The sequence below is a fragment of the Amycolatopsis sp. NPDC004079 genome, from assembly GCF_040610415.1.
GTDB lineage: Bacteria > Actinomycetota > Actinomycetes > Mycobacteriales > Pseudonocardiaceae > Amycolatopsis > Amycolatopsis halotolerans.
Genome location: NZ_JBEXMH010000058.1, coordinates 1 through 57028, shown reverse-complemented (window position 1 = coordinate 57028; position 57028 = coordinate 1). Strand labels below are relative to the sequence as shown.

Below are 57028 nucleotides of genomic sequence, written 5' to 3'. Positions count from 1 at the left end.
GAACCGCTCGTTCGACCTGCTGTCGCCGGACGGGCAGAGTTCGGTGGGCACCGTGACCGCGACCAAGGTCGTCTACGCGACGATGACCGACACCGACATCTCGCTGTACCAGCTGTCCGAGACCTACGCCGACATCCAGCAGAAGTACAACGTGCCGCCGCTCGAACTGGTCAACAGCCATCCGCAGGCGGGCACGCCGATCGACGTGGTGTCCGGGTACTGGAAGCAGATCTACTCCTGCTCGATCGACGGGTTCGTGCACGAACTGCACGAGAACAACTGGGTCTGGAAGGACTCGATCCGCTACGTGCCGGGCTGCGCGACCATCGGCGGCACGTCGGGTTCGCCGGTCGTCGACCGCAACACCGGCAAGGTCATCGGCGTGAACAACACGTCCAACGACAACGGCGAGAGCTGCACGCTGAACAACCCGTGCGAGGTCGACGAAGCCGGCAACACGACCGTGCGGCCGAACTACAAGTACGGCCAGGAAACCTACGGCATCCCGGCCTGCCTGACCCCGGCCAACGAGATCGACCTCAACCAGCAGGGCTGCACCCTGCCGAAACCGTAAGACTTCCCCACCGGAGGGTCCCTCGTCGCCTCGCTGGCGATGGGGGACCTTTTTCTTGCACGGCTACCCGACAGCCTCCAGTAAATACTGTGCGGGACTCTCCGCCGGAGCCCCGCGACGCGGCTCCCCCGGCGTCCGTTCGCGGCGTTCCCCGGCAGGCGGCAGCTCCGGCCAGACCGACTCCGCCCCGGCGGGCGGTTCGCCGATCAGCTCGAGCAGACCGGCCAGCTTGCGCCGCCCGCTGACCCGCACCGCGGGCTGCTCCGCCTTCGGCCCGAGCAGCCGCGCCTGGACGCCCAGCGCCGCGAGCGCGGTCAGCAGTTCCTCGTGCGTCCCCGGGGCCAGCGGATCGACTCCCAGCAGGTAGCCGCCGGGTTCGGGACGGCCGGCCGCCAGCGCCCACATCCGCAGCATCGCGCCGCTCAGCCGGAATCCGCCGGGCACCGCCTTGCCCGAATCGTCCTCCGCCGGACCGGTGTGCCCCGGCCGCAGCCAGTCTTCGGCGAACCCGAGCAGATCGACCCGGAACGACGTGCGCACCTGCGGACTGCCGCATTCGGCCACCGCGGCCTGCGCGTCCGCGCCCCGGCCGCGGCATTCCCGCGCCAGCACCCGAGCCCGCCACGACTCCTCGACCAGCACCGACAGCCGCGCCGCCGTGCGGCCGAACCCGGTGATCTGTCCTTGGCAGCACAACAGCCCGGCCAGGTCTGGCAGGCCCGGGCCGGTCGCCTCCGCCGAAAACAGCGAGATCGTCCGATCCACGCCGCCGATGATAGAACACAAGTTCGATTGAACGCGAGGGTCGCGCCGCGGTTTTCCCCGATCGGTCAGCAGGTGCTGGGAGCGGGGCTGCCGGCGAAGCGCCCGGCGAGCCAGTCGAGCGCGGTGGGCGTGGCGGCGGCGTAGTTGGCGATGTGGCCGAGCGCGGTGCCGGGAAGGACCGCAGGGAGCCGGATGTCGTCGATTTGAACGGTCGCGCCGCGACGGCACCAATCCGCGGCGGTGGCGCGAACGGCTTGGGCGGGAACGATGTCGTCGTTGTCGCCAGTGGACATGAGCACGGGCGCCGACGGCGAGATGGCACCGAGCCGATGGGACGCGAGGATGGCGCGAGTTTCGGGATTGGCGTTGAGCATCGCGATGATCGACTCGCCGTGCACGGTGAACTCGCCGGAGCGGCGGAAACCGTAGGTAAGCGCGGTTTCCACGACACACTGCCCGGCAACCTTCCGCAGCATGACTTTCCCGGCGTCGTTGAGACCGGACTGGACGATCGGCGCGGCCTGCGGATAGGCGGCGATGATCCCGTTGAGGTAATAGCCGAAAGCACCGGACAGCACGGTGCTTTTCAGCTCGTCGGAGAGCGCGGCGAGATCGGTGGGAGCAGCGCCCACATAGGACCCGCGGAGGTCGAGTTCGGGAGCGTAGGCGCGCGCAGCTTCGGCCGCTCCGCCCGTCGCGCTGCCGCCTTGGGAGTAACCCCAGAACGCGACCGGGCCGCTCGGGGTCGGCGTGCCCGGCAGCCGTTGGGCGGCGCGGGCGGCGTCGATGACGGCGTGTCCTTCGGCGACGGGGTTGAGGTAGGTGTGGGTGCCAGGGGTGCCGAGGCCTTGGTAGTCAGTCACGACGACCGCGTAGCCGCGGCTGAGCAGGCTAGTCATGGCGACGACTTCGTAGCCCGCCATGAGGTCGAACGGCGGGCGGTAGTGCACGGGAGTGTTGAGCAGTTTCGACGGCGCGCACTGGTCGCCCTGTCCGTGCGTGCCGATCGCGAGGGAGACCAGCGGACGCGGTCCCGGACCGCGCCAGGGCGTGGTCGGCGCGAGCATGGTGCCGGTGACCGCGATCGCCGCGCCGTGCACGTCGGTGCTGCGGTACATGAGCCTGGTCGCCTGCGCAGGCAGCGGCACGCCCAGCGGCGAGGGCTCGGTACGGATCAGGTCGCCGGGTTTCCCCGCGGGCAGCGACCCCGGCGGGGTGTAGAAGTCCGTCGACGCCGCGGCCGGGCCGGGTGCGCTGATCAGCGCAGAGACCGCGATCAGCACGGCTGCGGCCGCGCCGAAACGGCGGCGCGATCGGTGCTGTCGAGGGGATGCCTGCGTCATTGCAAGTTCCTTCCTGCGCCGTGCGGAACAGCATGTCAGTTTCGGAACAATGTGTCAGACCGCAGGCAGAAACACCAGGACTGGTATATTAATACCGGTATAGCAATACCCCTGGGAGGGAGCTTGTTCACCGTCTCCGCACGCGTCCAGATCCGCGACGAGCTGATCGCCGCCGCCCGCCAAGACGTCGACATCGCGGGCGCCGCCCTGGTCGGTTCGACCGCACGCGGAACCGAGGACCGATGGTCGGACATCGATCTCGTCCTCCAACTCGCGGAGGACGCGAATGAAGCCGCAGTAGTCGCGCGCTGGACTCGATCGCTCGACGAGAAGTTCGGAGTCGCCGACACCCTCGACGTGACCTCGCGCGAGGGAGTCCGCTACCGCGTCTTCCTTCTCGGCTCTTCGCTCCAGGTCGATGTGTCGTTCTGGCCGCACGATCTCTTCCGCGCCACCGAGGACGGCTTCCAGCTCGTTTTCGGCCAGGCCAACGAACCGACCAGCGCCCCGAAACCGGGCAGCGGGCAAGTGATCGGCATGGCGTGGCTGTACGCGCTGCATGCCCGCTCGGCCATCGCCCGCGGGCGGACGTGGCAGGCCGTCCTGATGCTCGACGAGCTTCGCACCCAGATCATCGCGCTGGAATGCCTGCGGCACGGCTTGAATCCTTGGCACGGACGCGAAGTCGACAGGCTGCCCGAATCAGTGCTGGCGACGCTGCGAGACGGCCGGGCGACGTCGGTCGGCTTGAGTGAGCTCGAACGGTCTCGGCAGGTCCTGCTTCAGCATTACCTGGCCGCCGTCGAACACCACGATGCGGAGCGGGCCGTCGCCCTTCGGCGGGCGCTCGGTCCTGATCAGCGCGGCGCGGGCGGCACCACCAACTGCTGACAGCCCGCCGCGCGCTTGCCCGCCGCGGACAGGGCTGGCGTCGCGTCCAAGCCCTTGAGGACGTCGAGCCGGGAAATCTGGTCGATAGCCGATTTCGCGTCGTCCAGCGCCGCTTTCACCGCGTTGGGATCGGCGGCGGCGTCGAGTTTGCCGCGCACCTCGTCGGCCTGTTGCCGCACCGAGGTGAACTGGCCGAGCAAAGCCGTGCGCGCCGGTTCGCCGCCGGGCAGCGGCGCGGGACCGACCCGGTGCAGTCCGGAGACGGTCTGGTCGATGCCGGTGGCGACCGACGCCAGGAGGTCGCTGGACGTGCGGGTCGCCTGCGCCGACGAACTCGGGTCGATCGAGGGCAGATTCGCCAAGGCACGAACCAGATGCGTGACCGCGCCGCAGTATCCGTCGGCCCATTTCGCGGCCGGATCGCCTTGGCTCGCCGACTCCGCGTGCCCGCCGGAGGAGACCTGCTCGGCAGGCGGCGGCGGTTGCCCGCAGCCCGTCAACCCGATGCCGATTCCCGTTGCCAGCGCGGCCAAACCGGTCCACCGCGGCCGCACTCGCACCACTCCTGTCCCTCGAAATCCGTGTCCTCCGCACGGTACCGACCCGCCAGTAGTCCGCAACTCGCCCCGTCTCGTGGACGCGAACGGGCCCGGCACGCACAAGGCGTACCGGGCCCGAATGGAGCAACGCGTCAGGCTTTCGCCTCCGCGGGAGCCTCCGCCATGACACTGCCGCGCCGCTTGGACACGACGATCGCCGCGACGATCACCGCGACCGCGACCACCGCGATCACGATCCGCCACGTGGTGTCCGCGCCGCCGCCGAGCGTCAGCGTGACCACCGCGGGCGCGATCAGCACCGAGACCAGGTTCATGACCTTGATCAGCGGGTTGATCGCGGGACCGGCGGTGTCCTTGAACGGGTCGCCGACGGTGTCGCCGATGATCGTCGCCTCGTGCGCGTCGGAACCCTTGCCGCCGTGGTTGCCGTCCTCGACGAGCTTCTTGGCGTTGTCCCACGCGCCGCCGGAGTTGGCGAGGAAGATCGCCATCAGCGTGCCGGTCGCGATCGCGCCCGCCAGATACCCGGCGAGCGCACCGGTGCCGAGACCGAAACCGACCGCGATCGGCGCGAAAACGGCCAGCAGACCCGGCGTCGCCAGCTCCCGCAGCGAATCGCGGGTGACGATGTCGACGACCCGGCCGTACTCGGGCCGCGTGGTGCCCTCCATGATCCCGGGGATGTCGCGGAACTGGCGGCGCACCTCGTACACCACCGCGCCGGCGGCGCGCGAGACCGCGTTGACCGCGAGACCGGAGAAGAGGAACACCACAGCCGCGCCGACGATCACGCCGACCAGGGTCTCCGGGCTGACGATGTTCGCGACGAACGAACCCGTGCTGCCGACGGCCTTCGAGATCGCGTCCGAATAGGACCCGAACAGCGCGGTCGCCGCGAGCACCGCGGTGGCGATCGCGATGCCCTTGGTGATGGCCTTGGTGGTGTTGCCGACCGCGTCCAGCTCGGTGAGGATCTGCGCGGCCTTCTCGTCCACGTCGCCGGACATCTCGGCGATGCCCTGCGCGTTGTCCGAGACCGGACCGAAGGTGTCCATCGCGACGATGACGCCGACGGTGGTCAGCAGGCCGGTGCCGGCCAGCGCCACCGCGAACAGCGCGACGCCGCCGCCGAGCAGGAACGCGCCGAACACCGCGGCGGCGATCACCAGCGCGGTGTACACGGCGGACTCGAACCCGACCGAGATGCCGGACAGGATCACCGTCGCCGCACCGGTTTCCGACGTCTTGCCGACGTCCTTCACCGGCTTGTGCTCGGTGCCGGTGTAGTAACCGGTGATGCGCAGGATCAGCGCGGCGAGCACGATGCCGATGATCACCGCGACCGTCGCGATCACCGCCGGGTTGCCGGTGTTGTGCGCGAAGCCCTCGCCGAAGTCGGCGAAGCTGCTCGGCAGGTAGATGAACGCGGCGACCGCCGACAGCACCGCGGAAATGACCGCGGAGATGTAGAACGAGCGGTTGATCGTGACCAGGCCGCCCTCGCCCGCGCGCGCCTTCGTGATGTAGACGCCGATCACCGCGGTGATCACGCCGATGGCGGGCACGATCAGCGGGAAGATCAGGCCGTGCGCGCCGAACGCGGAGCTGCCGAGAATCAGCGCGGCGACGAGCATCACCGCGTAGGACTCGAAGAGGTCCGCGGCCATGCCCGCACAGTCGCCCACGTTGTCGCCGACGTTGTCGGCGATCGTCGCGGCGTTGCGCGGGTCGTCCTCGGGGATACCCTGCTCGACCTTGCCGACCAGGTCGGCGCCGACGTCGGCGGCCTTCGTGAAGATGCCGCCGCCGACACGCATGAACATCGCGATCAGTGCCGCGCCGAAACCGAAGCCCTCCAACACCTTCGGTGCCTGGCCGGTGTAGACGAGCACCACGATCGCCGCGCCGAAGAGGCCGAGCCCGACGGTGATCATGCCGACCACGCCGCCGGTGCGGAACGCCACGCGCATCGCCTTCTCGCGACCGCCCTCCTCGCGCGACGCGGCGGCCACGCGCAGGTTCGCCTGCGTGGCCAGCCACATGCCGAGGTAGCCGATGGTGAACGAGAACACCGCCCCGACGAGGAAGAAGATCGACCGGCCGATCCGTTCGCTCCAGTCGTCCGCGGGGAGCGCGAACAGGAGCAGGAACACGATCACGCCGAAAATGGCGAGGGTGTTGCGCTGCCGCTTCAGGTATGCGGCCGCACCTTCCTGCACTGCCTTCGCGATGTCCTGCATCTTGGCGGTGCCCTGGCCCGCGGCCAGCACCTCCTTGAGCAGGACGTAACCGATAGCCAGTGCGACAAGGGCGACCACGGCGACCACACCGACGATGGTGTAGCCACCCCCGGTGAGCGTGATGCCGCCCTCCGCGAGGAACTGCCGGGACATTCGTCCTCCTGGGAACGCCGTCTGGCCAGCGCGGGCCCGTCGTACCCGGCGCGCCTGCACTGGCGGGGATCTGTGCCGAAGGACACGCTAGCCGTGCAAGCAATGCACGTCTCACATGACGCTCGCCACAGTGGGTGTGGATCGAGGGAGTGTATTGGTAGTGATCTGCGCGTCCGCAATGCGTCCCGGCGACAGCACGTTCGGTAACCTTGTGTGATTGGTCACTGGATCGATCTCGGCCAGGTTTTGTCGGTGCCCTGTGCGAAGCTTCGGCACGTGGTGGGAGAGCGAGGACGGAGGCTGCTGGACCGGGTCACAGCGGGGATCCCGGCGCACGAGAATCCGGTGACGCACGTGTCCCGGCTGCCGGAACGCGCGGCCCGGCACGAGCCGTGGCCGGAGTGGGCGGAGCCGTCGGTGGTGGCCGCGTTCGGCGCGGCCGGAGTCGAAAAACCGTGGCGGCACCAGGCAGAGGCGGCTTCGCTGGCGCATTCGGGTGCGCACGTCGTGGTGTCCACCGGCACCGCGTCCGGGAAGTCGCTGGCGTATCAGCTGCCGGTGCTCAGCGCGCTGACCGCGGACCCGCGGGCGACCGCGCTGTACCTCTCGCCGACGAAGGCGCTCGGCGCTGATCAGCTGCGTGCGGTGTCCTCTTTGGACGTCCGCGGAGTGCGCGCGGCGGCGTACGACGGCGACACCCCGATGACAGAGCGCGACTGGGTCCGCGCGCACGCGAACTGGGTCTTCAGCAACCCCGACATGCTGCACCGAGGCATCCTCTCGGCGCACTCCCGATGGACGCAGTTCTTCCGCCGGTTGCGGTACGTCGTGGTCGACGAATGCCACAGCTATCGCGGCGTCTTCGGCTCGCACGTCGCGCTGCTGCTGCGCCGCCTGCGCCGGGTGGCGGAGCACTACGGCGCTTCACCGGTGTTCGTGCTGGCTTCGGCGACCACCGCCTCGCCTGCCTCCTTCGCCACACGCCTCACCGGGGTGGAGTGCTCTGCGGTTACCGACGACGCGTCTCCGCGCGGGGCACGCACGGTCGCGCTGTGGGAGCCGCCGCTGCTCGACGAGCTGACCGGCGAGAACGGCGCGCCCGTCCGGCGTCCGGCCGGGGTCGAGACCGCACGGATTCTCACCGAACTGGTCGTCGAAGGCGCGCGATCGCTGGCCTTCGTCCGCTCCCGCCGCGGTGCCGAACTGACCGCGCTCGGCGCCCGCCGCCTTCTGTCCGAAGTGGACCCTCGGCTGGCGGATACCGTTGCCGCTTATCGATCCGGCTATCTCCCTGAAGAGCGTCGGGCCCTGGAGCAAGCCCTGCTCTCGGGCCGCCTGCTAGGTGTCGCGACCACGAATGCTCTGGAGCTGGGCGTCGACATCGCGGGCCTGGACGCCGTGGTTTTGGCAGGCTATCCCGGCACCCTCGCGTCTTTCTGGCAGCAATCCGGCCGCGCTGGCCGTTCGGGCGATGAGGCGCTGGTGGTGTTCGTCGCGCGAGACGATCCGCTCGACACCTACCTCGTGCACCATCCGGCCGCGTTGCTGGAACGCCCAGTGGAAACGGCGGTGCTGGACCCGACGAATCCTTACGTGCTGGGCCCGCAGCTCGCGTGCGCCGTCGCGGAACTGCCGCTCACCGAACCAGAACTGGAAACCTTCGGCGGCGACGCGGCCCGGGCGGTGCTGGCGGATCTGGCGGCGGAGAAGCTGCTGCGCCGTCGTTCCAGCGGTTGGTACTGGACTTCACGCGACCGCCCGCACGCGGACGTCGGCATCCGCGGCTCAGGCGGCGACCAGATCGCGGTAGTGGAAGCGGACTCGGGCCGAATGCTGGGCACCGTCGACCCCGGCTCGGCCTGTTACTCGGTGCACCCCGGCGCGGTGTATTTGCATCAGGGTTCGTCGTATGTCGTCGATGAGCTGGATTTGGAGACGGGCCTCGCGCTCGTGCACGCGGAGGATCCGGACTGGACGACTTCGCCGCGCGAGATCGTGGACATTTCGGTGCTGTCGACGGAAGAACAATGCCGCCACGGCGGGGTGACGGTGTGCCTTGGCGAGGTAGCGGTGACGTCGCAGGTGGTGGGGTATCTGCGGAGGCGGCCGTCGGGTGAGGTGCTGGACCATACGCCGCTCGACCTGCCGGAACAGAGCCTCCATACGAGGGCCGTTTGGTACACGGTTTCGGGTGAACTGCTGGAGTCTCCGGCTGGGGTTGGCCGGGGTTCGGTGGCGGGCTCGCGGACCGCTGGGGATCTCGGCGGAGTCGCTGCCGGGTCGGCGACCGATGGGGTGGGCGGCGAGTCGGCGGGAACCGAGTACACGTCACCGGCCACCGGGAATCCCGGCCGAATCGGCGCGGGGCCAACGAGCGGCGAGGGAGCGGGAGAGCCAGCGGGGACCGGGAGTTCGCCTGACTCCGCGAAAACCGGCGGGACCGTTGCGGGGGCAGCGACCAGCGGTGCGGTTGGCGAACCAACCGGACGCGTGTCGCCGACCACCGCGGGAATCGCCGGGGCCGCTGCGGGGGCAGCGGCCAGTCGGGCGACTGATGAGCCGGTGGGGACCGGAAGCAACTCGCCAACCGCCGCGGAGATCATCGGGACCACTGGGGCGTCGGCGGCCAGCCGTGCGGTTGGCGCACCGGTGGGGACCGAGAGCGTGGAGCCAACCACCGCAGGAATCGACGGGACCGCCGCAGCAGCATCGATCAGCGGTGCGGTTGGCGAACCAGTGGGGACCGGAAGCGCGGAGCCAACCACCGCAGGAATCGACGGGACCGCCGCAGCGTCACCGATCAGCAGTGCGGTTGGCAAACCAGTGGGGACCGGAAGCGCGGAGCCAACCACCGCGGAATTCGGCGAGCCCGCTGCGGGGGCAGCGGCCAGCCGGGCGGCTGGAGAACCGGCGGGGACCGGGAGCGCCTCGTCGGTTGTCGGGGTAACCGGCGAAGTTTCGGGCGATCCGGCGGCTGGGCGGGGGCCCGGCGCCGGGGTCGAGATCGGTGTTGCGGTGGGACCGGTGGGGACCGGGGGTGCTGGCAGAGCACCGGGGGGCGCCGGTTTGCTTCCGGCGCGCGTCCCCGGTGCCCTGCATGCCGCCGAGCACGCGGCGATCGGCCTGCTACCGCTGTTCGCTACGTGCGACCGCTGGGACATCGGCGGGGTGTCTACCGCGTGGCACGAGGACACCGGGGAGGCGACGGTGTTCGTGCACGATGGGCATCCCGGGGGTGCGGGGTTTGCCGACCGCGGTTATGCCGCGATTGTCCCGTGGCTGGCCGCTACGCGGGAGGCGATCGTCTCCTGCGAGTGCCCGACGGGCTGCCCGTCCTGCGTCCAGTCGCCGAAGTGCGGGAACGGCAACGATCCGCTGGACAAGGCGGGGGCGGTGGCCGTACTGGGAGCCGTGCTCGGGGCGTTGCGTCAGCACGGGGAACAGTGCGGCCACGGTGGAACGTGAAGACTGTCTTCGGTTGTCGCGTGCTGCCTGCCGGGGTGGAACCGGATCAGGCGGCGGTGCTCTCGACCAGCATCGGGGCGTGCTCGTCGGCGAGGGCGCGGACCAGCACGTCCTGCACCTCGGCGGCGGGCGGCAGCTGCCAGCCGCACACCTCCGGCTTCACGCGCCAGTGCACGACACCGTGCTGGAACGGCGACGGCGGCAGCGGGATGTAGCTGTCCTTGCCGTGCCACTGCACGGAAATCTCGTCGGCGAGTTCGGTCGGCAGGTGCTCGGCGGGCGAGGTGAGGAACAGCCACCGGCCGTTCGGCATCGCGACGATCGGGGCCGGGTGCCCGATCGACCGCAGCAGCCGCGCGGCGCGCTTGCCCAGTTCCTGGTCGACCTCGACCGCGTCGAGCACGGTGCCGGTCGCCACGAGCAGGCTGTGCGTGCGGTCGCTGAACCAGCTGGCGACCTCGTGGGCGTGCGAGCCGACCAGCTCACGCCACTCGTCGCGCACCGGCACCGGCCGGCGCCAGGTCAGGTCGTCCCCCTCCGCGGTGATCTCTTCCGGGGTCGCCCCCGGAAGCACCGGCCAGCCGCGCCAGGCGAGGCCGATCGCCTCCGCACGCAGTTCGATGCGGAAGGCGTTCCGCCAGCTGTCCGGCCAATTCGCGTCCAACATTGCTTTCCTGCCTTCGAGGTCCGGTTTTCGCGCCGTCCGGGTCGGGGCCGTGGTGGCGCATGTCTCACTAAACGGCAAGTTGCACATTGCGGGGAAGACTCCACGCGACAACCGGCCGTTACCGAGCGATGAACGCCCAGTAGCCCACTGTCCGGCCGATAACAACGCGCCGATCACCGGCCGCTGACCCCGCCGCCGGTCCCGCGAGAACGGGCCCACCACGGGATTCGACACTTTCTCGCCTTTCCGCACACGTGCTGACGCATCGGGTCGAGCAGTACGCTGACCTGGGAATTTAACCGTTCGGCGTCCGCCAGCGACCGCTGCTCGTGGCGTTCGCCACTCGTCGCCAGTGCCGGAAAAGTCCGGACGGACGGGGTGATCCGAGGACTGGTCACCAGTCCGGACGCGCCGCCGATGAGCGGTTCCGGCGGGTGACCGGAACACCGCTGGGGGCGGTGAGCCGCGGCGGATTGGGAGGAGTGCGCGGGGGCGGGTGGCAGGTTGCAACTCCTTTCGGTTGGGGTGGGCGAGGCCGGTGCGGGGGGTGGTTCGCGCGGCTGGTTGGCGGGCTGGTGGTTGGTCGCTGCGGCAAGCCGCGTACCGGGATGGTGTCGGCAAATCGGGCGAGCTCGGGTTGGAATCGCTGCCCAGCTGAGCACGAGGCTGGGTTCAAGGTCCGCGGTGCGGCCAGCCACGGCATTAGCAGGCCAGGTGCCGGATTGGCCGCGTATTCCGCCGCCAATCCGGCGCGCTCGCGTGAGCCTGCCGACCCGCCACCGAGCACCTCGGGGCAGCCAGCCGAGGACGGCGACCCACCTAGGCCAAGCGACCACCGGCTACTCCGAGCAGGCCCGAAGAGCTTGCTTGGCTACGGAGGCAGGCCTGCCGGACCAGCAGGTGTCCAGCCGTGCGGACTCGAGACGGTTGCCCCGTCAACGGAGGCAGGTCCGCCGGACCAGCGGATGTCCAGCTGTGCGGACTCGAGACGGTTGCCCCGTCAAAGAGGCAGGCCCGCCGGACCAGCAGAGGCCTGCCCGAGCGTTTGCCCGCGGTTACGCAAGCAGGTCCGCTAGGCCAGCGGGTGCCTTGTCAGGCGGGCCTAGAGCGGTCGCTCGGTCAGGGAGGTTCGCCTGCTGGGCCAGCGCGGGCTTTTGCGGTTGGGGCAGGCAGGCCGGGGATCGGGGCGGCGGCGCGGACTTCGATGTAAGCGTCGCGGTTGTGCCAGCGGCAGCTTGTCATCACGGCGCGTTCGTGGTCGGCGACTTCCTGGGCTCGGGCACAGGCGGTGGTTGGTCCGGCTGCGGCGTGGGCGGCTGCGGCCAGCGCGCCTAGGTCGGCGGCGGCTTCGGTGCGGTGGCGGGCGGTGATAGCCGCGGCTAGCCACCACACCAGGACTGTCAGGGTGATCAGGGTGGCTGCGGCTAGGGCGGTCCAGATTGTGGCGACACCGGCGTCGGGTGGTTGTTCTTGGGTCATGGGGTTTGGCCTGGTTCGACGATGGCGTAGGCGGTTGCGCTCAGGTGGAGGGCCGCCAATGCGTCAGTGGTTACTTCGGCGGTGAGGCCGTCGCCGGTGCGGTGGATGGTGAGGTGTGCGCCGTGCGGGGCAATGGTTTGGACCACTGCGTCGGCGGCTCCTGGTTGTCCGGACGCGGTGAGGCGGGCGGCTTCGCGGGCGGCGTCCAGGCATCGGAGGTGCCCGGCGATCGCGCTGGTGCCTGCGAGGAGCAGCGCCAGCACGGCGGTCAGCGCGCCCAAGGACAGAGCGGCTTCTACCGTGACGAATCCGCCGTCCCGGCGACGGCTGGCCATCAGGTGGCCACCGTCAGAGCTTTTTGCACCAGTCCGGCCAACGCCGCGGAGACCGAGTCTCCGCTGAGGAGCACGTAGAGCGCCACGGCGAACGCTGCCGCGGCTACCGTGCCGATGGCGTATTCGGCGGTGGTGGTGCCCTCGTCTCCGGGCAGGAACCACATGGTCGGATTTCCTTTCTGTCGTGGATGGGTTCACAGCAGGCCGCCGATTCGTCCGGCGAGGCCGAGTACGACCGGCAGCACGCCGAGGGCGAAGAACGCTGGCAGGAAGCACAAACCGACTGGCAGGGCCAGGGCGACTCCGGCTCGTTCGGCGCGTTCTTCGGCTTCGACGCCCAGTCCGTCGCGGATGCGGTGGGCCAGGTCGGCCGCGGTCGAGGCGAGTGCTGCCCCGGACCGCGCGGTACGGGTGGCTGCGACAGCCAGTTCGGCGAAGTCTGGTCTGGCTCGGGTCGGTGCCCACGAGGGGATTGGGTCCGCGCCCAGGGCTAGCAGGTTTGCTGTTGCGTGCAGGGCGTTTTCGGTGTCCGGCGGTGCGCCGGGTGCTACGGCTTCCAGGGCGGTGGGGACTGGCATTCCGGCGCGCAGGCAGGCGGCGAGCATGTCTAGGACGGATGCTGAGCGGAGTCGTTCCGAGGTGTCGTCTGGTTTCTTGGGGTGGCGGGATCGGCGTAGGAGCCACCAGGTGCCTGCTCCGGCGGCTAGTCCTACTGGGATTCCGGTGACGACGGTTGTGGACAGGCCGATGACGATTGCGGCGACGGGGTGCCAGAGCTCTGGTCGTGGGGTGCGGTGGGGGCGGTCGCGGTTAGCCAGGTGTCGGGGCGGGGCGGTGTTTGGCCAGAGCAGTAGCGCGGCGGCGACTAGGGCGAGGGGCAGGGCGGTCATGGGGTCGCCTTGCGGTTGGTCAGGGCTCTGGACCAGGCGGTGCCTGCCCATAGCAGTGCTGCTCCAGTGACCAGGAATGCTTGTCCGATAAGGGTTTCGGTGAGGACGGCTAGCGGGTTGGCGCCGATTAGCTGGCCCATGGCAAGGCAGCCGACAGGCAACACGGTCAGGACTATCGCACTCATCCGCGGTCCGGCCATTCTTGCGTGGAGGCGACGGGCGAAGGCGACTTCGGCGTCGACGTCTCGGCGGGTGGCGTCTAGAGCGTCGGCGATGGGCAGGCCGTGGCGGCGGGCGAGGTTCCAGGATTGGGCGAGCGCGGGGAGCGCGGGCGAGTCGAGGGTTCCGTCCAGGCGGGCGGCGGTGGAGAGGTTGTGCAGTTCTGCGGCTAGTTCGGGGACGGCGTCGGCGGCTGCTTCGGCGGCGGTTACTGGGTGGGCACCTGCGCGGAGTTCCGAGACCATCGTGCGGAGGACGGTTGAGGTGCGTTCGGCGCGGGTCAGGGTTTCTGCGGTTTCCTTTCTGCTGCGCCATTCCTGGCGGACTGCGAGGGTGAGCAGGGCGGTGGCTATCGCGGCGCCGATTCCGACCAGCGGCAGGGCGATGGCGGCTGGGGCCAGCCAGAGGGACTGGCGGGGCGGGATGGGGAGGCGAAGGGGCATGCGGGGTGCCGGGAGGAGGCGGCTGGGGGTGGTTGGCCAGCACAGGATTCCGGTGCCTGCGCAGAGGAACGGCCATGCGGAGATCAACGGGGCACCTCGATGCTGGGCGGTGGCGAGTGGGACGCGGCTACTGCAGGAGGCTTCGCCACGCGACAAAGTTGGACGGGACGGAAGGTGCGCATGTTCCTGGGCTGGCGCGAAGTCAGTTGGGCGGCAAAGGCCGACTGGCGAGTGGCCCGGCGAGGTAGGCGAAGTCGAAATCTCGCCGGAGCAACGCCCGCGCCCGGCCGAGGAATTGCGGAAGTTCGTGCCGGGGCAGGCACAGAACTGAGCGCAGACGCGTAGGCGGCGGGCGGGCGCGCGGGAAGTTAGTCACGAGTTGGCTCCGGGGTCGTCAGGGCGGTGAAGAGGGAGCGGCGGCTCGTCCAGTGGCCGTCGCGCCAGACGGCGTGGGTTTTTACTTCTCCGTGGTAGCGCTGGAGTACTGCGACTTCCGTCAGGCGACGACCCGCGGGTGTTCGGCGCATGTGGAGGATTACTCGGACTGCTGCGGCTAGTTGGCTGTGCAGGGCGTCGCGCGGGAGACCGCCTAGGGCGGCCAGCGCTTCCAGGCGGGCGGGGGCTTCTGCGGGGGAGTTCGCGTGCAGGGTGCAGGCGCCGCCGTCGTGGCCAGTGTTCATGGCGTTCAGTAGGGAGCACACTTCTGCGCCTCGGACTTCTCCGACGATCAGGCGGTCTGGGCGCATTCGCAGGGCCTGGCGGACCAGCTCTGGGAGTTCCACCGCGCCTGCGCCTTCTACGTTGGCGGGACGGGCGACGAGGCTGACGAACTGGGGATGGGTCGGGCGTAGTTCGCCGGCGTCTTCCACGCAGACGATGCGTTCGGTCGGGGCTACCGCGCCCAGCAGGGCGCTCAGGAGGGTCGTTTTTCCGGCACCGGTGCCACCGGTGATGAGGAAGGCTAGGCGGTGCTTCAGGATTGCTTGGAGGATGCTCAGGGCGGTTGCGTCGATGCAGCCGTGTGCTTGGAGTGCGGCGAGATCGTGAGTCACCGGGCGTAGGACGCGCAGCGACAGGCAGGTGCCGTTGGCGGCGATGGGCGGCAGTACGGCGTGGACGCGGATTCGGCCTTGGCGGGCGGGAAGCCAGCCGTCTACGTAGGGCTGGGCGTCGTCTAGGCGGCGGCCTGCGGCTAGGGCTAGGCGTTGTGCCAGGCGGCGGACGGCGTCTTCGTCAGGGAAGCGGATTGTCGTTTGGGAGAGGCCAAGGGGGCCGTCGGTCCATACCTCGTCGGGGGCGGTCACTAGGACGTCGGTGATGGTGTCGTCTTCCAACAAAGGGGCCAGCGGGCCTGCGCCTACGAACTCGTCGCGGGCTTGGCGGACGGCGGCCAGTACGGCGTCGTGGCTGAGGGCGCCGCCGGCTTCCGCGCGGACGGCTTCAGCTAGGGCGATGGGGTCGGTGCCTCGGCTTTCGCCTGCCAGGCGGTGGCGGACGCGTTCTACTAGGTCGGTCGTCATTTATGCGGCCTGCGCGAGAGGAAGGGGACGCAGGTCGGCCAGTACCGCGCGGGCGGCGGTGGCCAGTGCGCCTTTGGGAGGCAGGTCGAATTCGCCGGATTCCAAGGTGGTGGCTACGCGGCGTTCTGGGGGCACGGAGGCAAGCACGGGCGGTCCTAGCATGCCTGCGGTTTGCGCGGCCGAGACACCGTCGATGGGGTGTCCACTTGCGACTATCGCGAAACGTTCGGTGTGCGGGCGGAGGTGGTTCAGGACCTGTTTCGCTGCCATGCAGGCGCGGAATTCGACGGGGACGACCAGCACGATCAGGTCGGCGACGGAAGCGACAGCGACTGTGCCGTCGTCGAAATGGCGGGGTAGATCGCAGACGACGGTGCGGCCGGCGCGGCTTCCCGCGGTGACCACTGCCGACAGGGCTCTTGGGGTCGGGCCATCGCCGGAGCGGCCACAGGACAGGACGGGGAGCTTGCCGCGGCTGGGGAGTGAAGCGATCAGGGACGGGACGGAGACGCGGCCGGACAAGCGAACTTCCGGCCATCGCAGGCCTTTCGTGTGTTCTAGGCCTAGCGGGAGGTCCAATCCGCCGCCTAGTGGATCGCAGTCGACTAGTAGCGCGGGGCCGGTGCGGGCGGCTTCGACGGCGACTGCGGCGGCCAGTACGGAGGTGCCGGAACCGCCTCGGCCGCCTACGAAAGCTACTACTGGGCCGGGGGATTCGGCTGGGGCGTCGGTGACATCTGCGAACGCGCCCGTCAAGCCCGCTTCGTCGTCGGGCAGGCTGAAGACTCGGCGGGCACCGAGCGCGGCCGCGCGGCGCCAGGTTTCCAATCCGGGCGTGCCTTTGCAGACGAGGACGACGCTGTCGCGCGGTGGCATTGGCGAGCTGTCAGCGGCGATGTCCTCGTCCAGCACTACGAGCGGGGCGCGCGCCCATCGTCCGCGTGCGGTGGCCAGGTCTGGTGCGTGGTCGAACTCGCAGCCGACTACGGCGGCGACGCGGCGGATCTCTTCGAAGACGGTTCCCTCGCCGGAGACGACGAGCGGTTGTGCGGTGGCCATGTGCCCCTCCCCTGGGTTTCGCGGGCCGGACCTCCACCGTCGCTCGTCGCCGGAGCGGGCGGCAATGCCTGTTTTTCCGTCCTGTGGATAACCGGGGGGTTGTGGACAACCGGAGGGGCGAAATCGATCCAGAACCGCCGGGGTGTCCGTCCGCTCTGGACAATGCGCGAGCCCGCACATTCGGACGAGAAAACGATTGCTGCGGAGAACCTCCGGAAAATCAAGTGAAAAGAAGAAATTTGCCGTACTGAGACGAGTAACAGACACGACAGCAGGAGGAAACGCAGAAAAGGTAAGCGCGCGGTTAATTGATCTTGCTCGCAAGGTGCGCGGTGAACCACCGTGACAGCCCAGGTCAGGGCCGGAAACACAGTCCGCGCAACAATTTCGGGGCAGACCTGAAAATTGTTCGCCGATGCGAAAACGGGGATAATAGAAGGCGGCCCTCGCCAGGGGGGAGGGACGAGGGCCGCCAGGGGTTCAGCCCCGGGGGGTCGGACTGAACCAGCCCGGTTCACGACCGGGTCCGTTCACTGTAACTCCGTTAGCTATGAGTTGGCTGTGTGAGTGACACATACGATTCGATAACGGCACCCGAGGCCGCAAGCGAGCCGATGTCATCGATTTTCCGGCCGCCGCCACGACCGGTGTGCTGCCAACAACGCGGCGCGGTACGCCTATCCTGATCACGTGGCCGAACCCCGCAGCGAAGAAGCACCCCGGCGCGTAGCCGCCTTCTTCGATCTCGACAAGACGATCATCGCGTCGTCCAGCGCGCTCGCGTTCAGCAAGCCGTTGCTGCGCGAAGGACTGATCAACCGTCGCGCAGCGCTGCGAAGTGCTTACGCGCAACTGGTTTTCTCGCTCGCCGGCGCGGACGCGGACAAGACCGAGCGGATGCGCGCCGAGGTTTCCGCGCTGTGCGCGGGCTGGGATGTCGCGCAGGTTTCCGCCATCGTGCGCGAAACATTGCACGACGTAGTCGATCCGCTCGTCTACGTAGAGGCGACCGACCTCATCGCGCGGCACCTCGCCGACGGGCACGACGTGATCGTGCTTTCCGCGACCGGCGAGGAGGTCGCCGCCCCCGTCGCGGAGATGCTCGGCGCGACCCGATGCGTCGCCACCCGCATGGAGATCGTCGGCGGCCGCTACTCCGGCGAGGTCGATTTCTATTGCTACGGCGAGAACAAAGCCGTCGCCGCGAAGCAGCAAGCCGCCACCTACGGCTACGACCTCGCCGACTGCTTCGCCTACACCGATTCCAGCACCGACATCCCCCTGCTGGAGGTGGTGGGCCACCCGCACGCGGTGAACCCGGACAAGCTGCTGCGCCGCACCGCGGACGAGCACGAGTGGCCGGTCCTCGCGTTCGAGCGGCCGATGTCGCTGCGCACGCGCATCCCGGCCAAGTCCGCGGGGATGGTCGCGCTCGGCGTGGGCGCGGTCGCGGCGGGCGCGACCTGGTACAGCCTGAGCCGTCGCCGCCGGTCTCGCGGCGCGGACGGCTGAGTACCCGCGTGGCGGTACCAAAACTCCGGTTTCCGCAGCTAGGTCCGTTGCTGAGGGTGGTGCTGTCACCGGATCGAGCCTCTGTACCGGTGCACCCGTACGCGCACTTGAAGTGACCGCGCTCACGGCGTAGAAAGTAGGTGCGGACGTTGATTCGGCCAGGACAGAGGTAGAAGAGAAGCCTCGGTCACCCCGGTTAACCTCCGTGCGCGGACTCCGGGTACCCACGCGCAGCACGCCGCGGGAGGCTCGTCGTCTAGGGACTGCGTACCGGGACGCCGGACGCCGAGTCCATGAAGGTACGACCAGAGTTGCACGCTTGGTCGCCCGAGATGTTCGCGCTGACTGGCGGCGCCCGTTGGCCTCGGCTGACGGGCGCCGCCAGTGTTTATGTCCAGGCAGGCGCAGTGATGTCCGGAGCGAGCGCAGCGGACCGAGCCAGGCTCGAAGAAATCCGCGCGCGGCCATGCCCGCACCAGGTGCCGTCCTCCCAGGTGAACCCTGCCGTTCCTGCGCTCGGCCGATGGACAACCCCGTATCGCGGTGAGTAGCTTCCCGATACCGGTGCTGCCCGGTGGACGCTTCACGACTCGCGTCCGCACCCGCGGCGGCACGCGACACTGGGAGGCAATTCGTGACGAACCGACTCGCGCGCACGCGGAGGATGCAGGTGTTCGCCGTTCCCCTTGCGGGGGTGCTCGCCGTCGGGGGGTTGAGTTCCTCGGCGTTCGCGGCGCCGAAACAGCAGCAGCAGACACCCCAGCAGCAGGCGGCGCAGCTCGACGCCGCCGCGGCACAGGCGCTGCGCGGCATGAGCCTGGAAGAAAAAGTGGGGCAGCTGTTCGTCACGTGGGTGAACGGCAAGTCAGCGGACGAGGTCAACCCCAAGAACCAGAGCGACTTCGGCGTCGACACCGCCGCGCAGGCCGTGCAGAAGTACCACCTCGGCGGCGTCATCTACTTCCACAACACCAGCCGCGACAACTTCGAGAGCCCCACGCAGGTCGCGAAGCTGTCCAACGGCCTGCAGCGCGCCGCGATCTCCAGCGGCGCGCATATCCCGCTGCAGATCGGCACCGACCAGGAGGGCGGCACGGTCACGCGGATGGGCGCGCCGGCCACCGAGTTCCCCAACTCGATGGCCATCGCCGCCGGACGCGACACCGGTGCCGCGACCAAGGCCGCCACGATCCTCGGCCACGAGCTGCGCGCGGTCGGCATCAACCAGGACTACGCGCCGGACGCGGACGTCAACTCCAACCCGGCCAACCCGGTGATCGGCGTCCGGTCGTTCTCCGGACGACCGGACCTGGCCAGCAGTTTCGTGACCGCAGAGGTCAAGGGCTACCAGGAATCCGGACCGGCGAGCCAGACCGTCTCGTCCACCGCGAAGCACTTCCCCGGCCACGGCGACGCGGCGACCGACAGTCACACCGGGTTGCCGAAGATCACTCGCACCGAGGCGGAATGGCGGGCGATCGACGTGCCGCCGTTCAAGGCCGCGATCGCCGCGGGCATCGACTCGATCATGAGCGCGCACATCCAGTTCCCGAGCCTCGACCCGTCCGGCGAGCCGGCGACGCTGTCGAAGCCGATCATCACCGGCAAGCTGCGCGGCGAACTCGGCTACAACGGCGTCGTGATCACCGACTCGCTCGAGATGCAGGGCGTGCGGGAGATGCACAGCGACGCCGAAATCCCCGTCCTCGCCCTGAAAGCGGGCGTGGACCAACTGCTCATGCCGGTGCACCTGGATGTCGCGATCAACGCCGTGCTCGCCGCGGTGAAGTCCGGCGACCTGCCGATGCAGCGGATCGACCAGAGCGTGCTGCGGGTGCTGAAGCTCAAGCTGAAGCGCGGAATCCTGTACGCGCCGTTCAACAACCCTTCGCAGGTCATGAAGAAGGTCGGCACGCCGGAGCACCTGGCCACCGCGCAGGGCATCGCCGACCGGTCGGTCACCGCGATCGCCAACGACGCCGGAGTGCTGCCGCTCAAGCAGAAGCCGTCGACCGCACTGGTCACCGGTTGGGGCGCGACCACGACGCAAACGCTTGCCGCCCGCTTCACCGCGCACGGCACGAAGGCGACCACGCTGGCCACCGGGCAGACGCCGACCGACGCGCAGATCGCCGAGGCCGCCGCGGCCGCGAAGCAGAACGACGTCGTCGTGGTGCTGACCAACAACCTCGGCGGATTCCCCTTGCAGGGCAAGCTTCTCCAGGCGTTGATGGACACCGGCAAGCCGGTGGTCGCGGTCGCCGCGCAGATCCCGTACGACGCCGGGTACGCGAACCCGGTGCCGACCTGGCTCGCCACCTACGGCTACATCACGCCGTCGCTCGAAGCGCTGGCGAAGGTTGTACTCGGCGAGACGAAGCCCAGTGGGAAGCTGCCGGTCGACGTCCCGGCCGGGGCGGACGTGCACACCGTCAAGTACCCCTTCGGACACGGACTGACCTGGTGACTCTCAACCGCAGGAATTTCCTGGCCGTTCCGGCGCTCGCCGTCCCAGTACTGGCGAGCGGCTCCGCGGCGGCACAAGCAACACCCGAAGCAGCGCAAACCGAACTGGAACACCGGGTCCTCACCGGTGCCGAACAGCTCGCCGCGCAGGGCTGGCGTCCGCTCGCCGGACGCAAGCTCGGCGTGCTGTCCAACCCGACGGGCGTGCTCGCCAGCGGGGACCACATTGTCGACTCGATGGTCGCGGCGGGCGTACGTCCCGTCGCGGCCTTCGGGCCAGAACACGGCTTTCGCGGCAGCGCGCAAGCCGGTGGCTCCGAAGGCGACTACACCGATCCGCGCACCGGCATCCCCGTGTACGACGCGTACGGCGCTGACGCGACGAAGCTCGCTTCGCTGTTCCAGAAGGCCGGACTCGACACTGTCGTCTTCGACATCGCTGACGTCGGCGCGCGCTTCTACACCTACATCTGGTCGCTGTACACGGCGATGGTCGCCGCGGCGAAGGTCAACGCGGCCTTCGTAGTCCTAGACCGGCCAAACCCCATCGGCGGACGACTGTCCGGCCCAGTCCTCGACCCGAAGTTCTCGTCCGGCGTCGGGCTGAAGCCGATCGCGCAGCAACACGGCATGACGGTTGGAGAACTGGCGAGGTTCTTCGCCGCCGAGTTCCTGCCTGGCGAAGGCGTGAAGCTGGCGAAGCTCGAAGTCGTCCAGGTACGCGGCTGGCGACGCGACACCTTCTTCGCCGACAGCGGTCTCCGTTGGATCATGCCAAGCCCGAACATGCCGACGCCCGACACAGCACTCGTGTACCCGGGCACAGGCATGTTCGAGGGCACCGTGTTTTCCGAAGGACGCGGTACGACAAGGCCGTTCGAAATCATCGGCGCACCTGGCCTCGACTGGCATTGGCGCGAGGAACTCGAGAAGCTCCGCCTGCCGGGCGCAGCGTTCCGCGAGATCTACTTCGTACCCACCTTCGGCAAGTTCGTGAACCAGCCTTGCGGCGGCGTACAGGTCACCGTCACCGATCCGCGGGCCTTCGACGCGATCAGCACCACCGTCTCGATGTTCGTGACCGCCAAGCGCGTCGCGCCCGACAAATTCGGCTGGCGGCCGGACCACATGATCGACAAGCTGTCCGGATCCGCGCGGCTGCGCACCATGGTCGACGCCGGCGCCGGGGTCGACGAGATCACCGGCGCGTGGCGCGCCGAACTCGCCGACTTCGCCCGCAGACGCCGCCCCCACCTGATCTATCGCTGAGGAGAGCGGCCATGCGTGCTAGGAAAGTGCTCGTCGCGACGTTGGCCGTACTGGTCGCGGCCACGACGACCGCGGGAGCAGCGACGATCGACAACCGACACGGCGGCTTCGCCGGGCGCTTCGACCGGCCGCAGCACGGGTTCGCCCCGGCGAGCACGAAGCTGCGCGACGGCAGTCCGGGCGAGGTCAACCTCGACCCGCAGCCGATCCGCGACGCCGAGCAGTTCCTGAAGAGCTGGACGCAGCCGGACGCCAGCGGGCATCCGCACTTCTCCGGCGCGGTCGGCCTGCTCGCGCACGACGGCGTGGTCGTGGACCGCTACGCCGTCGGCGGCGCGCTCCGGTACGCCGACGCCAAGGGCACCGAACTGCCGCCGGAGCAGCAGGTTCCGATGCGCAACGACACCATTTTCGACATGGCGTCGATCTCGAAGCTGTTCACCTCGATCGCCGCGCTGCAGCTGACCGAGCAGCGCAAGCTCGACGTCAACGCGCCGGTCGTGCGTTATCTGCCGGAGTTCGGCGTCAACGGCAAGCAGGACGTCACCGTGCTGCAGCTGCTCACGCACACCTCCGGCTTCGACGCCGACCCGTCGCCCTCGCTCTGGGCCGGCTATCCGGACATCCCGTCGCGGCGCAAGGCGGTGCTCGACAGCCCGCTCAAGAACGCGCCGGGCAGCACCTACCTGTACTCCGACCTCAACATGCTGACCCTCGGCTTCCTGATCGAGAAGCTGTCCGGCAAGCCGCTGGACCAGGTCGTGCACGACCGGATCACCGCGCCGCTCGGCATGGTCGACACCGGCTACAACCCGCCCGCGTCGAAGCTGAACCGGGTCGCCGCGACCGAGTACGAAACGACCCCGCCGCGCGGGCTCGTGCGCGGACAGGTGCACGACGAGAACGCCTGGTCGCTCGGCGGCGTCGCCGGACACGCCGGCGTGTTCTCCACGGCGAGCGACATGGCCGTGCTCTCCCAGACCATCCTCAACGGCGGCAGCTACCGCGGGCACCGAATCCTTCGGCCGGACACCGTCACGAAGATGATCACGAACTACAACCAGCGCTTCCCCGGCGATGAGCACGGGCTCGGCTTCGAGCTGGACCAGCCTTGGTACATGGGCGCGCTGGCGTCGCCGATCAGCGCGGGCCACACCGGCTTCACCGGCACCACGCTGGTCATCGACCCGGAATCGCGGTCGTTCGCGTTGCTTCTCACCAACCGCGTGCACCCCACGCGCACCTGGGGTTCCATCAATACCGCCCGCCAGGTCTGGGCGACCTCGCTCGCCAAGGCGATGGCCGTACGGCCGGTCGAAGGCCCCGACGCTTGGTACGCGAGCTTGGGAAACAACGGCGTCGCTACGCTCAGCACACAACCGCTTCCAGCGGGTGCGCCACTGCGCGTGTCCTTCGCCGCTTTCGTCGACACAGAGGGCCCGAGCGACCCGTTACAGCTCGAATCGAGCACCGACGGGGTTAATTGGCAACCTGTTCCGTTGCGGGCCTGTGGCCCGGGTGCACCCGAAGACGAGACCACCGCGCTCGGCGGACACGGGCACCGCTCCTGGTGGCGGGTGTCCGCGGAGGTGCCCGCGAACGCCGCCACCTCGCTCCGGTGGCGTTACAGCACCGATCCGAATTACACGGGACGAGGAGTTTCCCTCGATAGTGTGAAAGTCACCCAACGCGGCCAGGTCGTTCTCGATGGTGAGCGAAACCCCTCGGAGCTGGCCTCTTCGGGATGGAAATTGAGCGCTCGGTAGGCACCCCGCCGCACATTGCCACCTTCGTGTCCCCACTCAGTGGAACAAGACTCCTTCGCTAGACACACTTAGTTGCCAAGTCGTTAGCTTGAGGTCGTTAACGCCGTGGACTCGGTTGGCGACTTTCTTGACAACGATTAATCGCAAACCGAAGTCCGCAGACACGGACGGGTTGTGGTTCTGCCGAAGGATGTGGGTAGCCTTGTCGCAAATGCCAACGGTTAGTAACTTTCCGACGGCGGATGATACCGATTCCGTAGTCAGCAGCGCACCCTCTGAGCACTTCGCAGGTCAGACCGCGGTGCGCGACGCGGATGCGAGCCCGTTGGTTCGCATCCGCTCTCTGCTGCCCGGACTCGCCCGCGCCGAGCAGCGCGTCGCGAAGGTTGTCCTGGAAGACCCGGCCGCTGTCGCGCGCCGCAGCATCACCGAGGTCGCGCTGGCCGCGAACACCTCCGAGACCACCGTTACGCGCTTCTGCAAGGCCGTCGGCGTCGGTGGCTACCCGCAGCTGCGCATCGCGCTGGCCGCGGACACCGCCCGCACCGAGGCGCGCACGTCGCGCAACCTCGGCGGCGAGATCGGCCCTGGCGACGATCTGGCGTCCGTCATCGGCAAGGTGAGCTTCGCCGACGCGCGCGCTGTCGAAGAGACCGCCGACCAGCTCGACGTCGCCTCGCTGCAGAGCGTGATCGACCTCGTCGCCGAAGCTGGCCGGGTCGACGTGTACGGCGTGGGCGCAAGCGCTTTCGTCGCCGCTGACCTGCAGCAGAAGCTGCACCGGATCGGCCGTGTGAGCTTCTCCTGGTCGGACACGCACATCATGCTGACCTCGGCCGCCGTGCTGAAGCCGGGCGACGTCGCGATCGGCGTCTCGCACACCGGCGCGACCACGGACACCGTCGAGGCGCTGCGGGTCGCGCGCGAGCACGGCGCGGTGACCGTCGCGGTCACGAACTTCCCGCGCTCGCCGATCACCGAGGTCGCCGACCACGTGCTCACCACGGCGGCCCGTGAAACCACCTTCCGGTCCGGGGCCACCGCGAGCCGGATCGCCCAGCTGACCGTGATCGACTGCCTCTTCATCGGCGTCGCACAGCGCCACATGGAGGCGTCGGTCAGCGCGTTGGACGCCACGAGGGACGCGGTCGGCTCGCACCGGCTCGGGGTCAGACCCGACGGTCGTCGTCGTCCGCGGGAAACCGGCAAATGAACCAAGAAGCGAGGATCTGATGTCCGTCCCCTGCCAGACGGTGCACGTCGATTCGCCCACCGAACAACGAAACCCGCGCACGGTGGACATCGATCTGATGTCCACCATGGGGATCCTCGGCGCGATCAACGCCGAGGACCGCCGGGTGCCGGACGCGGTGGCCGCGGTGCTGCCGCAGCTGGCCCGTGCGGTCGACTACGCCGTCGAGGCGCTGCGCGGCGGGGGGCGCGTGCATTACGTCGGCGCGGGCACCTCGGGCCGCCTGGCGACGCTGGACGCGGCGGAACTGGTGCCGACGTTCAACGTGCCCGGCGACTTGTTCGTCGCCCACCACGCGGGCGGTGAGAAGGCGCTGCGGCAGGCCGTCGAGAACGCCGAGGACGACGCGGACGCCGGCGCGGCGGAAATCGCCCGCTCAGTACAGCCGGGCGACTTCGTGCTCGGTCTCGCCGCCTCCGGGCGCACGCCGTACGTGCTCGGCGCGCTCGCCGAGGCCAGCCGGATCGGCGCGCGCACCGGGCTCGTCTCGGCCAACCCGCGCGCCGCGCAACCGGCGGGCGTGGACGTGCTGATCGCCGTCGCCACCGGTCCCGAGGCCATCGCGGGCTCGACCCGGATGAAGGCGGGCACCGCGCAGAAGCTGATCCTCACCGCGTTCTCCAGCGCGACGATGATCAAGCTGGGCAAGACGTACTCGAACCTGATGGTGAGCATGCGCGCGACGAACGCGAAGCTGCGCGGCCGCAACATCCGGATCCTGCAGGAAGCCACCGGCATGACGATGGCCGACTGCTCGGACGCGCTCACCGAAGCCAACGGCGACCTCAAGGTGGCGCTCGTCCACCTGCTGTCCGGCAGCGACGTCGCCCATTCCGCCGAGGCGCTGACCGCGGCAGGCGGGCACGTGCGCAAGGCGCTCGACCAGCTGCACCTGCGCGCCGGCTGAGTTTTACCTGATTGTCCGTGAAGGGCTCCTTGAGGGAATCTAATTCCCGCAAGGAGCCCTTCACGGCTTTCCGGCCAGCGAGAGGACGGCGATGACGCAGCGGCTCACTCGCGGCGACCGATGGTCGATCGGCGGCATGGCGGCCGTGATCCTGCTGCTCAACCTCGTCGGCTGGGGTTTGCTGGTGCTGGTCGTCGCGCCGCGGCACTACGCGCTCGGCGCGGGCGGCACGTTCGGCATCGGCCTCGGCGTCACCGCGTTCACGCTAGGCATGCGGCACGCGTTCGACGCCGACCACATCGCCGCCATCGACAACACCACGCGCAAGCTGATGTCCGACGGGCAGCGTCCGCTGTCGGTCGGGTTCTGGTTCTCCCTCGGGCATTCGACGATCGTCTTCGCGCTGTGCCTGCTGCTGTCCATGGGCGTCCGCGCGATCGCCGGGCAGCTGGAGGACGGCGGTTCCGCGCTGCACGAGACGACCGGTCTGATCGGCACGTCGGTGTCCGGGATCTTCCTGTACCTGATCGCGATCATGAACCTGGTCGTGCTCGTCGGGATCGCGCGGGTGTTCGCCCGGATGCGCCGCGGCGAACTGGACGAGGCCGAGCTGGAACGCCATCTCGACAACCGCGGCCTGATGAACCGGCTGTTGCGCGGGGCCACCAAAGCGGTGCGGAAGCCGTGGCACATCTACCCGGTGGGAGTCCTTTTCGGACTCGGTTTCGACACCGCGACGGAAATCGGATTGCTGGTCCTCGCCGCGGGCGCGGCCGCGTTCGCCTTGCCCTGGTACGCGATTCTCGTGCTGCCGATCCTTTTCGCGGCCGGGATGAGCCTGTTCGACGCCGCCGACGGCGTCCTCATGAACTACGCATACGGCTGGGCGTTTTCCCGGCCGATCCGAAAGATTTATTACAACCTCACGGTCACCGCGCTTTCCGTGGCGGTCGCACTCGGCATCGGGACCATCGAACTGGTGACGCTGCTCGCCGAGAAGCTCGGCATCACGTCCGGCCCGCTCGCCGCGATCGCCTCGGTGGACCTGGACTACGTGGGCTTCGCGATCGTCGGGCTCTTCATCGTCACCTGGTCGGCCGCGTTCGCGATCTGGAAATTCGGGAGAATAGAGGAGAAGTGGGCCGCGCGGCTGGGAACCGCCGACTGACACCGCAGGGGGCACCGTGAAGAGACAAGTGCTGGTACTGGCGAGGGCGTTGGCGCTCGCGCTCCGCCGCCAGACCGACGTGCCGTCCGGCGGCGTCGCGATCCACTACAGCCGCACTGTCCGCCCGATGTTCTGGGTGATGCTGGCGGTGAACCCGGTGGACATCGTCATGGTCGAGGTCGTGGTGAAGTCCGTGCCGGTGCGGATCGCGTTGCTGGTGCTGGAATTCCTGGGCGCGCTCGTGTTCTTGGCGATCGTCGCGACCCTCTACAAGTACCCGCACTCCGTCAGCCGGGAAGGGCTGCGAGTGCGGTACCTGTCCTTCTTCGACCACCGGATTCCGTTGGCCAGCATCGATTCCGTCCGGCAGGCGAGCCGGTCGCTGAAGGCGAGGGGCGGCGTCAGCGTGCCCGAAGAAGGGGTGCTGGCAGTGGGAATCAGCCAGTCGACCAATCTCTCGGTCGTCCTGCGCGAACCGCGGCTGGTCGATCTCGGCCGCAAGGGGACCGTCGAAATCACTCAGCTCGACCTTTGGGCCGACGATCCGCGAGCCGCCGTCGCGGCGATCCGGGACGAGCTGCCCGCGAGCGTGTGAAGCTGCCGGAAGCGGCGGCAGATCCCCTTGCCGCCGCCCCGGCAACACCCCCAGGGCGGTTCAGAACGAGCCCACCGGCTGGCGGATCGCGGCGTTGAGCCGGTTCCACACGTTGATCCCGGCGATGGACAGCAGCAGCGACGAAAGCTCTTTCTCGTCGTAGATGTCCGCGGCGGCGTCCCAGACCTCGTCCGGGACCGGGTCCGTCCGGTCGGCCAGCCGGGTCACGTGTTCGGCCAGGTCCAGCGCGGCGCGCTCGGCGTCGGTGAAGTAGGTCGATTCGCGCCACGCGCCGACGCCCCAGATCCGCTCGTCCTTCTCGCCTGCCTGCTTCATCTCCCGCGCGTGCATGTCGACGCACATGCTGCAGCCGTTGATCTGGCTCACCCGCAGGTGGATCAGGTGGTGCGTGGTCGCGGGCACGGTGCTGTCGTTGGTGGCCTTGCTGAGCGCCATCAGCGCCTTCATCGCGTCCGGCTGCACCTGGATCGGGTGGGTCATCCGAGCCTGCATGGTGATCTCCTCCTGTCACGTCCGCCGCGTTCGGCGGGTCTTGGTGGTAGGACCCGGCCCGAGGAGAAGATGTGACAGTGCGGGACGAAAAACAGGACGAGAATTTCTGGGCGGCTCAGTTCGAGGAGCATCGGCCCAGGTTGCGGGCGGTGGCGTACCGGATGCTCGGTTCGTTCGCCGAGGCGGACGACGCGATCCAGGAGACCTGGCTGCGGGTCACGCGGGCGTCCGGAGAGGACATCCGCAACACCGGCAGCTGGCTGACGACGATCGTGTCGCGGCAGTGCCTCAACATGCTGCGCTCGCGCGCGACCCGCCGCGAGGACCCGCTGGACATCCGGGTGCCGGACCCGGTCGTGGAGACCGGGGACGGCGTCGACCCGGCGGAGCAGGAGGTCCTCGCGGACTCGGTGGGGCTCGCGCTGCTGGTGGTGCTGGAGGCGCTCGACCCGGCGGAACGGCTCGCCTTCGTTCTGCACGACATGTTCGCCGTGCCCTTCGACGAGATCGCCACGATGCTCGACAAGAACACCGCCGCGGTACGGCAGCTGGCGAGCCGGGCGCGCCGCCGCGTGCAGGGCGTGACGCCAGCCGGTCCGGCGGATCGCGTCCAGCAGCGCAAGATCGCGGACGCCTGGCTCACGGCCGCTCGCGGCGGCAACTTCGAAGGGTTGGTCGCGCTCCTGCACCCGGACGCCCTGCTGCGCGTCGACACCGGCGGGCTCGGCTCGAAGGTCGTGCGCGGCGCGGCCGAAGTCGCGGGCAGCGCGTCGCAGTTCCGTCCGGTCGGTCTGGTGTCGCAGTACGCGACCGTCAACGGCGGCCCCGGCATCGTCGCCCTGCGCGACGGGAAGCCGGTTTCGGTGCTGTCGTTCACCGTGGCCGACGGGTTGATCACGGAGATCAACATCCTCGCCGACGCCGAGCGGATCGCGGCGCTGAACTTCTGAGGTCAGCCGAGCCGGTCCAGGGCAGCTACCGCTTCGGCGGGCAGCTGCACCTGGCCGGCTGCGAGGTTTTCGGCGAGATGCGCCGGAGTCGCCGTGCCCGCGATCAGCAACGTGCCCGCGTAGCGCTGCAGCAGCCAGGCCAGCGCGACCTGGGCCGGGGTGCAGCCGAGTTCGGCCGCGATCCCGGTGACGGCCGGGTTTCCGGTCACGTCCTGGCCCAGCTCGAACGCGGAACCCAGCGGGAAGTACGGCACCCAGGCGATCCCGTGTTCCCGGCACAGTTCCAGCACCGGTTCGGTGGCGCGGGCGAGCACGTTGTAGGAGTTCTGCACGCAGCCGATCCCGACTTCGAGCGCGTGCCGGAGCTGGTCCGCGGACACGTTGCTGAGCCCGAGCGAGCCGATCTTTCCCGCGTCGCGCAGGGAAATCAGTTCGGCCAGCTGGTCGTCGATGTCGACGAGCTGGTCGCCTTCCGCGATCAGGCCAGGTCCGGCGTCCGCTCGGCGCAGGTTGACCACGTCGAGCTGTTCGACGCCGAGCGACGCCAGGTTGGCCTCGACCTGCGCCCGCAGCTGCTCCGGCTGTTGCGCGAGCCGGAGCCCTTGCGGGGATTCTTCGGCACCGACCTTGGTCACCACGACGAGGTCGTCCGGATAGGGCGAGAACGCTTCGCGGATCAGGTCGTTGCAGCGGCCGTCGCTGTAGAACTGGGCGGTGTCCAGGTGGTTCACGCCCGCGCTCGCCGCGTCGCGAAGCAGTTTTACCTGGTCAACACGGTCGGTTCCGGGGCGGCCGAGCTGCATCACGCCGTAGCCGATCCGTGCGACCTCGCGGCCGGCGAGCTTCGCGGTGCCGCCTGGAGAGGTGGTTGCCGTCATGGGGAAAGACTCCTGCCGTGGCATAGTGGAAGTTGATGCGGAGGTGCCTCCGTATCACCACGGTAGCAGAAACGGAGGACCCTCCGCTTTGTCGAGCCCGAAGAAACCGCGCGCGGACGCTGAACGCAACCGTCTGCGCCTGCTGGCTGCTGCCCGCAAAGCGTTCGGTGAAGGCGATGAGCCCGTGACGCTGGAGCGCGTCGCACGCGAAGCGGGTGTCGGCATTGGCACGCTCTACCGCCACTTCCCTACCCGTGAAGCGCTTGTCGAGGCGCTGTACCGGGATGAGCTGGCGCAGGTCGTCGCGAGTGCGCCGAAGCTGATTGAGAGCGAGAAGCCGCTTCGCGCACTGCGTCGCTGGATGGACCGCTTCGCCGAGTACGCGAGCACGAAGCACGACATGGCGGACACGCTGCGCGCGATCATCGAGGCGGGCACTGTCGACATGACGCAGGTCCGCGCGGAGTTGACCGAGGCTGTGCAGCTGATCATGGACGCGGGCGTTGAGGATGGGACGCTTCGGGCGGATGTTCGTGCACAGGACGTTGTTGTGACCGTGGTCGGCGCGTGCAGCATGCGGACCCTGCCAGGCGGACCGGAACAACTGGACCGGATGCTCGACCTCATCCTCGCCGGAGTCCGTCAACCGCCGAGCTGATGCACGCGCAACGCTAGCTGGATCTCAAGCGAACGCTCAGGTTCGCGCCAGTCCTCGCCCAGCAGTGCGGCCAGGCGTTCCATCCGCTGCGCGACCGTATTGACGTGGACGTGCAAGGTTTCCTTTGCCCGCGCCAAATTCCCGCCTGCCGCGTAGTACGCGCGCAGCGTGCCGACGAGGTCGGTGCCGCGGCGGGCGTCGTAGTCGAGGACCGGGCCGAGTGTCGCCCGGACGTAGCCGGACAGATCGGAATGGCGGCCGAGCAGGACGCCGAGGAACCCGAGATCGGCCATCGCCGCGCCGTCGCCTTCGCGGCCGAGAGCCAGCAGCGTGTTAACGCATCGAACAGCTTCAGCGTACGCCTGCGCCAACGCTTCCGGCCCGCTTGCCGGACCAGCCGCGCCGACAGTCACCGGACAGTCCACAACAGACTTCAGCTCAGTCGCGATCCGTGCTGCCGCAGGGTGATCCGGCGCCAGCGCGACGACTTGTTCCGCGTGGACACCGACCAAATCGCCGTATCGAGCGCAGGCTGCAGCGAGCCCGCGGCGAGAAATGCCAGAAGCGTGCGCAACCAAAACCGTGTGCGGCGAAGACAAATCGACGCCCAACCGGCGTGCGCGAGCCACCAAAGAGCCTGGGTTGCGAGTTGGCGCGGTGAGCAGGTCGGTCAGCAGCTCGCCGCGAACCTGGTCCTCAGCTTGCGCCACGGAACGACGTAGCAGCAACAACAACGCCGTAACGACAGCCGCGCGTTCAAAGAGTCGGCGGTCGTCTCCGGCTAGCTCAGGTCGTCCGGAAAGCGTCAGACTTCCGAGCAATTCCCGGCCCGCGCGTACGGCGCACACCCAGAAGTCCTTTGTAGAAACCGCGCGACCATTGGCGTGCGACGAAGCCACCGCTGCAGCGTCGAAAGCGACCGAGGTGCCGGCCAGCAGCCCGCCCTCCTCATCGTGCACGGCGATCGAGCCACGCAACACTCCGGCCACTTCCGCCGCCACCGCGGGCAGATCCGCGCCGCCGAGCACGAGGTCCATCAACCGGTCGTGCGCGTCGTCGGCCCGCCGCATCGTCGCGTTGGCCGCGTTCAGCTCGGCGGCCGCCGAGCGCGTTTCGTCCAGCAAATGCGCGGTGTCCAACGCGATCGCGGCGTGCGCGGCCAACGACGACAACAGCGCGACCTCCGCCGTCGAGAACGCCCGCGACGACCGGTCGGACGCGTACAGCACGCCCAGCACCTTCCCGCCGATCGCCAACGGCACACCGAGGATCGCCTTCAAACCCTCCTCGCGGACGCCCGCGTCGATCGGGTTCGTGTGCCGGAACCGCTCGTCCTCGAAGTAGTCCGCGGTCGCGTACGGACGCGCGGTCTGTGCGACGAGACCGCCGAGGCCCTCGCCCATTCCCAGCACAATCTGTTGGAACAGTGCGGAAACTGACCCGTCCGTGACGCGGATGTACGTCTCGCCGTTCGCTTCGTCGTTGAGGCTGAGGTACGAAACGTCGACGCCCAACAGCATCCGCGCACGCCGGACGATCGACCGCAGCACCGCGTCCGGATCACGCAGCCGGGCGAGGTCGCTCGCGGTGTCGAACAACGCGGTCAGCTCGGCTTCCCGCCGCCGGTGCTCGCTGAGCGTCTCGCGGATCCGCAACGCCAGCTCGGTCGCCGAACCGATCGCGGCGGACTGCTCCGCGGACAACCCCCGGGCAGCGACGTGCGCCAGCTGCTCGCTGCTCGCTCCGGCGGCGAGCAGTTCGAGCAGCCGGCGATACGCCTCGGCAGTGGGGTCCACGCCCGTCATGCTGTCATTGAAGCCTGCCGTTCGGCCGCCGTCTCGTGCAGCGACGCGCCGCGCGTCTCGCGGGCGGCGAGCAGTGCGACCAGCGACAACACGCACATCGCGACCACGTAGACCGAAACCGGCACCGTGGAGTGGTACGCCTCGAACAGCGCCACCGCGATCAACGGCGCGACCGCCCCGGCCGCGATGGACGACAGCTGACCGCCGACGGAAAGCCCGGTGTAGCGCACCCGCGTCGGGAATTGTTCCGCGAAGAACGCCGCCTGAGGCCCGTACATCGCACCGTGCACGACGAGCCCGACCACGGCCGCGCCGATCACCGACCAGGTCGTGCGCAGGTCGAGCAGCCAGAAGAAGCCGAACGACCAGGCCGCCATCCCGATCACGCCGAACAGGTACACCGGCTTCCGGCCGATCTTGTCGGACAGCAGTCCCCACAAGGGAATCGTCACGAAATGCACTGCCGACGCGACGAGCACCGCGGTCAGGCCGGTCGCCTTGGGCAGGCCGAGCCCGGTGGTCACGTACACGAGAATGAACGCGGTGATCACGTAGTACGACACGTTTTCCGCGATACGCGCGCCGAACGTCACTGCCAGCGCACGGAAATGCCCGCGGAAGACATCGACGATCGGTGCCTGTTCACGCTCGTCCGCGGCCGCCTTCGCCGCGATGAACACCGGCGATTCCGAAACCGCCAGCCGGATCCACAGGCCGAGCACGACCAGCACGCCGGACAGCAGGAACGGAACCCGCCAGCCCCAAGCTTGGAAAGTCGCGTCCGACTGCGCCGACGCCAGGATCGTGAGCACGGCGGTGGCCAGCAGGTTCCCCGCCGGAACGCCAGTCTGCGGCCAGGACGCCCAGAACCCGCGTCGCCGATCGTCGCCGTGTTCGGAAACCAGCAGCACCGCGCCGCCCCACTCGCCGCCGAGGGCGAAGCCCTGGATCAGCCGCAGCAGCGTCAGCAGCACCGGCGCGAGCACGCCGACCGCGCTGTACGTGGGCAGCAGACCCATCGCGAACGTCGAGCCGCCCATCATCAGCAGGCTCACGACCAGCAGTTTCTTGCGTCCGATCCGGTCGCCGAAGTGCCCGAACACGAGCCCGCCGACCGGCCGCGCGAGGAACCCGACCGCGTAGGTGAGCAACGCCAGCAAGGTGCCGGTGAGCGGGTCGGCGGTCGGGAAGAACAGCTTGTTGAAGACCAGCGCGGCGGCCGAGGTGTAGAGGAAGAAGTCGTACCACTCGATGGTGGTTCCGATCAGCCCGGCTCCGACGACGCGCAGCAGCTTTTTGTCCATAATGGACTCCACTCCGTTGTGGGGAAAGGGGATTTCAGCCAGCGGTCCAGCCGCCGTCAACGGGAAGCGACGCGCCGGTGAGGTGCCCGGCGGACTCGCCGCACAGCCACACCACGAGATCGGCGACGTCGGAGGGTTCGATCAACCGCTTGATCGCGGCCCGGCGCAGCAGAACCTCTTCGAGCACTTCTTCCGGCGGCACCCCGTGTTCGGCCGCCTGCGCTTCGATCTGCCCGGTGACGAGCGGAGTGCGGACGTATCCCGGATTCACGCAATTGCTGGTCACGCCGTGTTCCGCACCTTCGAGAGCGGCCACTTTGGACAGTCCCTCGAGCGCGTGTTTCGCCGTGACGTAAGCGGCTTTGTACGGACTCGCGCGCACGCCGTGCACGCTGGACATGTTCACGATCCGTCCCCAGCCGCGCGCGTACATCGCGGGCAGGCACTGGCGGATCAGCAAAAACGGCGCGGTCACCATCAACGACTGAATGAAGGCGAACCGCTCCGGCGGAAATTCCGGCAGGGGCGCGACGTGCTGCACGCCCGCGTTGTTGACGAGCACGTCGACGTCCGCGGGCAGGGTCGCCAGCGCCGTCGGATCGGTCAGGTCCACCGCGTGCGCCTGCCCGCCGACCTCGGCAGCCGCCGCCTCCGCCCCGGCGACGTCCGCCACGTGCACCTTCGCCCCGGCCGCGCCGAACGCCCGCACGCACGCCAGCCCGATGCCGCTGCCGCCGCCGGTCACCAGCACGGTGCGCCCGGCAAGGGAACTGTCACTGGTCATGGCCGGAAACAGTAAGTCGCTCCGACCAGGGCGACCATGGCTCAATCCACCACAGAACGCCGTTCGGCGATGTGGTCAGGCCACACTGGTCAGCCAGCGGCCGAGGAGATGCTCCGCGCCTCGTTCGCCCCGGTTTCGAAGGCCTCGCAGCAGAAGAGCAGCCACTCGCGCACGCCGTCCGACGTCCCGCTGGCGAACCCCTGCGCGAGTTCGACATACCGCGGAACGCGCCGGAAGTACGCGACCTCCGGCACCGTCAACGCCTTCGGGTCAAGGCCGGTCGCGACCATCGACAGCCGCGCCGCCGCCCGGGCGACCACTCCGTCCGCGGAACCGAACGGGGCCAACGCGAGAAGCTCGCCGTGCACGACCGCGGTCAGCACCGGCCCGGGCACGGAAGTCGCCCCGGTGACGAGCTGAGCCAGCAACTCCAGCCGCTCGCCGCCCCGCTGCGGGCGGCCGAGCTGATCCGGATCGGACACCACATCGGACGCGGCCAGCAAATGCAGCCGGGCCAGCGTCTGCAACGGAGCCCGCCGCCACGTCGGCAGCAACGACTCCATTTTTTCCGCCACCCGCAACGATCCGGCGAGCAGCGGGTCAGTCACCGAACCGTCTTCCGGCAGTTCGGGATTAGCCCCCTCGATCCCCGCCGAAGCCCGTGCGGCACGGACCGAAGCCTCAGCCGCGGTCTCGGCCCCGCCACGCAGGTTCGCAGGCAGCCGGTGCACGGCGAAGATCGCGTCCTGCGCTGCCTTCGCCGCGGCGGCGACGCCGTCCAGCTCCAGCAGCGGCTTCAGCGGGTCGCTCATGCGTCCAGCACCTGCCCAGCCCGCTCGACGACGGGAGGCAGCACCGACCACGGGAAGTTGATCCACCGGTCAGTCCGCTTCCACACGTACTCGCACTTCACCGTCGAAGCGGGCTTCTCGTAAACCACCGCGCACCGCACGTCCGCGACGTGGTCGGCGCAGAAGTCGCGGACCAGCTTGAGCGTCGCCCCGGTGTCCGCGACATCGTCGGCGACCAGCACCTTTTTGTGTGTGAGATCCACCACGTTGGGCACCGGCGGCAGCATGACCGGCAGGTCCAGCCGCTGGTCGACGCCGGTGTAGAACTCGACGTTCATCACGTGCAGGTTCTTCACGTCGAGCGCGTACCCGAGCGCGCCGGCGACGAACAGCCCGCCGCGCGCGATGGAGAGGATGAGGTCGGGGACGAAACCGTCCGCGGCCACTTCCCGCGCCAGCTCCCGGCTCGCCGAACCGAACAACTCCCAGGTGAGGTTTTCTCGCTCCTCGGCCATGCGCGCTCTCTTTCTCCGGGTGGTCCAGGGAGCATAAGCGGCCGAATAGTGGACTGCTGAAATGACCGGTAAATGGTACTTCGACGCTGCCACTTGCCGACGTAGCGTGATCGCGTGACCTGGAGCGAGCACCCCGTCCTGTCCGGCCGCCACGTGCGGCTCGAACCCCTCACGCCCGAGCACGCCCCCGGCCTGCTCGAAGCCGGAGCCGACCCGGCCATCTGGGCCTGGCTGAGCGTCCGCCAGCCCGCCGACCTCGGCGAAGCCGAGACGATGGTGAAGAACGCGCTCGCCGACCCGGACCGCCGCCCGTGGGCGCAGATCGACGTCGCGTCCGGCCGCGTCGCGGGCACCACTTCTTATTACCAGGTAGTAGCGAAACACCGGATCCTCTCGATCGGGCACACCTGGATCGGCGCGGATTTCCAGCGCACCGCGCTCAACACCGAGTCCAAATTCCTCCTGCTGCGCAACGCCTTCGAGGATTGGGGAGCCCAGCGCGTCGCGTGGGAAACCGACAACCGCAACCTCCGTTCGCAACGCGCCATCGAACGGCTCGGCGCGCTGCGCGAAGGGGTGCTGCGGGCGCACCGGATCCGTCCGGACGGCACGACCCGCGACACGGTGCTCTACTCGATGACGGACGCCGAGTGGCCGGGCGCCCGTGCCCGGCTGCTCGCCCGCCTCGGCTGAGCTGTCGCCGCACTTCGCTTGGAGCTGTGCGCGCAACGTGGCTGCAACCTTGTCGTAGGCGGACTAACGTCGCTAGCGTTCCCTGAGCCGCGGGTTCGCACTACAGGAGGCTTTGCACCATGACCGAGCAGTCCCCAGCGTTGGACAACCTGCTCACGGAGAGCCGCACGTTTCCTCCCAGCGAAGAGTTCGCTGGTCAGGCCAACGCGAAGGCCGAGTTGTATGCGACGGCGGACGCTGACCGGGAGCAGTTCTGGGCCGGACAGGCGGAGCGGCTGTCGTGGGACACGAAGTGGTCCCAGGTATTGGACTGGACCAATGCGCCCTTCGCGAAGTGGTTCGTGGGCGGGAAACTGAACGTCGCGTACAACTGCGTTGACCGGCACGTCGAGTCCGGCCACGGGGACCAGGTCGCGATCCACTGGGTCGGCGAGCCGGGCGACACGCGCGACATCACCTACGCGCAGCTGAAGGACGAGGTCTCGAAGGCCGCGAACGCGCTGGCGTCGCTGGGCGTCGTGGCCGGGGACGTCGTGGCGATCCAGCTGCAGATGGTGCCCGAGGCGATTTTCGCGATGCTGGCGTGCGCGCGGATCGGCGCCCTGCACAGCGTGGTGTTCGGCGGCTTCTCGCCGACGGCGCTGCGCGCGCGGGTGGACGACGCGGCGGCGAAGATCGTGATCACTTCGGACGGTCAGTACCGCCGGGGCAAGGCCGCGCCGATGAAGGCGAACGTCGACGAAGCCTTGCAGGGCGCGGAAACCGTGCAGAAGGTCATCGTCGTCAAGCGCACCGGCAGCGACCTCGAAGGCGAGACGCCGTGGACCGAGGGCCGCGACCTGTGGTGGCACGAACTGGTCGACGGACAGTCCGCTGAGCACAAGCCGGAAGCGTTCGATGCCGAGCACCCGCTGTTCATCCTGTACACGTCGGGCACCACGGGTAAGCCGAAGGGCATTCTGCACACCTCCGGCGGCTACCTGACCCAGACCGCGTACACGCACAACGTCGTGTTCGACCACAAGCCGGGCGAAGACGTCTATTGGTGCACCGCCGACATCGGCTGGATCACCGGGCACTCCTACATCGTGTACGGGCCGCTGGCGAACCGCGTGACCCAGGTCGTCTACGAGGGCACGCCGAACACGCCGCACGAGGGCCGGCACTGGGAAATCATCCAGAAGTACAAGGTCTCGATCTACTACACCGCGCCGACGCTGATCCGCACCTTCATGAAGTGGGGCGACGACATCCCGGCGAAGTACGACCTGTCTTCGCTGCGGGTGCTCGGCAGCGTGGGTGAGCCGATCAACCCCGAGGCCTGGATCTGGTACCGCGAGAAGATCGGCGCGGACAAGACGCCGATCGTGGACACGTGGTGGCAGACCGAAACCGGCGCGATCATGATCTCGCCGCTGCCCGGCGTCACCTCCGCCAAGCCGGGCTCGGCGCAGCGCGCGCTGCCGGGCATCTCGGCGAAGGTCGTGGACGACACCGGCACCGAGGTCCCGCACGGCGGCGGCGGATACCTGGTGCTGGACAAGCCGTGGCCGTCGATGCTGCGCGGCGTGTGGGGCGACGAAGAGCGCTTCCGCGACACCTACTGGTCCCGTTTCTCCGAACAGGGCTACTACTTCGCGGGCGACGGCGCGAAGTACGACCAGGACGGCGACATCTGGCTGCTCGGCCGCGTGGACGACGTGATGAACGTGTCCGGGCACCGGATCTCCACCACCGAGGTCGAGTCCGCGCTCGTGTCGCACCCGACGGTCGCCGAGGCCGCGGTCGTCGGCGCGACCGACCCGACCACCGGGCAGGGCATCGTCGCGTTCGTGATCCTGCGCGGCAACGCGGTGGACGGCGGGGATGACGCGGTGCAGGAGCTGCGCAACCACGTCGCGAAGGAGATCGGGCCGATCGCGAAGCCGCGGCAGATCATGGTCGTGGCCGAGCTGCCGAAGACCCGCTCCGGCAAGATCATGCGCCGGCTGCTGCGCGACGTCGCGGAGAACCGCCAGATCGGCGACGTCACCACGCTCGCCGACTCGTCGGTCATGGACCTCATCTCCTCCGGACTGAACTCCGGCAAGGAGGAGTAAGTTCTTCACCGTCAGGAAGGGACCCTCTCGGCTGGGAGGGTCCCTTCCTGCATTGATCCCCTGAAAGTGCGGGCATCGAACGCATGTTCTAAGATGCCCGCGTACCCAACCCAGATCCGGGCAAGGAGACGACACGAATGTCCGTGGAAGCCTTGACGCACGACGAGGACACTGCGGCCGAGACGGCAGCGGCGTCATCGCCGCAGGCCGCCGGCACCCCGGAGGCCCCGGAAGTCGCCGAGCCCGCTGCCGCCCCGGCGGACGCCGCGAAGCCGGAGTCCACTGAGGAGACCGCGGCCGTCGACTCGCCGAAGCCGAAGCGCGGCCGCCCGAAGGCCGCGGCGTCGACGGCGAAGAAGACCCGCACCGTGGAGCTGACGCTGACCGTCACCGGCACGGCGGACGGCGAGTGGCAGGCCGAGCTGAAGAACGGCGCCAAGTGGGTCGCGAAGGGCCTGGCGGTCCCGGCCGCGGCGGTTTCGCGTGCGGCCAAGGAGCTGCACGAAGAGCTGTCCGGTCCGATCGACGAGGTCATCAACGCCGCCCGCGAGGCGCAGGCCGCGAAGGTCGCGCAGCTGGAGGCCGAGCTCGAAGCCGCGAAGGCGGCGCTGGCCGAACTCGACAACTGAGCTAGACCCGGTTCGCCCGGGTCCGGCGTCCACTGTGGCGCCGGACCCGGGCGTTCGTCGTTTCAGCCCACGCCGCGGCTCCGTTCCGTAGAAGTCCGTGAGGGGAACCCTGAGGGAATCTGATTCCCTCAGGGTTCCCCTCACGGACTTCGGTGGCAGCGATCCGCCGCAAACTGCGCTCGCGGAGGGGGTCAGGACCCCAGCAAACCGCGCTCGAAAGCCACCGCCACCGCGGCCGCGCGGTCCTTCACGCCGAGTTTCGCGTACGCGTGCAGCAGATGCGTCTTCACCGTCGCCTCGCTGATGAACAGCTTCTTCGCCGCTTCCTTGTTCGTCGACCCGCGCGCGACGAGGTTCAGCACCTCGATTTCGCGCTGCGACAACGGTTCCTGGGCCGGTGCGCGCATCTGGCCCATGATCCGGCTCGCGACCGCGGGGGAGAGGACCGCCTCGCCGCGGGCGGCGGCTCGGACGGCGCGGAACAGTTCCTCGCGCGGCGAATCCTTCAGCAGGTAGCCGGTCGCGCCCGCCTCGATCGCGGGCAGCACGTCGGAATCCGTGTCGTACGTGGTCAGCACGAGCACGCGCGCCGGGTTGCCGAGGCGGGCGAGTTCGGTGATCGCGGCGACGCCGTCGGTGCCGGGCATGCGCAGGTCCATCAGCACGACGTCCGGCTTCAACGCCTCGGCGAGCGTGACCGCCTCGGCCCCGTGCGCGGCCTCGCCCAGCACCTCGAAGCCGCGCTCGCCGGTGAAGATGCCGCGCAACCCGTCCCGGACGATCGGGTGGTCGTCGGCGATGAGCAGGGTGATGGTCATGAGGCCCCCTCGGTCGGGTCCAGTGTCGCAGCCGGGACGGCGGGCAGGCGCACCGAGATCGCGGTGCCGCCGCCCGGTTCGGACTCGACGTGCAGGGTTCCGGCGAGCCGTTCCGCGCGCCGCCGCATGCCGGGCAGGCCGTGGCCGCCTTCGGGCGACGGCGGGGCGGGCGGCTGCGCCGGGTCGAAGCCGACGCCGTCGTCGCGCGCGTCGAGCGTCACCTCGTCGCCCATGTACGACAGCGTGATCCCGGCCCGGCCCGCCTGCGCGTGTCTGGCCACATTGGACAGTGCTTCCTGGGTGATCCGCAGCAGGGTCGCCTCCAGCTCCGGATGCAGCGGGACGGCGGTTCCCGTGGCCGAGAACTCCGCGGGCACGCCGGTGCGCTCGCTCCACAGCCGCGCGACTTCGGCGAGCGCTTCGGGCAGCGTCGCGGTTTCGAGCGGCTCCGGGTGCAGCGCGGCGACCGAACGCCGGGCAGCGGTGAGGTTCTCCCGCGCCAGCTGGGTCGCCGAGGCGAGGTGGCGTTCCCATTCCGCCGCGTCGTTGCGGGCCTGCGCGGCGGCCTCGAGCTGGGTGATGATCCCGGTGAACCCCTGCGCGAGCGTGTCGTGGATTTCCTGGCTCAGCCGCTGCCGCTCGTCGAGCACGCCTGCCTCGCGCGCCTGCGTGAGCAACTGCCGCTGCAGCCCGCGGTTCTCCGCCTCGGCCGCCGTCAGCTGGTCGAGCATCCGCTTGCGTTCCTGATTTTGCCTGCCCACCGCGGCGAAAAGCGCGCCGCCGCCGCCGATCGCCGCGGTCTGCACGACCACCACCGTGCCCCAGATGCCCGGCGACACCGACAGCGCGTGGATCGGGCCGCCGAGCGTCATGGTGTTGATCAGCAGTGACGTGATGCCGACACCGAGCACCGCGACCGGCATCGGCTTCATCCGCATCGCCGCGAAGAACCCGTAGACCATGAAGATGATGAAGTACGCGTCGCGCGACTGGAGGACCGAGCCGAACGCGACGACCCCGGCGAACGCCGCGGCGGAGGCGACCGGGTGGTCGCGCAGCTTCGGGCTGAGAACGAAAGTGGTGAGCGCCAGCCACACCGCGGCCCCGGCGGCGATCAGCACGGTGGTGATCCGGTGTGCGTTCGTCTGGTCGGTCAGCGCGCTCAGCAGTGTCGGGACGACCAGGAGAACCCACGCGAGCGTCGTCTCCACCCGGGCGAACCACCGATGCCACCGCACGGGCTGATCGCCTTCTTGAGACGCGGCGGGCGGCATCAGCGAACCGCGCCAGTCGAGTTCGACGTCCCGGACGTCCTCGAATCTCACGCCTTGAGGTCCTTGAGCTGCGGCCAGATCTCGGCCCAGCTCCCGATCCGGCCGTCGAGCTGCCAGATCGGCATGTGGCGGCTGGCGTTCGGGACGCCCAGCCGGTTGTCGACCTCGCCGACGACGCGCGCGGACCGGAAATGCGCCGCCAGCTTCGCCGGTTCGCGGCCGACGAACAGCACGGTGTCCGCGTTGTCGTCCGGCCGTCCGAAGTACCAGAATCCGCGGCTGGCGCTGTACGCCTCGGGCAGGCCCTGATCAGGCCCGTACCGATCGAGCGCGCCCGCCTGCCAGTAGCCGCCGGTGACGAGCGTGGTGCGGGTTCGCTGCTCGGTCGGCAGCGCGCGGTACTGCTTGGCGACGGACGCGGCCAGATCCGGCCAGCCGTACTCCTCCATCGCGTACGCCGGGCGCGGCGCGGTCGGATGCTCGACCAGCCACTGCTCCGGCCACACCGGGAGCGCGTAGGGGAGGCTGTAGAGCGCGGACAGGACGAACATCGGCCACGTCGGCACCCAGCGCCACCACAAAGCGGGCCGTCGGCGGTCCTGCAGATGCACTGCGGCAGCCGCCCACAGCAAGCCGAAAGTGCCTGCCGCGTAATAGAACCGGCCATTGCCGATCAGGAAGAGCGCGAAGACGCCGAGCGCGGTCCAGCCGAGGAAGCGGTACGCGCGCAGCCGAGAGCTGCCGACCAGCACCGTCAGTCCGTACAGCACGCCTAGCGCGCCGATGACCCAACCGGCCCCGGCGAGCAGCGTGGGCACGAACATCGCCCGGCCGCCCGCTTCCTCGACTTCGCGCGACACCGCGTCGCCCATGCCGAGCTGCGGCCAGCCGTTCGAGGCCTGCCAGAGCAACGTGGGTACACACGAGACAGCGGCGATCGCCGCGCCAGCCCACAGTTTCGGACGGCGCAACAGGTCCCGCGGTCCGAAGACGAGCGCGGTGACCGCGGTGACCGCCCAGAACCCGCCGATCAGGAACTTCACGTTCAGCCCGACCGCCGTCGCGACGCCGAGCCACAGCAGCAGATTGTCGTCGCGGGTGCGGATCCAGCGCACCAGCAGCCACAGCACGATCGTCCACAGCAGAGGGTCCACAGTGGACGTCGCGAGGTAGTGGCCGCTGCCGACGAACTGCCCGCAGATCGCGTACGCCGCGGCGGCGCGGGTCTGCGCCTTGCGTTCGCCGCCCATTTCGCGGGCGATCAGCGCGGTGAACACCACGCCCGCGGCGGTCGCCAGTATCGCCGGGATCCGGAACACGACGAGCGAGCCCGGCGCGATCGAGTTCGCCAGCCAGGCGAGGAACGGCAGCACCGGCGGCTGGTCCGCGTAACCCCACGCGAGGTGTTTGCCCGCGGCGAGGAAGTACAGCTCGTCGCCGAAGTAGCCGTAGCGGCCGGCGGTGGCGAGGAGTACGGCGGCGGTCCCCGCGGCGAGCAGGAAGACCGGCCGCCGAGCGAACTCGGCGAGCGCGCGGTTCGGCGTGCTCGGTGCGGTGGCCGTGGTCACGGCATCCATCCTGCTCCCTGTCGGCAGATCGGGGGCTGGCCTCGCCCGCACCCTACGGGCGAGGCCTGACGCCGCCGAACTGCGGGTGGCGCCGGTCAAGCGCCGGTGTTCGCCAGCTCGGGCCAGATTTCTGGCCACGGCCGCAGCCTCGCGGTGGCCAGCCACATCGGCGTGCCGTCGAGCACACTCGGCTTCGCGTTCCCGGTCGTCACGGTTCCGATCGGCTCGAGATGGGCGAAATGCCCGAGCAGCGGCCGGGGATCTGCTCCGACGAACAGGACGTCGCGCGCCGAATCGGGCGGAACGACCAGTGGCGCGTACCCGCGGTTCGGGCTGGCCGGCTCGGGCAGACCCAGGTCCGGGCCGTAGCGGTCGAGCGCGCTCGCGGTCCAGTACGTCTCGCCGACGATCGCGGTGTGTGCCGGGTCGGGCACGCGATGGAACGCGCGGGCGACCGATTGCGAGGCTTCGGGCCAGCCGACCTCGCCGAACGAGAAGGCTGGCGTCGGCAGCGACGGGTTCTTCTCGACCCAGGAATGCGGCCACACCGGCAGTGCGGCGGGCAGCATCAGCAGCGCGGAAAGCACGTAGACCGGCCAGGTCGGGATCCAGCGCCACCACCGCGACGCCTGTCCGTTTTCGAGTTCCACCGCCGCGGCTGCCCAGCACGGCGCGAACATGCCCGCGATGTAGTACGACCGGCCGTTGACCGCGAGGAACACCACGGCGAGCGCGAGTGTCGTCCAGGCGAGGAAGCGGTAGGAGCGCAGCTGAGGCGAACGCAGCAGCCGCCACAGGCCGTAGCCCAGCAGCACAAGCCCGACCGGGACCCCCGCGAGCAGCAGCACCTGCGGGATCCAGGACAGCCGCCCGCCCCAGGACGCGCCGACCTCGTTCGAGATCGCCGCGCCCATGCCGAGCTGCGGCCAGCCGTGCTGGGCCTGCCAGACCAGCGTCGGGACCAGCGCCAGTGCGGCGATCGCGGCGCCCGCCCACAGCATCGGGCGGCGCAGCAGCTCGCGCGGACCGCAGATCAGCAGCGCGATCCCGGCGACGATCCAGAAGCCGCCGATCAGGAACTTCACGTACAACGCGAGCGCGGTGACGACTCCGGCCCACAGCAGCAGGCCGTCGCGCCGGGTGCGGATCCAGCGGACGACCAGCCAGAGCAGGACGGTCCAGAGGAACGGGTCCAGCGTCGAGGTCGCCAGGTAGTGGCCGCCGGCCACGAAATTCGTGCAGGCGGCCCAGGTCGCGGCGGTGATCACTTGCGCGCGGGTCCGGCCGCCGAGTTCACGGGCGATGAGCGCGGCGAACACGACCCCGGCGAGCATCGCCAGCATCGCCGGGAGCCGCAGGACGAACAGCGAATCCGGCGCGATCGTGTCCATCGCGCGGGCGAGCAGCGGCAGCAACGGCGGCTGGTCCACGTAACCCCAGGCCAGATGCCGCCCGGCGGCGAGGAAGTACAACTCGTCGCCGAAGTAGCCGTAGTTGTTCGCGGTGAGCACCAGCGGCACCGCCATCAGCGCGGCGATGCCGAACACGGGCATCCGGGCGAACGGCGCGACCGAGCGGGCCGTCGTGGTTTCTTCCTGTGTCGTAGTCATCGCGCTCACTCCCAGCGGAAGAATCGGGCGGCGAGCGTCGAACACACGACGGCGACCACCGCGAGGGACACGAGAGGCAACCACTGCGGAGCGTGTCCGGCGGCGGTCTCGCGCAGGCTGCCGAGTGTCGCGCCGAGCGGCAGGATGTCGGCGATGTGCTGCAGCACCGGCGGCAGCTGTTCCTTCGGCACCCAGACCCCGCCGAGCGCGAGCATCGGGAAGAACACGGCCGCGCCGAGCCCGTTCGCCGCGCGGGTGCTCGGTACGAACGCGGCGAGCAGCGTGCCCACCGAGAACAGCGACACCGCCCCCAGCAGCATGACTCCGAGGAACCCGAGCGGATTCCTCGGCAGCGCCATGCCGAGCGCGATCGTGCCCACCCCCACGACGAGCACGATCGCGACGACCGCGACGGCGAGATTCACCAGCAGTTGCGCGGCCAGCAGCCGCGACGCCGGCATCGGGCTCGCCGCCAGCCGCTTCAGCACCCCCTTCTCCCGGTGCGCGGCCATCGCGCCGGGCAGCATGTACACCGCGAGGATCCCGAGCAGGAGCGCCACCGCCATCGGCGCGATCACTGTGGCCAGCGACGACTGGCCGCCGTACTGGGCGCTCGGTTCGCGCGACCCCGGCATCAGCCCGAACACCAGCACCAGCGCCAGCGGGATCCCGAGCACCACGGCCGGAGCACCGGGGTCGCGGAGGAAGATCTTCGCCTCGGCGACGGTCAGTTTCGACAACACTTCCGGTTCCCCCTCAGTCCAGTTTCCGGCCGGTCAGCGCGACGAACGCGTCGTCGAGGCTGGCCTGCTCCACCCGCAGATCGCCCGCCACCACGTCGGCGCGGGCGAGGAACGACGTCACCGCCTGCAGCGCGCCGGCGCCGCCGGTCACCACCAGCTGCGCGCCGTTCCGCTCGACCTTCCGCACGTCCGGCAGTTCGGCGAGTTCCCGCGGATCGACCGGCGCGGACGGGCGGAACCGGATGCGCTGCTCCCCGCCGACCCGGCCGACCAGCCCGGCCGGGGTGTCGGTCGCGACGACGCGCCCGGCGTCGATCACCGCGATCCGGTCGCACAGCCGTTCCGCTTCCTCCATGAAGTGCGTGACCAGCACGACCGTCACGCCCTCGGCGCGGACCGCTTCGACGAGGTCCCAGGTGTCGCGGCGGGCCTGCGGGTCGAGACCGGTGGTCAGTTCGTCGAGCACCACCGCCTCGGGACTGCCGACGAGCGCGAGCGCGATCGACACGCGCTGCTGCTGGCCGCCGGAAAGCTTGCGATAGAAGGTGTTCCGCTGCTCGGTGAGCCCGAGCAGGTCCATCAGCCGCTCCGGATCGGCCGGGGTGCGGTACATCGCGGCGAACAGGTCGAGGACCTCGGCGACGCGCAACCGGTCGGGCAGCCGGCTTTCCTGCAGTTGGACGCCGAGGCGCTGGCGCAGTTCGCGGACGTCGCGCCGCGGGTCGAGCCCGAGCACCGAAACGGTGCCGCCGTCGGGGGAGCGCAGGCCCTCGACGCATTCGACCGTGGTCGTCTTGCCCGCCCCGTTGGGGCCGAGGATCCCGAAGATCTCGCCCCGCTCCACGGTGAACGAAACGTCTTCCACCGCCGTTTTCTCGCGGTAGCGTTTCCGGAGGTTTCGCACCTCGATGACCGGCATTGTCCGCCGTCCCCTCTCGAATCGCAGCGGTTGCTGTGTTCGAGAATCCCGGCTGGCGCGGCCGATCGGATCAGCGGAACGGTGCGACTTCCGGTCCACCGGCTGTCAGCCGCGCATCCACCGATCGGTGGATGCGGAAGTAGATCATCGGGTTGTCGCGCCCGGTGTGGACGATGCTGTCGACGCCGAGTTCGCGCCTCAGTTCGTTGAGACGAGCGTACGCGTGTTTCGCCCGGGCGCGCGCCGCGGTGAGGTACGGAGTCTGCGTTTTTCCCAGCCAGCGCACCACTTCAGTGCCTTCGGTGAAGGGCAGCGGGGTCCCGCGATGGAACACGTCGTGCACACTCACCGCGGCGTCGATCTTCGGGAAGACGTCGGCGAGGTACCACCTCGCGAAGCGCGCTCCGTGGTCGGCATCGATGAAGAGATAGTCCACATCGGACAGCCAGTCGGCGGCGAGGGTGCGCGCGTCGCCCTGGCGGAACTCCCAGCGGCCCTTGGCCAGCGCGTGCGGGACGGTCTTGGTCGCGTTCCCGATGAGGTCGATCGTGGTCAGCCCGCCGGAGCCGTTGTCCGCGAGCGCGCGGAGGATCCAGCTCGTGGACCAGCCGTGCAGCGAACCGATCTCCACGACTTTCTCCGGGCGCAGCTGGCGCAGGAGCAGGTAGGTGATCTCCGCCTCGACGTCGTCCAGCTGGGTTTTCATCGTGGGGTGCGCGCGGCGGTGCGCTCGCTGGGCGTCCTTCGCGGCGCGCAACGCTTCGGTGTGCTCGCGGTAGAGCGAGCACACGAGGTCGAGCGTCACCTGGTTTGCGGTTCGTTCCATGCCGCTGATCGTGGCCGGGCGAGCCGTTTCGGGTAATCCGGCTGACCGCCGGGCCGGGTGGGGAATTCCCCCGTTCCCGGTTAGGGATGCCTGCGCCAGCCGAGTGTCATGTCCTTTGTGGACAACCAGGCGGCGAGGTCGTAGCCGTGCGCGGCGAGCCCCTCGACGGCGGCGTAGGCGACTTCGAGCGCGTACTCGCCTTCCTCGTGGGAGAGCAGCTTCTCGGAGACGGCGGCGAGCAGCTCGTCGGTGTCGATCACCCGGACCGAGATCTTGTCCTTGAGCACGAGGTCGAGGTAGAGGTCGGTGGCGACCCAGCGCGGGCCGTCGCGGTGCACGCGCACCACGTCGAGGTAGAAGTCCTGGTCGCGTTCGTGGCCGGGGCTGAACCAGAAGTCGGTGATCCGCAGCCCGAGCTCGGGAAGCAGCCAGGATTCGAGGTAGTGGAACTGCGCCCGCCCCGGCGCCGGCCGCGCCAGGTACAGGCCGAACGGCTCCTCGCGGAACTCTTCCACGTCGCGGCGGATGCCCTTGTTGTCGATGTTCACGCGGGCGGCCGGGTCGAACGTCTCGACCTTCGGCGGGTGCAGATCGGTCATCCGCCCATCCTGCCCTGCCCGCGCCCTTCGCGAGAATCTCCGGAACGCCGGTTAGGGGCCCGGCCGAGGGGCTAAAGTTCGCGGGTCATTCGGTTCTCCTGGGGGGACAAGCGTTTGTTCGGGATCATCAGACCCTGCCGGCACCGGCTGGCCGGGCGGCTCCACGCGGACTGGATGGCCCACCTGTGCGGCCTCTGCCTGGCCCTGCGCGACCAGCACGGCCAGTTCGCCCGGGTCGTGACGAACTACGACGCGCTGATCGTGTCGGCGCTGGTCGAAGCACAAACGCCGAGCGGACCCCGGCGCGCCGCGGGCCCTTGCCCACTGCGGTCGATGCGCTCCGCGTCCGTCGCGGTCGGCGACGGGGCCCGGCTCGCGGCGGCGGTTTCGCTGGTACTGGCTTCGGCGAAGGTCGACGACCACGTCGCCGACCGGGACGGTGCTTTCGCCCGGCGTCCAGTCGCTGGGGCAGCCCGGCTGGTCGCCCGTCGCTGGGCCGCTCAAGGCGGTCGGACTGGCGCTGGCGTCGGTTTCGACACCGCGGTGCTGACCGAAGCGGTCGGTCGGCAGGGCGAACTGGAGCGCGCGATTCGTGCCGGAGACTCGCCGCTGCTGGCGACCGAACCGGCCGAACTGGCGTCGTCCGCGGCCTTCGCGCAGACCGCGGTACTGGCCGGACGCCCTGGCAACCGCGCCCCGCTCGCCGAGGCCGGGCGGCTGTTCGGCCGGGTGGCGCACCTGCTCGATGCGGTCGAGGACCTGGCTGCTGATGCCGCGTCCGGGGCGTGGAATCCGTTGCTGGCCACGGGAACCGCTTTGGCCGAGGCACACCGGTTGTGCACGGACGCGGTGCTCGGGGTCGAGCTGGCGCTGCGCGAGGCGGAGTTCGCTGATTCGGCTCTGGTGCACGCGCTGCTGGTGCACGAGTTGCGGCAAGCGGTGCGGCGGGCGTTCGGGCATCACCAGCTGCACGGTCAGCAGCCGCCGCCCGGGTGGATCGGGCCGGGGCCGACGCCGCAGCAGTCGCCTTACGGGCCGTCTGGGCCTGGGCAGCCGGGATATGGCCAGCAACCGGGGATGCCCGGGTATGGGCCGCCGCAGGGTTACGGCGCTCCGGTTCCCGGCTACGGACCTGCCGGAATGCCCGGCCCCGGCGGACCTGCAGGCCCTCCCGGACCCGGCGGGCCGGACGGTCCTGAACCGCCGGAGGGCGGGGACTCCCTGGACGGCAAGGGCGGCGGCTGCTGGATTCCGAAATTCGCGGTCCCGCCGAAACGCCGGAACTTCTTCGCGGGCTGCGCGATCGCGACGTACATGTGCTGCTCGTGCCAGTTCTGCTGCCGCGACCCGTACCCGGGCCCCTGGAGCGGCGAACCGAACAGCGCCGACTGCGACTGTGACTGCTGTGATTGCTGCAGCTGCTGCGACGGATGCGACTGCTGCTGACGAAACTGTCCAGCCCCGCCGCCTTGGCCGCACGCACGCCAGAAGCGCGTGAGGGGAACCCTGCGGGACTCTGACTGCCTCAGGGTTCCCCTCACGGCTGCTCGGGGGCCCCGGAAGAGCGATAGATCCCCAGCTCACACCGGCCGTCGCGGAAATTGTCGGTGCCCCGGCCTACCCTGGTTCTCGTGGCTTTCGCAACCGAACACCCCGTCCTCGCCCAGTCCGACTTCCGCCCGGTCTCCGAGGTGCCTCGTGCCGGCGGCCGGTTCGAGGTCGTCAGCGAGTACCAGCCCGCCGGCGACCAGCCGGCGGCCATCGACGATCTCGAACGCCGGATCCGCGGCGGGGAGAAAGACGTCGTGCTGCTGGGCGCCACCGGCACCGGCAAATCGGCCACCACCGCGTGGCTGATCGAGCGCGTCCAGCGGCCCACGCTGGTGATGGCCCCGAACAAGACGCTGGCCGCGCAGCTGGCCAACGAGCTGCGCGAGCTGTTCCCGCACAACGCGGTCGAATACTTCGTCAGCTACTACGACTACTACCAGCCCGAGGCGTACATCGCGCAGACGGACACGTACATCGAGAAGGACTCGTCGATCAACGACGACGTCGAGCGGCTGCGCCACTCCGCCACGATGAACCTGCTCTCGCGGCGCGACGTCATCGTGGTCGCGTCGGTGTCCTGCATCTACGGCCTCGGCACGCCGCAGTCGTACCTCGACCGGTCCACGAAGCTGGAGGTCGGCGGCACGGTGGAGCGCGACGTGCTGCTGCGCGCGCTGGTCGACGTGCAGTACTCGCGCAACGACATCGCCTTCGCGCGCGGCACCTTCCGCGTCCGCGGCGACACGGTGGAGATCATCCCGGCGTACGAGGAGCTGGCGATCCGCGTCGAGTTCTTCGGCGACGAGATCGACAAGCTGTACTACCTGCACCCGCTCACCGGCGACATCGTGCGCGAGGTCGACGAGGTCCGGATCTTCCCGGCCACGCACTACGTCGCCGGGCCGGAGCGGATGGAAAAGGCGATCCGCGGCATCGAGTCCGAGCTGGAAGAACGGCTGGCCGAGCTGGAGAAGCAGGGCAAGCTGCTGGAGGCCCAGCGGCTGCGGATGCGCACCGCCTACGACATCGAGATGATGCGCCAGGTCGGCTTCTGCTCCGGCATCGAGAACTACTCGCGGCACATCGACGGCCGCGGCGCGGGCACCGCGCCCGCCACGCTCATCGACTACTTCCCGGAAGACTTCCTGCTGGTCATCGACGAATCGCACCAGACGGTGCCGCAGATCGGCGGCATGTACGAGGGCGACATGAGCCGCAAGCGCAACCTCGTCGACTACGGGTTCCGGCTGCCGAGCGCGGTCGACAACCGGCCGCTGACCTGGGAGGAGTTCTCCGACCGGATCGGGCAGACGGTGTACCTGTCGGCGACGCCGGGCCCGTACGAGATGGGCCAGACCGGCGGCGAGTTCGTCGAGCAGGTCATCCGGCCCACCGGCCTGGTCGACCCGAAGGTGGTCGTGAAGCCGACCGAGGGACAGATCGACGACCTGGTGCACGAGATCCGCGAGCGCGCGGACAAGGACGAGCGCGTCCTGGTCACCACGCTCACCAAGAAGATGGCCGAGGACCTCACGGACTACCTGCTGGAGCTGGGCATCCGCGTCCGGTACCTGCACTCGGAGGTCGACACGCTGCGCCGGGTCGAGCTCCTGCGGCAGCTGCGTGCGGGCGACTACGACGTCCTGGTCGGCATCAACCTGCTGCGCGAGGGCCTCGACCTGCCCGAGGTGTCGCTGGTCGCGATCCTCGACGCGGACAAGGAAGGCTTCCTGCGCAGCGGCACGTCGCTGATCCAGACCATCGGCCGCGCGGCGCGCAACGTCTCCGGCGAGGTCCACATGTACGCGGACAAGATCACCGATTCGATGCGGTACGCGATCGACGAGACCGACCGCCGCCGCGCCAAGCAGGTCGCCTATAACGAGGAGCGCGGTCTCGACCCGCAGCCGCTGCGCAAGAAGATCGCCGACATCCTCGACCGCGTCTACAACGAAGCGGAAGACTCGGACGAGTCGGTCGCGGTCGGCGGCTCGGGCCGCAACGCCTCGCGCGGCAAGAAGCCGGAACAGGGCGACCGCGTCCGCAGCTCGGGCATGCTGACCGACAAGAACGTGTCGTCGATGCCGCGCGCCGAACTCGCCGACCTGATCCAGCAGATGACCGACCAGATGATGCAGGCCGCCCGCGACCTGCAGTTCGAACTGGCCGCCCGGCTGCGCGACGAGGTCTCCGACCTGAAGAAGGAACTGCGGGGGATGGACGCGGCTGGAATCAAGTAATTACACCATCGCCAGTACCATTACACCATGGCGATGAACATCAAGGACCCGGAAACGGAGCGCCTGGCCGCCGAGGTCGCCGAGCTGACCGGCACCACCAAAACCGGCGCGGTCCGCGAGTCTCTTCAGCTGCGCCGGGACCAGCTGTGCAAACACGAGAACGCCGAGCAGCGGCTGAAGCAGATGCGTCGGGTGCTCGAAGAGGAGATCTGGCCACTCATCCCGCCCGAGGAGCTGGGAAAGCCGCTTTCCAAGGAGGAGGAAGAAGACATCCTCGGGTTCGGGCCGGAGGGCGTGTGATCATCGACAGCTCCGCGATCGTGGCGATTCTCCTGCGCGAGCCAGGCCACGATCGGCTCGAAGAACGCCTCGCCGAGGCCACCGCGCCGAGAATTGGCGCACCGACCTTGGTGGAGGTGGGCGTCGTCTTGACGGTGCGGCTGGGTTCGCGGGGGAGGCTGGCCCTGGCCAGGTTCATGCAGGACAACCGCATCACGGTGGTTCCCTTCACCGAGGAACACACCGAGATCGCCACTGACGCCTTCAGCCAGTTCGGGAAAGGCCGTCATCCGGCGAAGCTGAATCTCGGCGACTGCCACAGCTATGCCACCGCCAAGATCTCCGGAGAACCGCTGCTCTGCATCGGCGACGACTTCCCGCAAACCGACCTCGAACTGGTCGAACTGGAGGAGAACTGACGGCGATCAGCCGGACGGGACCCCCGGCCCGGGGGTGCGCTCCGAACTGAGGCACCCCCGGTTCCCGGACCCTCACCTCGACTTTCACAGAAACATGCGGCCGAAGCAATGGGTGCGAGGGCAGAGCTGAGGCAAGAAAGTCTCTGATCCCGCGATTTCCCGGGCAAGGACCAACCGAAAGGTCAGCGCTTCAACACCTTCTCCACGTAACCCTTCACCGCCGCCAGCGCCGGGTCCGACCTCCACAGCCGTTCCACCTGCGCGTCGTCCGACACGCGGTTCTCCGCGATCCGCTGGTGATACGGCTGCCGCAGCTGCGCCTTCGTGTGCGCGAAAGCCTCCGCAGGCAGTTCGCCCAGTCGGCTGGCCAGCTCGCGCGCCCGGGTGAGTACGTCCTCGGCGGGCACGACCTCGTCGACCAGACCGCGGTGGACGGCGTCGGCCATGGTGACTGTCGCGCCGCTGTAGATCAGGGACGGCAATGGGGTCGTTCCGTAGGTGCAGCGCAGAATTTCCAGCGCCGACAGCGGGAACGGCACCCCCACCAGCAGCTCCGTCACGCCGATGCGGCCGGGGCCGTCCGCGGCGATCCGGTGGTCGCACGCCGCGGCCAGGACCATGCCGCCCGCGATGGCGTGGCCGTTCACCGCGGCCACCACCGGGCGCGGGAAGCCGAAGACGGCCAGGAACGCGTCCGACAGCGCCGGCAGGAAATCGCCGACGTAGCGCGCGCCGCCCTCGTCGATGGCGAGCAGGTCCACTCCGGCGGAGAACATGTCGCCGGAACCGGTCAGCACGACCGCGCGCGCTCCGGCCGCGTCGGCCTCTTCGAGTCTGATCACCAGCTCTTTGCAGGTGGCGGTGTCGAGGGTGTTGCCACGCCCGTGTTCGAGGGTCACGAGTGCGACGCCGGCGTCGAGTTCCAGGTGGATCGTCACGCGCCGAACCGTACCGGACGTCCGCGTCAGCTGGTGACGTCCTTGCGTGCGAACCGGCGGCCCGCCAGCAGCAGGAAGACCGTCGTGTAGATGACCGACGAGAGCACCCCGCTGGCCAGGTTCGTCCAGTCGATGTCGGTGGAGATCAGGTCGATCCAGGCGAACGAGTAATGCGTCGGCAGGTAGTTCCGCAAACCCTCCAAAGCGGTGATCTGGTCGAGGATCTGCGACAGGATCGCCACCAGCACCGTCCCGCCGACCGCGCCCAGCGGCGCCTCCGTCGACACGCTCAGCAGCAGCGCGAGCCCGGCGACCCAGGCCAGCTGCACCACGATGTACACAGTGGACATCAGCAGCGCCAGCAGGCTGTCGCCGAAGCTGACCGCGTCGCCGGTCGGGCTGATCGCGTCGCCCGCGCCGTACCAGATGATGCCGACCAGCAGCGAAACCACCGGCAGCAGCACGAGCGCGGCGATCGACAGCAGCCCGGACACCGCGGCCTTCTGCCGCAGCAGCCGGTGCCGCGGCACCGGGATCGCGAGCAGGTACTTCAAGCTCGACCACGACGATTCGCTCGCGATCGTGTCGCCGAAGAACAACGCGACGATCATCGGCAGCAGGAACGTGCCGGACACGAAGAACGCGAGCACCACGAAGTTCGGTGCGCTCGCCGTCGCGAGGTCCACGAACCCGCCGGAGCGGCGGTTGGGACTGGACTGCCCGATCTGGAACGCCACCACGAGGATGAACGGCAGCACCGCGACGAACGCCAGCACCAGCTGGGTCCGCCGGCGGCGCAGCTGCCGCTTCAGCTCGACGCTCAGCCGCAGCGTCCGGTCGGCGCGGTAGCCCGCGACCGCGCCGTCCGGGCCGACCTCGGCCGGTTCCGCGGTGGCTAGGTCGCTCAGTTCCTGCAGCGCGGCCGGGTCGGTGTGCACCCCGCCGGAACCGTTGTCCTCGCTCATGAATCCTCTCCCACCAGCTGCAGGAACGCGTCTTCGAGCCGTCGGCGCGGCCCGGCCTGCTCCACCGCGACCCCGGCGCGCACGAGCGCCGCGACCGCCTCGGCGCGCGGCAGCCCGTCGAGGTTCGCGTGCACCAGATCGCCCTCGGTTTCGATGTCCGACACCCCGCCGACGCCCTTCAGCGCCGCCGCGGCCGCCGCCGGGTCGCCGACCCGGAACGTGGCCTCGCCGCTCGAGGCCGCCAGCTCGCCGACCTCGCCCGAGGCCACGAGCCTCCCGCGGTGCATGACCACCACGTGCGAACACGTCTGCTCGACCTCGGCCAGCAGGTGGCTCGAGACGACGACGGTGCGCCCGGTGGCGGCGTAGCGCTGCAGGACCTCCCGCATCTGGTGGATCTGCGGCGGGTCGAGCCCGTTGGTCGGTTCGTCGAGCACCATCAGCTCCGGCAGCCCGAGCATCGCCTGCGCGATCGCGAGCCGCTGTCGCATGCCCTGGCTGTAGGTCTTCACCCGCCGGTGCACCGCGTCGCCGAGCCCGGCGATCTCCAGCGCCTCGGTGAAATGCGCCTTCTCGACCGGCCGCCCGGTCGCCGCCCAGTACAGCTCCAGGTTCGCCTTGCCGGACAGGTGCGGCAGGAATCCGGAGCCCTCGACGAACGACCCGATCCGCGACAGCACCGGCGCGCCCGGCGCGATCCGGTGGCCGAACACGCGGATCTCGCCCGCGGTCGGCGTGATCAGGCCCATCAGCATCCGCAGCGTGGTCGTCTTGCCCGCGCCGTTGGGGCCGAGCAGGCCGAGCACCTGGCCCGGTTCGACGCGGAACGACAGGTCCCGCACCGCGGTGAAGCCGCCCGCGTACTGCTTGCGCAGGCCCTTGATCACCAGCGGGGTGTCCGCGAGCTCCGGGTCGACGTCGTGTGCCCGCCGCCGCCGGATCACCGCCACCACGACGACCGCGATCGCGATCAGCAGCGTCGCGCCGATGCCGATCAGCTGCCCGACCGGCAGGGGAGCGCCGACCGAAGCGCCGGGCACCACCGGAACGGCGAGCGCCGCGCCCGCTGCGAGCCCGACCCGGAACACTCCCGGCTGCGTCGGCACCGAGTACGCCTGGTCAGTCGTGCCGACGACGAGCCGCAGCGAATGCCCTGAGTCGATCGGCCGCACGACGCCCGGCAGCGTCACCGTGACGTCGACCGGCGTGCCGTCCGCGGGCAGCCCGGTGACCCGGAACGGCGCGACCGCGTTCGCGGGCAGCACGCGGGTGCCGTCCTGGCCGACGTCGTAAAGCTTCGCGAACAGCACCGCTTCCGGCTGCGGATGCGCCGGATCGGTCGCGACCCGCAGCCGGACCGTGCTCGAACCCGACAGCAATACCTGGCTGTCGAACGGCGCGGTGCCGAACTGCGCGGCCTGTCCCGGCGGGTCGCTGCTGAACAGCGGAGCCAGCCGCGAGGTGCTGGACGCGAGCCCGTTGAGCCCCGGAATCCCGCTCACCGCGGCGGGATTCGCGCCCGCGGGCCGGACGATCGGCTGCGCCGGGCCGCTGAGCGCCACCTGCTTCCGCTCGGTCCCGTCGCCGTTCAGCCCGGGGTACGCCGCGGTGTTGACCGTCCGCACCGACGGGGTTCCGTTGGCGCGCAACGTGCCTTGGACGTCGTAGCTGAATCCGTGGCCCGGGTCGCCCTGGCCGGTGAGCGACGACCACAGGAAGTCGCCGATCTTCGCGCGCAGCTGCGGTCCGGGGACGCCGCCGTCGTGGCCGCCGGTGTACCAGATCGTGCGCACCGATCCGCCCGCCGCGGTGATCTGCCGCGCGGTGGCGTCGGACTGGTCGAGCCCGAACAGCGTGTCGCTCTCGCCTTGGACGAGCAGCGTCGGCGCGGTGATCTTGCCGGTGACCGACGAGGGGGAGACACGGTGCAGCAGCGCGACCGTCTCCGGGCTGGCCTTGCCGGTCGTCGCGAGTTCCGTGTACGCCCTGCACACCGCCGAGGTGAACCGCCCGCACGGATCAGCGGACGGCCGCTCAGCCCGTGCCCCAGTTGGTGGCGCGGCGGCTTGCGGGGCTGTGCCACCGCTGTTGCCCGCGGTGCTGCCGTTGTCGTTGGTCTTCTGTCCCGCTTCCGGCGCTTCGGCGGACGGTGTGCTGGCCGCGGCCGCACCAGAACCGGAGGAGAAGAAGATGCCCGCCCAGGTCTTCTTGAAGACGCCGTCCGGGGAGAACGCGCCGGCCGCTGGAGTCTTCGCCGACGGAGCGGTCGTCGCCGCGGCGTTTGGCACGAGGGCTTGGCCGAGGTCGTTGTAGGTGATCACGGGCGCGAGCGCGCGCACTCGATGGTCGGTCCCGGCGAGCAGCAGCGACAGCGAACCGCCGTAGGACGCTCCAGTCACCCCGATCTCGCGCTGGCCGTCGGCGCCGGTCGCTACCTCGGGGCTTGCCGACAGCCGGTCGACCAGTCGTCGTGCGTCGGCGACTTCGCCGTCGGGGTCGTTCAGGCCGATTTTGCCGGTGCTGTGCCCGAAACCGCGCGCGGACCAGGTGAGCACGACGAACCCGCGCTGGGCCAGTTCGCGCGCCTGCGGGTCCACACTGGACTTGTCGCCGCCGAAGCCGTGCGCGAGCAGCACGGCGGGCGCGGGCGTGTGTTCGGGGTAGTAGGTCGTGGTGTCGATGCGGACCTGATCGGGGGAACCTGGGGCGGCGGGCATTGAGAGGAAGGCGTCCTGGGTCCGGACCGGGGCAGGGCCGCGGTCTCGGGTCGCCCAGACGGTCACTGCCGCGGCGGCGACCAGCACCACGGCGGCTGCGGCGGTGAGCCGGGAGCCGCGGGTGCGGGGGAGCGGGATTCGGGGCACGACGTGACGTTATGACGATTTTGCTGAGAGTGGGTGGAGGGCTTTACACGGATTAGACATGGGGTCACTCGTTGGAGGGGGTGTGGGGGTGGAGGGGGCCGGATGGGGTGTGGGTGAGTTGGTCGGGGGCGGGTTTTGCGGGAAGGCGCGAAGCGCGAACTGTGTTTTTGGCGTCGGCTTCGCCGCCGCGCGCGGGATCGCTTTTAGCCGGCGTTTTGGGGCGAGCGGCGGGAGGGGCCTTCGGCCTGTCCCGCCGCT

50 protein-coding genes (1 of these 50 cut by a window edge) are annotated in these 57028 nt (G+C 69.4%); 20 read left to right on the top strand and 30 right to left on the bottom strand.

The features are described from left to right. Nucleotides 1-574 carry the 3' portion of a serine protease gene (locus ABZX37_RS38885; protein WP_354748306.1) on the top strand. 242 nt of this gene lie to the left of the window's left edge, so the window shows 574 of its 816 coding nt (coding positions 243-816); the start codon falls outside the window, past its left edge; the stop codon is at nucleotides 572-574. Between the two features lie 63 nt (nucleotides 575-637). On the opposite strand, the gene ABZX37_RS38880 is transcribed toward ABZX37_RS38885, so the two are convergent. Beyond that, on the bottom strand, nucleotides 638-1339 hold the full coding sequence (locus tag ABZX37_RS38880) for a hypothetical protein (RefSeq protein WP_354748304.1): 702 nt from the start codon (nucleotides 1337-1339) through the stop codon (nucleotides 638-640). A 65-nt stretch (nucleotides 1340-1404) separates the two neighbouring features. Then, complete coding sequence (locus ABZX37_RS38875) at nucleotides 1405-2682, bottom strand: lipase family protein (protein ID WP_354748302.1); 1278 nt, start codon at nucleotides 2680-2682, stop codon at nucleotides 1405-1407. Between the two features lie 123 nt (nucleotides 2683-2805). On the opposite strand from ABZX37_RS38875, the gene ABZX37_RS38870 reads away from it, so the two are divergent. Then, entirely contained in the window at nucleotides 2806-3573 is a 768-nt protein-coding gene (locus ABZX37_RS38870) for a nucleotidyltransferase domain-containing protein (RefSeq protein ID WP_354748300.1), read from the top strand. Here the strand turns inward: ABZX37_RS38870 and ABZX37_RS38865 are convergent. Further along, the gene (locus ABZX37_RS38865; RefSeq protein ID WP_354748299.1) at nucleotides 3540-4133 is read right to left on the bottom strand and encodes a hypothetical protein; all 594 of its coding nucleotides are present in this window, start codon (nucleotides 4131-4133) and stop codon (nucleotides 3540-3542) included. The genes ABZX37_RS38870 and ABZX37_RS38865 overlap by 34 nt on opposite strands. Before the next feature lie 131 nt (nucleotides 4134-4264). After that, nucleotides 4265-6526, bottom strand: coding sequence for a sodium-translocating pyrophosphatase (locus ABZX37_RS38860; RefSeq protein WP_354748297.1), 2262 nt, complete (start codon nucleotides 6524-6526; stop codon nucleotides 4265-4267). A gap of 276 nt (nucleotides 6527-6802) precedes the next feature. Here ABZX37_RS38860 and ABZX37_RS38855 point away from each other — a divergent pair, with 276 nt between their 5' ends. After that, entirely contained in the window at nucleotides 6803-9991 is a 3189-nt protein-coding gene (locus ABZX37_RS38855; protein ID WP_354748295.1) for a DEAD/DEAH box helicase, read from the top strand. A gap of 46 nt (nucleotides 9992-10037) precedes the next feature. Here the strand turns inward: ABZX37_RS38855 and ABZX37_RS38850 are convergent, their stop codons facing one another. The 8 genes from ABZX37_RS38850 to ssd all read right to left on the bottom strand — a co-directional run bounded on the left by ABZX37_RS38850 (nucleotide 10038) and on the right by ssd (nucleotide 16603). Further along, a complete protein-coding gene (locus ABZX37_RS38850) occupies nucleotides 10038-10658 on the bottom strand; it encodes a bifunctional DNA primase/polymerase (protein ID WP_354748293.1) in 621 nt (206 codons plus the stop codon). A 1119-nt stretch (nucleotides 10659-11777) separates the two neighbouring features. Next, nucleotides 11778-12137, bottom strand: a complete 360-nt coding sequence (locus ABZX37_RS38845; protein WP_354748291.1) for an Rv3654c family TadE-like protein — start codon at nucleotides 12135-12137, stop codon at nucleotides 11778-11780. Further along, nucleotides 12134-12472 carry a TadE family type IV pilus minor pilin gene (locus ABZX37_RS38840; protein WP_354748289.1) on the bottom strand — a complete coding sequence of 113 codons (339 nt, stop codon included), beginning with the start codon at nucleotides 12470-12472 and terminating at the stop codon, nucleotides 12134-12136. The genes ABZX37_RS38845 and ABZX37_RS38840 overlap by 4 nt, the downstream gene beginning before the upstream one ends. After that, complete coding sequence (locus ABZX37_RS38835) at nucleotides 12472-12636, bottom strand: DUF4244 domain-containing protein (RefSeq protein ID WP_344265646.1); 165 nt, start codon at nucleotides 12634-12636, stop codon at nucleotides 12472-12474. Before ABZX37_RS38835 ends, ABZX37_RS38840 begins: the two co-directional genes overlap by 1 nt. Before the next feature lie 30 nt (nucleotides 12637-12666). Then, a complete protein-coding gene (locus tag ABZX37_RS38830) occupies nucleotides 12667-13077 on the bottom strand; it encodes a type II secretion system F family protein (RefSeq protein WP_354748287.1) in 411 nt (136 codons plus the stop codon). Nucleotides 13078-13358: 281 nt separating this feature from the next. After that, entirely contained in the window at nucleotides 13359-14024 is a 666-nt protein-coding gene (locus tag ABZX37_RS38825; RefSeq protein WP_354748285.1) for a type II secretion system F family protein, read from the bottom strand. 368 nt (nucleotides 14025-14392) lie between these two features. After that, nucleotides 14393-15544 (bottom strand): TadA family conjugal transfer-associated ATPase, encoded by a 1152-nt coding sequence (locus tag ABZX37_RS38820; protein ID WP_354748283.1) that lies wholly within the window; start codon nucleotides 15542-15544, stop codon nucleotides 14393-14395. Then, nucleotides 15545-16603 (bottom strand): septum site-determining protein Ssd, encoded by a 1059-nt coding sequence (gene ssd / locus ABZX37_RS38815; protein WP_354748281.1) that lies wholly within the window; start codon nucleotides 16601-16603, stop codon nucleotides 15545-15547. It lies immediately after the preceding gene. A 690-nt stretch (nucleotides 16604-17293) separates the two neighbouring features. Here ssd and ABZX37_RS38810 point away from each other — a divergent pair. From ABZX37_RS38810 to ABZX37_RS38775, 8 genes are all read left to right on the top strand, one after another. After that, nucleotides 17294-18115 (top strand): HAD-IB family hydrolase, encoded by an 822-nt coding sequence (locus ABZX37_RS38810; RefSeq protein WP_354748279.1) that lies wholly within the window; start codon nucleotides 17294-17296, stop codon nucleotides 18113-18115. Between the two features lie 664 nt (nucleotides 18116-18779). After that, nucleotides 18780-20582 (top strand): glycoside hydrolase family 3 N-terminal domain-containing protein, encoded by a 1803-nt coding sequence (locus ABZX37_RS38805; RefSeq protein WP_354748316.1) that lies wholly within the window; start codon nucleotides 18780-18782, stop codon nucleotides 20580-20582. After that, complete coding sequence (locus ABZX37_RS38800) at nucleotides 20579-21850, top strand: DUF1343 domain-containing protein (protein ID WP_354748277.1); 1272 nt, start codon at nucleotides 20579-20581, stop codon at nucleotides 21848-21850. The genes ABZX37_RS38805 and ABZX37_RS38800 overlap by 4 nt, the downstream gene beginning before the upstream one ends. A gap of 11 nt (nucleotides 21851-21861) precedes the next feature. Next, nucleotides 21862-23616 carry a serine hydrolase gene (locus ABZX37_RS38795; protein WP_354748275.1) on the top strand — a complete coding sequence of 585 codons (1755 nt, stop codon included), beginning with the start codon at nucleotides 21862-21864 and terminating at the stop codon, nucleotides 23614-23616. 211 nt (nucleotides 23617-23827) lie between these two features. Next, nucleotides 23828-24829, top strand: coding sequence for a MurR/RpiR family transcriptional regulator (locus ABZX37_RS38790; RefSeq protein WP_354748273.1), 1002 nt, complete (start codon nucleotides 23828-23830; stop codon nucleotides 24827-24829). A gap of 16 nt (nucleotides 24830-24845) precedes the next feature. Further along, nucleotides 24846-25775, top strand: a complete 930-nt coding sequence (locus ABZX37_RS38785; protein ID WP_354748314.1) for an N-acetylmuramic acid 6-phosphate etherase — start codon at nucleotides 24846-24848, stop codon at nucleotides 25773-25775. A gap of 91 nt (nucleotides 25776-25866) precedes the next feature. Further along, on the top strand, nucleotides 25867-26943 hold the full coding sequence (locus ABZX37_RS38780) for a HoxN/HupN/NixA family nickel/cobalt transporter (RefSeq protein WP_354748271.1): 1077 nt from the start codon (nucleotides 25867-25869) through the stop codon (nucleotides 26941-26943). Nucleotides 26944-26959: 16 nt separating this feature from the next. Further along, nucleotides 26960-27538 (top strand): hypothetical protein, encoded by a 579-nt coding sequence (locus ABZX37_RS38775; RefSeq protein WP_354748269.1) that lies wholly within the window; start codon nucleotides 26960-26962, stop codon nucleotides 27536-27538. Nucleotides 27539-27598: 60 nt separating this feature from the next. On the opposite strand, the gene ABZX37_RS38770 is transcribed toward ABZX37_RS38775, so the two are convergent. Beyond that, nucleotides 27599-28051 carry a carboxymuconolactone decarboxylase family protein gene (locus tag ABZX37_RS38770; RefSeq protein ID WP_344265677.1) on the bottom strand — a complete coding sequence of 151 codons (453 nt, stop codon included), beginning with the start codon at nucleotides 28049-28051 and terminating at the stop codon, nucleotides 27599-27601. Nucleotides 28052-28122: 71 nt separating this feature from the next. Between ABZX37_RS38770 and ABZX37_RS38765 the strand changes: the two genes are divergently transcribed. Beyond that, nucleotides 28123-29001, top strand: a complete 879-nt coding sequence (locus ABZX37_RS38765; protein ID WP_354748267.1) for a sigma-70 family RNA polymerase sigma factor — start codon at nucleotides 28123-28125, stop codon at nucleotides 28999-29001. Nucleotides 29002-29003: 2 nt separating this feature from the next. Here ABZX37_RS38765 and ABZX37_RS38760 read toward each other — a convergent pair whose 3' ends face one another. Beyond that, nucleotides 29004-29879, bottom strand: a complete 876-nt coding sequence (locus ABZX37_RS38760; RefSeq protein ID WP_354748265.1) for an aldo/keto reductase — start codon at nucleotides 29877-29879, stop codon at nucleotides 29004-29006. 88 nt (nucleotides 29880-29967) lie between these two features. Here ABZX37_RS38760 and ABZX37_RS38755 point away from each other — a divergent pair, with 88 nt between their 5' ends. Continuing rightward, nucleotides 29968-30537 (top strand): helix-turn-helix domain-containing protein, encoded by a 570-nt coding sequence (locus ABZX37_RS38755; RefSeq protein WP_354748263.1) that lies wholly within the window; start codon nucleotides 29968-29970, stop codon nucleotides 30535-30537. Here the strand turns inward: ABZX37_RS38755 and ABZX37_RS38750 are convergent. The 5 genes from ABZX37_RS38750 to ABZX37_RS38730 form a co-directional block, all read right to left on the bottom strand. Next, on the bottom strand, nucleotides 30522-32342 hold the full coding sequence (locus tag ABZX37_RS38750) for a GAF domain-containing protein (protein ID WP_354748261.1): 1821 nt from the start codon (nucleotides 32340-32342) through the stop codon (nucleotides 30522-30524). The genes ABZX37_RS38755 and ABZX37_RS38750 overlap by 16 nt on opposite strands. Continuing rightward, entirely contained in the window at nucleotides 32339-33646 is a 1308-nt protein-coding gene (locus ABZX37_RS38745) for an MFS transporter (RefSeq protein ID WP_354748259.1), read from the bottom strand. Before ABZX37_RS38745 ends, ABZX37_RS38750 begins: the two co-directional genes overlap by 4 nt. 34 nt (nucleotides 33647-33680) lie before the next feature. After that, a complete protein-coding gene (locus tag ABZX37_RS38740; RefSeq protein WP_354748257.1) occupies nucleotides 33681-34430 on the bottom strand; it encodes a 3-hydroxybutyrate dehydrogenase in 750 nt (249 codons plus the stop codon). Nucleotides 34431-34519: 89 nt separating this feature from the next. After that, nucleotides 34520-35242, bottom strand: coding sequence for an oxidoreductase (locus ABZX37_RS38735; RefSeq protein ID WP_354748255.1), 723 nt, complete (start codon nucleotides 35240-35242; stop codon nucleotides 34520-34522). Beyond that, nucleotides 35239-35736 carry a phosphoribosyltransferase gene (locus tag ABZX37_RS38730; protein ID WP_009084412.1) on the bottom strand — a complete coding sequence of 166 codons (498 nt, stop codon included), beginning with the start codon at nucleotides 35734-35736 and terminating at the stop codon, nucleotides 35239-35241. Before ABZX37_RS38730 ends, ABZX37_RS38735 begins: the two co-directional genes overlap by 4 nt. Nucleotides 35737-35850: 114 nt before the next feature. Here ABZX37_RS38730 and ABZX37_RS38725 point away from each other — a divergent pair, with 114 nt between their 5' ends. From ABZX37_RS38725 to ABZX37_RS38715, 3 genes are all read left to right on the top strand, one after another. Then, the gene (locus tag ABZX37_RS38725) at nucleotides 35851-36429 is read left to right on the top strand and encodes a GNAT family protein (protein ID WP_354748253.1); all 579 of its coding nucleotides are present in this window, start codon (nucleotides 35851-35853) and stop codon (nucleotides 36427-36429) included. A gap of 119 nt (nucleotides 36430-36548) precedes the next feature. Next, nucleotides 36549-38528 carry an acetate--CoA ligase gene (gene acs, locus ABZX37_RS38720; RefSeq protein ID WP_354748251.1) on the top strand — a complete coding sequence of 660 codons (1980 nt, stop codon included), beginning with the start codon at nucleotides 36549-36551 and terminating at the stop codon, nucleotides 38526-38528. A 137-nt stretch (nucleotides 38529-38665) separates the two neighbouring features. Then, complete coding sequence (locus ABZX37_RS38715) at nucleotides 38666-39157, top strand: DUF6319 family protein (protein ID WP_354748249.1); 492 nt, start codon at nucleotides 38666-38668, stop codon at nucleotides 39155-39157. A 191-nt stretch (nucleotides 39158-39348) separates the two neighbouring features. Here the strand turns inward: ABZX37_RS38715 and ABZX37_RS38710 are convergent, their stop codons facing one another. The 8 genes from ABZX37_RS38710 to ABZX37_RS38675 form a co-directional block, all read right to left on the bottom strand. Further along, nucleotides 39349-39975 carry a response regulator transcription factor gene (locus ABZX37_RS38710; protein ID WP_009079732.1) on the bottom strand — a complete coding sequence of 209 codons (627 nt, stop codon included), beginning with the start codon at nucleotides 39973-39975 and terminating at the stop codon, nucleotides 39349-39351. Continuing rightward, nucleotides 39972-41300 (bottom strand): sensor histidine kinase, encoded by a 1329-nt coding sequence (locus ABZX37_RS38705; protein ID WP_354748247.1) that lies wholly within the window; start codon nucleotides 41298-41300, stop codon nucleotides 39972-39974. Before ABZX37_RS38705 ends, ABZX37_RS38710 begins: the two co-directional genes overlap by 4 nt. Further along, nucleotides 41297-42826 carry a glycosyltransferase family 39 protein gene (locus tag ABZX37_RS38700; RefSeq protein ID WP_354748245.1) on the bottom strand — a complete coding sequence of 510 codons (1530 nt, stop codon included), beginning with the start codon at nucleotides 42824-42826 and terminating at the stop codon, nucleotides 41297-41299. Before ABZX37_RS38700 ends, ABZX37_RS38705 begins: the two co-directional genes overlap by 4 nt. 86 nt (nucleotides 42827-42912) lie before the next feature. Then, complete coding sequence (locus ABZX37_RS38695; protein ID WP_354748243.1) at nucleotides 42913-44427, bottom strand: glycosyltransferase family 39 protein; 1515 nt, start codon at nucleotides 44425-44427, stop codon at nucleotides 42913-42915. Between the two features lie 5 nt (nucleotides 44428-44432). Beyond that, entirely contained in the window at nucleotides 44433-45170 is a 738-nt protein-coding gene (locus ABZX37_RS38690; protein ID WP_354748242.1) for an ABC transporter permease, read from the bottom strand. Nucleotides 45171-45183: 13 nt separating this feature from the next. After that, the gene (locus ABZX37_RS38685) at nucleotides 45184-46089 is read right to left on the bottom strand and encodes an ABC transporter ATP-binding protein (RefSeq protein WP_354748240.1); all 906 of its coding nucleotides are present in this window, start codon (nucleotides 46087-46089) and stop codon (nucleotides 45184-45186) included. A 70-nt stretch (nucleotides 46090-46159) separates the two neighbouring features. Next, nucleotides 46160-46915 (bottom strand): class I SAM-dependent methyltransferase, encoded by a 756-nt coding sequence (locus tag ABZX37_RS38680; protein WP_354748238.1) that lies wholly within the window; start codon nucleotides 46913-46915, stop codon nucleotides 46160-46162. An 80-nt stretch (nucleotides 46916-46995) separates the two neighbouring features. Beyond that, a complete protein-coding gene (locus ABZX37_RS38675; protein ID WP_354748236.1) occupies nucleotides 46996-47514 on the bottom strand; it encodes a DUF402 domain-containing protein in 519 nt (172 codons plus the stop codon). A 114-nt stretch (nucleotides 47515-47628) separates the two neighbouring features. On the opposite strand from ABZX37_RS38675, the gene ABZX37_RS38670 reads away from it, so the two are divergent. The 4 genes from ABZX37_RS38670 (at nucleotide 47629) to ABZX37_RS38655 (ending at nucleotide 52003) form a co-directional block, all read left to right on the top strand. Beyond that, on the top strand, nucleotides 47629-48960 hold the full coding sequence (locus ABZX37_RS38670) for a DUF5685 family protein (RefSeq protein WP_354748234.1): 1332 nt from the start codon (nucleotides 47629-47631) through the stop codon (nucleotides 48958-48960). A gap of 185 nt (nucleotides 48961-49145) precedes the next feature. Then, a complete protein-coding gene (gene uvrB / locus ABZX37_RS38665) occupies nucleotides 49146-51305 on the top strand; it encodes an excinuclease ABC subunit UvrB (protein WP_354748232.1) in 2160 nt (719 codons plus the stop codon). Between the two features lie 27 nt (nucleotides 51306-51332). Further along, nucleotides 51333-51605, top strand: a complete 273-nt coding sequence (locus ABZX37_RS38660) for a type II toxin-antitoxin system VapB family antitoxin (RefSeq protein WP_354748230.1) — start codon at nucleotides 51333-51335, stop codon at nucleotides 51603-51605. Further along, nucleotides 51602-52003, top strand: a complete 402-nt coding sequence (locus tag ABZX37_RS38655; RefSeq protein WP_354748228.1) for a type II toxin-antitoxin system VapC family toxin — start codon at nucleotides 51602-51604, stop codon at nucleotides 52001-52003. The genes ABZX37_RS38660 and ABZX37_RS38655 overlap by 4 nt, the downstream gene beginning before the upstream one ends. A gap of 182 nt (nucleotides 52004-52185) precedes the next feature. Here the strand turns inward: ABZX37_RS38655 and ABZX37_RS38650 are convergent, their stop codons facing one another. The 3 genes from ABZX37_RS38650 to ABZX37_RS38640 are packed head-to-tail and all read right to left on the bottom strand — an operon-like array spanning nucleotide 52186 to nucleotide 56770. Beyond that, nucleotides 52186-52941 (bottom strand): enoyl-CoA hydratase/isomerase family protein, encoded by a 756-nt coding sequence (locus ABZX37_RS38650; RefSeq protein WP_354748226.1) that lies wholly within the window; start codon nucleotides 52939-52941, stop codon nucleotides 52186-52188. 26 nt (nucleotides 52942-52967) lie between these two features. Further along, nucleotides 52968-53906, bottom strand: a complete 939-nt coding sequence (locus ABZX37_RS38645; RefSeq protein ID WP_354748224.1) for an ABC transporter permease subunit — start codon at nucleotides 53904-53906, stop codon at nucleotides 52968-52970. Next, nucleotides 53903-56770 carry an alpha/beta fold hydrolase gene (locus ABZX37_RS38640; protein WP_354748222.1) on the bottom strand — a complete coding sequence of 956 codons (2868 nt, stop codon included), beginning with the start codon at nucleotides 56768-56770 and terminating at the stop codon, nucleotides 53903-53905. The genes ABZX37_RS38645 and ABZX37_RS38640 overlap by 4 nt, the downstream gene beginning before the upstream one ends. Nucleotides 56771-57028: the final 258 nt, after the last annotated feature.

What these genes read in the sequence shown, in the direction of transcription:
- ABZX37_RS38685 (WP_354748240.1), bottom strand. Translation starts at nt 46,089, where the DNA reads ATGCCGGTCATCGAGGTGCGAAACCTCCGGAAACGCTACCGCGAGAAA.
- ABZX37_RS38795 (WP_354748275.1), top strand. Translation starts at nt 21,862, where the DNA reads ATGCGTGCTAGGAAAGTGCTCGTCGCGACGTTGGCCGTACTGGTCGCG.
- ABZX37_RS38835 (WP_344265646.1), bottom strand. Translation starts at nt 12,636, where the DNA reads ATGTGGTTCCTGCCCGGAGACGAGGGCACCACCACCGCCGAATACGCC.
- ssd (WP_354748281.1), bottom strand. Translation starts at nt 16,603, where the DNA reads ATGGCCACCGCACAACCGCTCGTCGTCTCCGGCGAGGGAACCGTCTTC.
- ABZX37_RS38820 (WP_354748283.1), bottom strand. Translation starts at nt 15,544, where the DNA reads ATGACGACCGACCTAGTAGAACGCGTCCGCCACCGCCTGGCAGGCGAA.
- ABZX37_RS38850 (WP_354748293.1), bottom strand. Translation starts at nt 10,658, where the DNA reads ATGTTGGACGCGAATTGGCCGGACAGCTGGCGGAACGCCTTCCGCATC.
- ABZX37_RS38730 (WP_009084412.1), bottom strand. Translation starts at nt 35,736, where the DNA reads ATGGCCGAGGAGCGAGAAAACCTCACCTGGGAGTTGTTCGGTTCGGCG.
- ABZX37_RS38700 (WP_354748245.1), bottom strand. Translation starts at nt 42,826, where the DNA reads ATGGATGCCGTGACCACGGCCACCGCACCGAGCACGCCGAACCGCGCG.
- ABZX37_RS38825 (WP_354748285.1), bottom strand. Translation starts at nt 14,024, where the DNA reads ATGCCCCTTCGCCTCCCCATCCCGCCCCGCCAGTCCCTCTGGCTGGCC.
- ABZX37_RS38790 (WP_354748273.1), top strand. Translation starts at nt 23,828, where the DNA reads ATGCCAACGGTTAGTAACTTTCCGACGGCGGATGATACCGATTCCGTA.
- ABZX37_RS38750 (WP_354748261.1), bottom strand. Translation starts at nt 32,342, where the DNA reads ATGACGGGCGTGGACCCCACTGCCGAGGCGTATCGCCGGCTGCTCGAA.
- ABZX37_RS38860 (WP_354748297.1), bottom strand. Translation starts at nt 6,526, where the DNA reads ATGTCCCGGCAGTTCCTCGCGGAGGGCGGCATCACGCTCACCGGGGGT.
- ABZX37_RS38660 (WP_354748230.1), top strand. Translation starts at nt 51,333, where the DNA reads ATGGCGATGAACATCAAGGACCCGGAAACGGAGCGCCTGGCCGCCGAG.
- ABZX37_RS38715 (WP_354748249.1), top strand. Translation starts at nt 38,666, where the DNA reads ATGTCCGTGGAAGCCTTGACGCACGACGAGGACACTGCGGCCGAGACG.
- ABZX37_RS38645 (WP_354748224.1), bottom strand. Translation starts at nt 53,906, where the DNA reads ATGAGCGAGGACAACGGTTCCGGCGGGGTGCACACCGACCCGGCCGCG.
- ABZX37_RS38875 (WP_354748302.1), bottom strand. Translation starts at nt 2,682, where the DNA reads ATGACGCAGGCATCCCCTCGACAGCACCGATCGCGCCGCCGTTTCGGC.
- ABZX37_RS38680 (WP_354748238.1), bottom strand. Translation starts at nt 46,915, where the DNA reads ATGGAACGAACCGCAAACCAGGTGACGCTCGACCTCGTGTGCTCGCTC.
- ABZX37_RS38735 (WP_354748255.1), bottom strand. Translation starts at nt 35,242, where the DNA reads ATGAGCGACCCGCTGAAGCCGCTGCTGGAGCTGGACGGCGTCGCCGCC.
- ABZX37_RS38830 (WP_354748287.1), bottom strand. Translation starts at nt 13,077, where the DNA reads ATGCTCGCCGCCTGCCTGCGCGCCGGAATGCCAGTCCCCACCGCCCTG.
- ABZX37_RS38845 (WP_354748291.1), bottom strand. Translation starts at nt 12,137, where the DNA reads ATGACCCAAGAACAACCACCCGACGCCGGTGTCGCCACAATCTGGACC.
- ABZX37_RS38710 (WP_009079732.1), bottom strand. Translation starts at nt 39,975, where the DNA reads ATGACCATCACCCTGCTCATCGCCGACGACCACCCGATCGTCCGGGAC.
- ABZX37_RS38745 (WP_354748259.1), bottom strand. Translation starts at nt 33,646, where the DNA reads ATGGACAAAAAGCTGCTGCGCGTCGTCGGAGCCGGGCTGATCGGAACC.
- ABZX37_RS38740 (WP_354748257.1), bottom strand. Translation starts at nt 34,430, where the DNA reads ATGACCAGTGACAGTTCCCTTGCCGGGCGCACCGTGCTGGTGACCGGC.
- ABZX37_RS38840 (WP_354748289.1), bottom strand. Translation starts at nt 12,472, where the DNA reads ATGGCCAGCCGTCGCCGGGACGGCGGATTCGTCACGGTAGAAGCCGCT.
- ABZX37_RS38770 (WP_344265677.1), bottom strand. Translation starts at nt 28,051, where the DNA reads ATGCAGGCTCGGATGACCCACCCGATCCAGGTGCAGCCGGACGCGATG.
- ABZX37_RS38695 (WP_354748243.1), bottom strand. Translation starts at nt 44,427, where the DNA reads ATGACTACGACACAGGAAGAAACCACGACGGCCCGCTCGGTCGCGCCG.
- ABZX37_RS38780 (WP_354748271.1), top strand. Translation starts at nt 25,867, where the DNA reads ATGACGCAGCGGCTCACTCGCGGCGACCGATGGTCGATCGGCGGCATG.
- ABZX37_RS38675 (WP_354748236.1), bottom strand. Translation starts at nt 47,514, where the DNA reads ATGACCGATCTGCACCCGCCGAAGGTCGAGACGTTCGACCCGGCCGCC.
- acs (WP_354748251.1), top strand. Translation starts at nt 36,549, where the DNA reads ATGACCGAGCAGTCCCCAGCGTTGGACAACCTGCTCACGGAGAGCCGC.
- ABZX37_RS38760 (WP_354748265.1), bottom strand. Translation starts at nt 29,879, where the DNA reads ATGACGGCAACCACCTCTCCAGGCGGCACCGCGAAGCTCGCCGGCCGC.
- ABZX37_RS38805 (WP_354748316.1), top strand. Translation starts at nt 18,780, where the DNA reads ATGCAGGTGTTCGCCGTTCCCCTTGCGGGGGTGCTCGCCGTCGGGGGG.